At 65.3% G+C, this 56961-nt stretch carries 52 protein-coding genes and 3 pseudogenes (1 of these 55 only partly in view); 19 read left to right on the forward strand and 36 right to left on the reverse strand.

Features of this window, described 5'->3' with window-relative positions:
* Positions 1-305, reverse strand: a 305-nt coding sequence (locus tag N5E02_RS05410; protein WP_279946001.1) for a hypothetical protein, incomplete at its 3' end; no start/stop codon positions are given.
* A gap of 152 nt (positions 306-457) precedes the next feature.
* Between N5E02_RS05410 and N5E02_RS05415 the strand changes: the two genes are divergently transcribed.
* Entirely contained in the window at positions 458-1405 is a 948-nt protein-coding gene (locus tag N5E02_RS05415; protein ID WP_005415667.1) for a nucleoside hydrolase, read from the forward strand.
* 4 nt (positions 1406-1409) lie between these two features.
* Here the strand turns inward: N5E02_RS05415 and N5E02_RS05420 are convergent, their stop codons facing one another.
* The 5 genes from N5E02_RS05420 to N5E02_RS05440 form a co-directional block, all read right to left on the reverse strand.
* Complete coding sequence (locus N5E02_RS05420) at positions 1410-2669, reverse strand: MFS transporter (protein WP_279946002.1); 1260 nt, start codon at positions 2667-2669, stop codon at positions 1410-1412.
* Positions 2670-2853: 184 nt separating this feature from the next.
* Positions 2854-4167, reverse strand: a complete 1314-nt coding sequence (locus N5E02_RS05425; RefSeq protein WP_164092693.1) for a HAMP domain-containing sensor histidine kinase — start codon at positions 4165-4167, stop codon at positions 2854-2856.
* Positions 4164-4904 carry a response regulator gene (locus N5E02_RS05430; protein WP_005415664.1) on the reverse strand — a complete coding sequence of 247 codons (741 nt, stop codon included), beginning with the start codon at positions 4902-4904 and terminating at the stop codon, positions 4164-4166. Before N5E02_RS05430 ends, N5E02_RS05425 begins: the two co-directional genes overlap by 4 nt.
* Before the next feature lie 57 nt (positions 4905-4961).
* Positions 4962-5507, reverse strand: a complete 546-nt coding sequence (locus N5E02_RS05435; protein ID WP_065178136.1) for a redoxin family protein — start codon at positions 5505-5507, stop codon at positions 4962-4964.
* 3 nt (positions 5508-5510) lie between these two features.
* Positions 5511-6305 carry an alpha/beta hydrolase gene (locus tag N5E02_RS05440; protein ID WP_005415662.1) on the reverse strand — a complete coding sequence of 265 codons (795 nt, stop codon included), beginning with the start codon at positions 6303-6305 and terminating at the stop codon, positions 5511-5513.
* A gap of 342 nt (positions 6306-6647) precedes the next feature.
* Between N5E02_RS05440 and N5E02_RS05445 the strand changes: the two genes are divergently transcribed.
* The 5 genes from N5E02_RS05445 (at position 6648) to N5E02_RS05465 (ending at position 10219) form a co-directional block, all read left to right on the forward strand.
* Entirely contained in the window at positions 6648-7292 is a 645-nt protein-coding gene (locus tag N5E02_RS05445; RefSeq protein WP_005415661.1) for a DoxX family protein, read from the forward strand.
* A 100-nt stretch (positions 7293-7392) separates the two neighbouring features.
* Complete coding sequence (locus N5E02_RS05450) at positions 7393-7869, forward strand: EF-hand domain-containing protein (RefSeq protein WP_005415660.1); 477 nt, start codon at positions 7393-7395, stop codon at positions 7867-7869.
* Between the two features lie 56 nt (positions 7870-7925).
* Positions 7926-8771 carry a DUF692 domain-containing protein gene (locus N5E02_RS05455; RefSeq protein WP_065178138.1) on the forward strand — a complete coding sequence of 282 codons (846 nt, stop codon included), beginning with the start codon at positions 7926-7928 and terminating at the stop codon, positions 8769-8771.
* Positions 8764-9498, forward strand: coding sequence for a putative DNA-binding domain-containing protein (locus N5E02_RS05460; protein WP_279946005.1), 735 nt, complete (start codon positions 8764-8766; stop codon positions 9496-9498). The genes N5E02_RS05455 and N5E02_RS05460 overlap by 8 nt, the downstream gene beginning before the upstream one ends.
* An 82-nt stretch (positions 9499-9580) precedes the next feature.
* Positions 9581-10219 carry a ferric reductase-like transmembrane domain-containing protein gene (locus N5E02_RS05465; protein WP_065178140.1) on the forward strand — a complete coding sequence of 213 codons (639 nt, stop codon included), beginning with the start codon at positions 9581-9583 and terminating at the stop codon, positions 10217-10219.
* Between the two features lie 137 nt (positions 10220-10356).
* On the opposite strand, the gene N5E02_RS05470 is transcribed toward N5E02_RS05465, so the two are convergent.
* From N5E02_RS05470 to N5E02_RS05495, 6 genes are all read right to left on the reverse strand, one after another.
* Positions 10357-11493 carry a metallophosphoesterase gene (locus tag N5E02_RS05470; RefSeq protein ID WP_139726809.1) on the reverse strand — a complete coding sequence of 379 codons (1137 nt, stop codon included), beginning with the start codon at positions 11491-11493 and terminating at the stop codon, positions 10357-10359.
* 102 nt (positions 11494-11595) lie between these two features.
* Positions 11596-13137: a TerC family protein gene (locus N5E02_RS05475; RefSeq protein ID WP_065186008.1), complete on the reverse strand. Its 1542-nt coding sequence runs from the start codon at positions 13135-13137 to the stop codon at positions 11596-11598.
* A gap of 43 nt (positions 13138-13180) precedes the next feature.
* A complete protein-coding gene (locus N5E02_RS05480; RefSeq protein ID WP_005415654.1) occupies positions 13181-13405 on the reverse strand; it encodes a helix-turn-helix transcriptional regulator in 225 nt (74 codons plus the stop codon).
* On the reverse strand, positions 13405-13872 hold the full coding sequence (locus N5E02_RS05485; RefSeq protein ID WP_032954010.1) for a DUF2975 domain-containing protein: 468 nt from the start codon (positions 13870-13872) through the stop codon (positions 13405-13407). Before N5E02_RS05485 ends, N5E02_RS05480 begins: the two co-directional genes overlap by 1 nt.
* Before the next feature lie 204 nt (positions 13873-14076).
* Entirely contained in the window at positions 14077-14658 is a 582-nt protein-coding gene (locus N5E02_RS05490) for a hypothetical protein (protein WP_065178143.1), read from the reverse strand.
* 94 nt (positions 14659-14752) lie between these two features.
* Entirely contained in the window at positions 14753-15184 is a 432-nt protein-coding gene (locus tag N5E02_RS05495) for a pyridoxamine 5'-phosphate oxidase family protein (protein WP_053497616.1), read from the reverse strand.
* A 285-nt stretch (positions 15185-15469) separates the two neighbouring features.
* On the opposite strand from N5E02_RS05495, the gene N5E02_RS05500 reads away from it, so the two are divergent.
* Positions 15470-15907 carry a hypothetical protein gene (locus N5E02_RS05500; protein ID WP_065178144.1) on the forward strand — a complete coding sequence of 146 codons (438 nt, stop codon included), beginning with the start codon at positions 15470-15472 and terminating at the stop codon, positions 15905-15907.
* 37 nt (positions 15908-15944) lie between these two features.
* Positions 15945-16451 carry a PaaI family thioesterase gene (locus N5E02_RS05505; protein ID WP_279946008.1) on the forward strand — a complete coding sequence of 169 codons (507 nt, stop codon included), beginning with the start codon at positions 15945-15947 and terminating at the stop codon, positions 16449-16451.
* A 9-nt stretch (positions 16452-16460) separates the two neighbouring features.
* Here N5E02_RS05505 and N5E02_RS05510 read toward each other — a convergent pair whose 3' ends face one another.
* The 4 genes from N5E02_RS05510 to N5E02_RS05525 form a co-directional block, all read right to left on the reverse strand.
* Positions 16461-18203 carry a GGDEF domain-containing protein gene (locus N5E02_RS05510; protein ID WP_279946009.1) on the reverse strand — a complete coding sequence of 581 codons (1743 nt, stop codon included), beginning with the start codon at positions 18201-18203 and terminating at the stop codon, positions 16461-16463.
* Positions 18204-18365: 162 nt separating this feature from the next.
* Positions 18366-19391: an AI-2E family transporter gene (locus tag N5E02_RS05515; RefSeq protein ID WP_053497611.1), complete on the reverse strand. Its 1026-nt coding sequence runs from the start codon at positions 19389-19391 to the stop codon at positions 18366-18368.
* 116 nt (positions 19392-19507) lie between these two features.
* On the reverse strand, positions 19508-20560 hold the full coding sequence (locus N5E02_RS05520) for a sensor domain-containing diguanylate cyclase (RefSeq protein ID WP_065178147.1): 1053 nt from the start codon (positions 20558-20560) through the stop codon (positions 19508-19510).
* Positions 20561-20707: 147 nt separating this feature from the next.
* Positions 20708-21712, reverse strand: coding sequence for a LacI family DNA-binding transcriptional regulator (locus N5E02_RS05525; RefSeq protein ID WP_065178148.1), 1005 nt, complete (start codon positions 21710-21712; stop codon positions 20708-20710).
* 95 nt (positions 21713-21807) lie between these two features.
* On the opposite strand from N5E02_RS05525, the gene N5E02_RS05530 reads away from it, so the two are divergent.
* From N5E02_RS05530 to N5E02_RS05550, 5 genes are read left to right on the forward strand one after another with little or no spacing between them, the layout of a single operon-like run.
* Complete coding sequence (locus N5E02_RS05530) at positions 21808-22860, forward strand: sugar phosphate isomerase/epimerase family protein (protein ID WP_065186011.1); 1053 nt, start codon at positions 21808-21810, stop codon at positions 22858-22860.
* Between the two features lie 27 nt (positions 22861-22887).
* A complete protein-coding gene (locus tag N5E02_RS05535; RefSeq protein ID WP_005415643.1) occupies positions 22888-24105 on the forward strand; it encodes a nucleoside permease in 1218 nt (405 codons plus the stop codon).
* Between the two features lie 12 nt (positions 24106-24117).
* Complete coding sequence (locus N5E02_RS05540; protein WP_065186012.1) at positions 24118-25242, forward strand: Gfo/Idh/MocA family oxidoreductase; 1125 nt, start codon at positions 24118-24120, stop codon at positions 25240-25242.
* 19 nt (positions 25243-25261) lie between these two features.
* Positions 25262-26128: a sugar phosphate isomerase/epimerase gene (locus N5E02_RS05545; protein ID WP_164092698.1), complete on the forward strand. Its 867-nt coding sequence runs from the start codon at positions 25262-25264 to the stop codon at positions 26126-26128.
* 18 nt (positions 26129-26146) lie between these two features.
* On the forward strand, positions 26147-26443 hold the full coding sequence (locus N5E02_RS05550) for a cytochrome c (RefSeq protein WP_005415640.1): 297 nt from the start codon (positions 26147-26149) through the stop codon (positions 26441-26443).
* A 10-nt stretch (positions 26444-26453) separates the two neighbouring features.
* Here the strand turns inward: N5E02_RS05550 and N5E02_RS05555 are convergent, their stop codons facing one another.
* The 11 genes and pseudogenes from N5E02_RS05555 to N5E02_RS05605 form a co-directional block, all read right to left on the reverse strand.
* On the reverse strand, positions 26454-27212 hold the full coding sequence (locus N5E02_RS05555) for a DUF1080 domain-containing protein (RefSeq protein WP_279946012.1): 759 nt from the start codon (positions 27210-27212) through the stop codon (positions 26454-26456).
* Positions 27212-27787, reverse strand: coding sequence for a gluconate 2-dehydrogenase subunit 3 family protein (locus tag N5E02_RS05560; protein ID WP_005415638.1), 576 nt, complete (start codon positions 27785-27787; stop codon positions 27212-27214). Before N5E02_RS05560 ends, N5E02_RS05555 begins: the two co-directional genes overlap by 1 nt.
* The gene (locus tag N5E02_RS05565) at positions 27787-29472 is read right to left on the reverse strand and encodes a GMC family oxidoreductase (protein WP_279946013.1); all 1686 of its coding nucleotides are present in this window, start codon (positions 29470-29472) and stop codon (positions 27787-27789) included. Before N5E02_RS05565 ends, N5E02_RS05560 begins: the two co-directional genes overlap by 1 nt.
* Positions 29473-29499: 27 nt before the next feature.
* Positions 29500-30396: a TIM barrel protein gene (locus tag N5E02_RS05570; RefSeq protein ID WP_235649505.1), complete on the reverse strand. Its 897-nt coding sequence runs from the start codon at positions 30394-30396 to the stop codon at positions 29500-29502.
* Between the two features lie 511 nt (positions 30397-30907).
* Complete coding sequence (locus tag N5E02_RS05575) at positions 30908-31453, reverse strand: Imm57 family immunity protein (protein WP_196769394.1); 546 nt, start codon at positions 31451-31453, stop codon at positions 30908-30910.
* Between the two features lie 549 nt (positions 31454-32002).
* Positions 32003-32173 (reverse strand): hypothetical protein, encoded by a 171-nt coding sequence (locus tag N5E02_RS05580; RefSeq protein WP_196769395.1) that lies wholly within the window; start codon positions 32171-32173, stop codon positions 32003-32005.
* Positions 32174-32374: 201 nt separating this feature from the next.
* On the reverse strand, positions 32375-32767 hold the full coding sequence (locus N5E02_RS05585; protein WP_235649504.1) for a hypothetical protein: 393 nt from the start codon (positions 32765-32767) through the stop codon (positions 32375-32377).
* A 418-nt stretch (positions 32768-33185) separates the two neighbouring features.
* Positions 33186-33587 (reverse strand): annotated as a pseudogene (locus tag N5E02_RS05590) (RHS repeat-associated core domain-containing protein); the annotation flags it as partial.
* Positions 33588-33723: 136 nt separating this feature from the next.
* Positions 33724-34140 carry a hypothetical protein gene (locus tag N5E02_RS05595; RefSeq protein WP_049416238.1) on the reverse strand — a complete coding sequence of 139 codons (417 nt, stop codon included), beginning with the start codon at positions 34138-34140 and terminating at the stop codon, positions 33724-33726.
* Positions 34127-34816: an RHS repeat-associated core domain-containing protein gene (locus N5E02_RS05600; protein WP_081280875.1), complete on the reverse strand. Its 690-nt coding sequence runs from the start codon at positions 34814-34816 to the stop codon at positions 34127-34129. Before N5E02_RS05600 ends, N5E02_RS05595 begins: the two co-directional genes overlap by 14 nt.
* A pseudogene (locus N5E02_RS05605) lies at positions 34801-35748 on the reverse strand (IS5 family transposase); the annotation flags it as partial. The gene N5E02_RS05600 and the pseudogene N5E02_RS05605, both read right to left, overlap by 16 nt.
* Positions 35749-35964: 216 nt before the next feature.
* Between N5E02_RS05605 and N5E02_RS05610 the strand changes: the two are divergent.
* Complete coding sequence (locus N5E02_RS05610) at positions 35965-36093, forward strand: hypothetical protein (RefSeq protein WP_279946017.1); 129 nt, start codon at positions 35965-35967, stop codon at positions 36091-36093.
* Between the two features lie 15 nt (positions 36094-36108).
* A pseudogene (locus N5E02_RS05615) lies at positions 36109-36336 on the forward strand (H-NS histone family protein); the annotation flags it as partial.
* Between the two features lie 72 nt (positions 36337-36408).
* Here the strand turns inward: N5E02_RS05615 and N5E02_RS05620 are convergent.
* The 3 genes from N5E02_RS05620 to N5E02_RS05630 form a co-directional block, all read right to left on the reverse strand.
* Positions 36409-36813: a tetratricopeptide repeat protein gene (locus tag N5E02_RS05620; RefSeq protein WP_279946018.1), complete on the reverse strand. Its 405-nt coding sequence runs from the start codon at positions 36811-36813 to the stop codon at positions 36409-36411.
* Complete coding sequence (locus N5E02_RS05625; RefSeq protein WP_279946019.1) at positions 36797-41380, reverse strand: RHS repeat-associated core domain-containing protein; 4584 nt, start codon at positions 41378-41380, stop codon at positions 36797-36799. Before N5E02_RS05625 ends, N5E02_RS05620 begins: the two co-directional genes overlap by 17 nt.
* A 474-nt stretch (positions 41381-41854) precedes the next feature.
* Positions 41855-42421, reverse strand: coding sequence for a single-stranded DNA-binding protein (locus N5E02_RS05630; RefSeq protein WP_164229256.1), 567 nt, complete (start codon positions 42419-42421; stop codon positions 41855-41857).
* Between the two features lie 291 nt (positions 42422-42712).
* On the opposite strand from N5E02_RS05630, the gene N5E02_RS05635 reads away from it, so the two are divergent.
* From N5E02_RS05635 to N5E02_RS05645, 3 genes are all read left to right on the forward strand, one after another.
* Positions 42713-43744: a LacI family DNA-binding transcriptional regulator gene (locus N5E02_RS05635; protein ID WP_065177905.1), complete on the forward strand. Its 1032-nt coding sequence runs from the start codon at positions 42713-42715 to the stop codon at positions 43742-43744.
* A 351-nt stretch (positions 43745-44095) separates the two neighbouring features.
* On the forward strand, positions 44096-44998 hold the full coding sequence (locus N5E02_RS05640) for an ABC transporter ATP-binding protein (protein ID WP_065177906.1): 903 nt from the start codon (positions 44096-44098) through the stop codon (positions 44996-44998).
* 12 nt (positions 44999-45010) lie between these two features.
* Positions 45011-48595: an ABC transporter permease subunit gene (locus N5E02_RS05645; RefSeq protein WP_235649501.1), complete on the forward strand. Its 3585-nt coding sequence runs from the start codon at positions 45011-45013 to the stop codon at positions 48593-48595.
* A 115-nt stretch (positions 48596-48710) separates the two neighbouring features.
* Here the strand turns inward: N5E02_RS05645 and N5E02_RS05650 are convergent, their stop codons facing one another.
* The 6 genes from N5E02_RS05650 to N5E02_RS05675 form a co-directional block, all read right to left on the reverse strand.
* Positions 48711-49004: a hypothetical protein gene (locus tag N5E02_RS05650; protein ID WP_065177907.1), complete on the reverse strand. Its 294-nt coding sequence runs from the start codon at positions 49002-49004 to the stop codon at positions 48711-48713.
* Entirely contained in the window at positions 49001-49465 is a 465-nt protein-coding gene (locus N5E02_RS05655) for a GNAT family N-acetyltransferase (RefSeq protein ID WP_032954000.1), read from the reverse strand. Before N5E02_RS05655 ends, N5E02_RS05650 begins: the two co-directional genes overlap by 4 nt.
* A gap of 140 nt (positions 49466-49605) precedes the next feature.
* Positions 49606-49992: an SseB family protein gene (locus N5E02_RS05660; protein ID WP_005415624.1), complete on the reverse strand. Its 387-nt coding sequence runs from the start codon at positions 49990-49992 to the stop codon at positions 49606-49608.
* 27 nt (positions 49993-50019) lie between these two features.
* Positions 50020-51699 carry an alpha-amylase family glycosyl hydrolase gene (locus tag N5E02_RS05665; RefSeq protein ID WP_279946020.1) on the reverse strand — a complete coding sequence of 560 codons (1680 nt, stop codon included), beginning with the start codon at positions 51697-51699 and terminating at the stop codon, positions 50020-50022.
* On the reverse strand, positions 51699-53186 hold the full coding sequence (locus N5E02_RS05670) for an MFS transporter (protein ID WP_279946021.1): 1488 nt from the start codon (positions 53184-53186) through the stop codon (positions 51699-51701). The genes N5E02_RS05665 and N5E02_RS05670 overlap by 1 nt, the downstream gene beginning before the upstream one ends.
* Positions 53183-55372: a Six-hairpin glycosidase-like protein gene (locus N5E02_RS05675; RefSeq protein ID WP_235646008.1), complete on the reverse strand. Its 2190-nt coding sequence runs from the start codon at positions 55370-55372 to the stop codon at positions 53183-53185. The genes N5E02_RS05670 and N5E02_RS05675 overlap by 4 nt, the downstream gene beginning before the upstream one ends.
* Positions 55373-55609: 237 nt before the next feature.
* Here N5E02_RS05675 and N5E02_RS05680 point away from each other — a divergent pair.
* Positions 55610-56961: part of a glycoside hydrolase family 97 protein coding region (locus N5E02_RS05680; RefSeq protein WP_279946022.1), annotated on the forward strand (this coding region is incomplete at its 3' end). 668 nt of the annotated region lie beyond the right edge of the window; the window shows 1352 of its 2020 annotated nt.

Raw genomic sequence — 56961 nt, forward strand, 5'->3', positions numbered from 1 at the left:
TCACCGCTGCCACCGTCGCTGCTGCAGTCGGAGCTGCTGTGACTTTGATGGCTGTAGCTGTCGCCGGATTGGCCGCCCGGATGATCGTAGCCATCGCCGAAACTGTTGTCGCCCCGGATCCCGGAGCCATCGGCCGTAGCCACCGCCATGCACAGGATGGCGCCGACCAGCGGCAGCAGCCAGACCAGCAGCAGCTGCACCGTCCGGCCACCCGCCGACAGCCCATCACGCCTGACGATCACCACGGTGGCCACCACGTTCAGGCCCAGCACCAGCAGGACCAGCAGAAGGGCAACGATCAGCATTCGGCGACTCCATGCCTGGACTGGAGGCATTATGGCCTGCCACCCCGGCAATGGCCCTGCCTGTCATGAAGATGGGACAATGTGGGGGCGCGCCGGCCTGCCCCGTGGCCGCCGGCGCCCCTCGCACCACACGGAAGAAGAAGAACAACAACATGCTGAAAGTCATTTTCGATACCGACCCGGGCGTCGACGACGCCCTGGCCCTGCTTTACCTGCACAAGCACGCCCAGATCGACCTGATCGGTGTCACCACCACCTTCGGCAATGCCTCGGTGGAGTCGACCACGCACAACGCGCTGTACCTGAAGCAGGCCTGGGGCTTCGCCGCCCCGGTCGCGCGCGGTGCCGATGGCCCGCTGCAGCCGGAAGCCACCCCGGAAGCGTGGCCGGTGCACATCCACGGCCACAACGGCCTGGGCAACCACCCGGTGCCGGCCAGCCTGGACGTGGCCGCCGATGCCCGCCCGGCCCATCAGCTGATCATCGATCTGGTCCGCGCCCATCCGGGCGAAGTGACCCTGGTCGCGGTCGGCCGCATGACCAACCTGGCCCTGGCCCTGCAGCAGGCCCCGGACATCGCCGGCCTGGTACGCGGCGTGGTGATCATGGGCGGCGCCTTCCACGTCAACGGCAACATCACCCCGGCCGCCGAGGCCAATATCTGGGGCGATGCCGAAGCCGCCGACGTGGTGTTCACCGCCAGCTGGCCAGTCACCGCGATCGGCCTGGACGTGACCACCCGCGTGGAAATGGACCGTGACGGCCTGGATAAGCTGGCCACCATCGGCGGTGCCGACGCCGAGCTGGTCCGTGCGCTGTCGCAGGATTACGTGGACTTCTACCTGCAGGCCGGCCACAAGGGCATGGTCGTGCATGACTGCTGCGCGTGCATCGCGCTGACCCGCCCGGAACTGTTCCAGTTCGAGCGCGCCAGCGTGCGCGTGGCCACCGACGGCGTCGCCCGCGGCATGACCATTCCCAAGCCGGAAGGCCTGGCATTCGGCCCCAGCGTGTGGGACGGCCACGTGGTGCAGTCGATCGCCATCGGTGTGGATGCGGCCGCGGTACTGGCCGACATCGAGCAGACCCTGAAGGTCTGACCGGCTAGCGCCTGGCCCTGCCCGGGACCGTCTCGGGCAGGGTCCACAGCACCGGCAGCACCAGCACCGCCACCAGCGCGATCATCGCGCCCGGCGCCGCCGCCCAGCCGCTGCGTTCCACCCACCATTGCGCCAGCCACGGCGTCGCACCGCCGAACACCGCCGTGGCCATGGTTACCCCCAGTGCCAGCCCGCTGACCCGGCCTTCGCCGGGGAACTGCTCTGCCGTGGCCGGGGCCGCCACCGCGCTTACACCGCCGGCCACGCAGGCCAGCAGCACCGCCGCCAGCACGATGCCCAGCGCCGTCGCCTGTGCCATCCACGCAAACAGGGACAGCGGCAGCAGCGCTGCCAGCACGGTCAGGCCCAACAACACCGGACGTCGTCCGATGCGGTCCGACAATGCGCCACACAGGGGCGTGATCGCGATCACTGCCACCGCCGCGATCGTCGACAGCCACAGTGCGTCACCCTCATCGTGGCCCTGCGCGTGCAGGAATGCAGGCACATAGGTGATGCCCACGTAGTAAGTGATCGATCCCAGCGCCGAAATCGCGAACGTGCGCGCCACCGCCAACGGATGATGCTGCAGCACATGCCGCAGTGGTGTGGCGGGAATGCTGCCTTCGCGGCGCTGGCGCTCGAACTCCGGCGACTCGTGCATGCCCGAACGCGCAATCAGGATCACCAGCGCAAGCGCGGCGCCGACGAGGAACGGAATCCGCCAGCCCCAACGGTCCAGCTGCGCGGTGGGCAGCAGCGCGACGGTAAGTGCAGAGATCGCCACCGCCAGCAGTGCGCCCACTTCGCTGGCCGCCGAAGCCAATGACGTAACCAGGCCGCGTCGGCGCGCCGGTGCGCTTTCCAGCAGGTACGCCACCACGCCGGTATATTCGCCGCCCACCGAGAACGCCATCACGCAGCGCAGCACCAGCAGCAGCACGCCGGCCGTGGCGCCTGCGGTGGCCGCGGTCGGCAGCAGCGCAGTGGCCAGCATTGCCGCTGCCATCAACGCCATCGACGCCAGCAACATCCAGCGTCGGCCGAGCCGGTCACCCAGGTGACCAAAGCACAGCGCGCCCAGCGGACGCATCAGGTAGGACACCGCGAAGCCAGCCAAGGTCACCAGCAACGCCTGCTCGCCACCGCCGAAGAACACCCGCGACAGCACCGTGGCGAAGTACAGGTACAGGGTGAAGTCGTACCACTCCACCACCGTGGACAGGCCCGCCACCCACATCGAGCGCTGCCGCGCCGCCGTCATTGCGTGTTCGCCTTCAACAGCCTCGGTCCCGGTTGGGCAGGTTCCGCGCAGCGTGGCATGGACGGGGTGAAATGCCGGTCATCGGCTGTCGGCTGCGTGCATGCACTGAGTTTCATGACCGGTGAAGCGCTCACCGCCAAGGCCGAAGCAGAAGCATCCTTGCTGGAACACAAGGCCGGGCAACTCAGCCCGGCAGCTGCAGTTCCGCCCGCAGGCCGCCACCCTCGCGGTTGTGCAACCGCAGCGAGCCGCCCAGCGACTGCGCCAGCTGCACCGCGATGGCCAGGCCCAGGCCGGTCCCGCCGGTATCGCGATTGCGCGAGCTTTCCAGCCGGTGGAACGGCGCCAGCACTGCCTGCAGCTGGCCCTCGGGAATACCGGGGCCACGGTCGGAAATGCTGATCCAGACCCTTCCGGCCTTATCGCGGCCCGCCTCGATCTCGGCGGCGCCGGCGTAGCGCAATGCGTTGTCGACCAGATTGCCGACCACGCGGCGCAGCGGCTGCGGCCAGGTCTGCACGACCAGTCCAGCGGGCGCACCGCCAGTGACCGGCTTGCCCATGTCCTCGTAGTCGCCGACCACACTGGCGAGGAACGCGCCCAGGTCCATCGACACCGGCGCGCCAGCGGCAACGTGGCTGCTGCGCGCATAGGCCACGCCCTCACGCACCAGCTGCCCAAGGTGATCGAGGTCGGCCAGCAGGCGCTGCTGGGTGCTGTCTTCAGGCAGGGTCTCCACCCGCAGCTTCATGCGCGTGATAGGGGTCTGCAGGTCATGCGAGATCGCGGCCAGGATCTGCAGGCGCTCACTGACATGGCCACGAATGCGTGCCTGCAGTGCATTGAGTGCAGCCGCCGCGCCGCCCACTTCCGCAGGGCCATCTTCAGGCAGTGCGGGCCCGTCCTTGCCCGGCTGCAGATGCTCCACCGCATGCGACAGCTGCTGCAGCGGGCGCAGGGCCAGGCGCACCGCCAACCACGCGCACACCAGCAGCAGCGCCAGCTGCACCAGCAGCACGGCGGGCAGCCAACGTGCCAGCGGCAGGCCCGACGGAGTGACTTCAATGGTCAAGGGTGTGCCGTCGTGCAGGCGCAGTTCCACCTCGAACCGCTCCGGCAGGCGAGCCACCTGGCGCGCCTGCAACGGATAGCGGTGCTGCAGGCTGTCGTCGATGATCGCCGTGACCTGGCGTGCACGATCGGTCTGCAGCCCTGGTCCGGCCGCGGCCGGGCGCAGCAGGTAACGGTAGGTGCGCCGCTCCAGCCGCGGCACCCAGGCCTCACGCTGCGCCACAGGCAGGTGCTCCAGCAGCGCGACACTCACCGCCACATCCTCGTCGAGGTTGCGCAGCATCATGCTACGAGTGGACTGGTAGCGTTCGAAGAACAGCAGGCCGAAGGACAGCGCGTGGGCCAGGGTGAGTCCGCCCAGCAGGACCAGCAGCAGCCGCGCCGACAGCGTGCGCGGCCAGCGTGGACGGCGTGCGCAGGTGTTCATTCGTCTGGCCCCAGCAACTGCACCGGCACGCTGAACACATAGCCTTCGCTGCGCACGGTCTTGATGTAGGTCGGCTCGCGCGCGTCGTCACCCAGTCGCTGGCGCACGCGGCTGACCAGCAGGTCGATCGAGCGATCAAACAGTTCGGCATCGCGGCCCTGGGTGAGGCTGAGCAGCTGGTCACGGCTAAGCACCCGATTGGCGTGGTCGAGGAACACGCGCAACAGGCGGAACTCGGCGCCACTGAGCGGATACGCAGTGTCCTGCGCATCCAGCAGATGGCGCGCGGTGGTGTCCAGGCGCCACTCGCCGAAGGCGAGCTGGCGCCCGGCCTCGCTCACCTGCAGGTTCGGCGGCAGCATCTGCGTGCGGCGGATCACGGCGTTGATGCGCGCCAGCAGTTCGCGCGAGGAAAAGGGCTTGGTCACGTAGTCGTCAGCGCCCATTTCCAGGCCGATGATGCGATCGGTTTCGTCATCGCGGGCGGTCAGCAGCACCACCGGCACCGCACGATGCTTGCCGGCGCGCAGGTTGCGGCACAGGCTCAGGCCGTCCTCGCCCGGCATCATCACGTCCAGCACTACCAGATCCACCGCATGGGTATCCATCAGCGCGCGCATGGCCCGGCCACCGTCGGCCTGGCTCACGCGCAGGCCGTTGCGCTGCAGGTAGTCGGCCAGCATCTGGCGGATCTCGCTGTCATCGTCGACGACCAGGATGTGCGGTACATGGTTCATTGCGTTCTCGATGAAGACGGAGGTCAGGGCCGCGCTGCGCGGCCATGGTAGCGCGGCTCATGGGCTGGCCAGCAGGCGCTGGATCTCGCTTTCGGTACGTGCGTAGTCGCCCTCGCCGTAATGGCGGTAGACCACCCGCCCCTGCCGGTCGAGCAGGTACAGCGCGGGCCAGAAGCGGTTGCCCCAGGCGTTCCAGATCCGGTACTGGTTGTCCTGCACCACCGGCCAGGTGATATCCAACCGCGCGATGGCCTTGCGCACGTTGCCGGGCAACCCTTCATAGGCGAATTCCGGCGTATGCACGCCGATCACCTTCAGGCCCTGCGGCGCGTAGCGTGCATGCCACTGGTGGACATACGGCGCCACGTTGAGGCAGTTGCTGCAGGTGTAGGTCCAGAACTCGACCAGCACCACCTGTCCCCGCAACTGCTTCAGTGTGAGCGGTGGGCTGTTGTGCCAGGGCCCGCCACCGTCGAACCCGGTGGCGGGAACGGCCTGTGCCGGCCGCGCATCGGCCTCCGGGCTGGGCCATGCCAGCAACAACACCGCTCCGCCCAGCAGGCCCAGCAGCAGCGGCCGTGCGTACCCTCGCAGTGCGGCCATCGCTCAGCCCCCCTGCTCGGCCAGCGGCAGCTCCACCGGCTTCACCCCCGCCGCTTCCAGGATGCTGTCGGCCACCTGCGCCGGATGCGAAAGCAGCGACACATGGCTGCTGCCGATCGATTGCAGCTGAGCACCGATGCGACGTGCGGTCGCGGCCTGCAGCTGTGGCGACAGCATGCGGTCATCACGGCTGAGCACGTACCAGCTCGGCTTGCTGCGCCAGGCCGCCACGTTCACCACCTCGCCCAGCGCGCTGGCCTTCAACGGGACCTGCGTGCTGTACAGCAGTGCGGCCGACTTTTTCATCACGTCCGGGGCGAAGTCCTGGGCGATGGCATCGGCCGGCAAGGTCAGGTAGCCATCCCTCTCCTGCAGCCGGGCCAGGCCCGGCCCGACCGGGAAGCCTTCGCCCTGTTGCGCCGAAGACTGCCCTGCATCCGGTGCGAAGGCCGCCACGTACACCAGCGCCTGCACCTTCGGGTCATTGCCCGCTTCGGTGATGACCGTGCCACCCCAGCTGTGGCCGACCAGCACCACCTTGCCAGGCGCGGCGGCAATCGCGCGGCGGGTGGCCGCCACATCGTCGGCCAGTGAGGTGAGCGGGTTCTGCACCGCCACCGCCGGCACCTTCCAGTCGTGCAGCGTGGTGAGGACCTTGCTCCAGCTGGAGCCATCGGCGAAGGCGCCGTGCACCAGGATGACGGTGGGCGGTGCAGCGGTATCGGCCTGGGTAGCGAAGGCGGGGGCGGCAGCGCCGGCCAGGGCGAGAGCGGCGGCAAGCAAGGAGGTACGGATCATGGGTGTCACTCCGGTGTTGGGAGTGGCCATTTCCGCCTGCCGGTGTATCGGCGCTGTTTCTCCGTGGCGCGGAGTTGTACCGGACTGTAGGGCGCAGGCGGGTTTCTACACTGGGATACATTTGCGCGACGGGCCAGGCCGGCTACTACCGGCCGGACATCGTTCCCCGCCCGCGTGCGCACAACGCCCCGATGTGCATCCACGCATCGTCTTTGTATCGGACTGTACGAAACCCCGGTCGCGGCCACAGTCGCTGACAAAACCCCGGGCAACGGCACACGTTGCCGATACCTGCACCGCCTGGAATGGCCTCCATCGACCACTGGCCCGCAGGACACCACCATGATCAGCACCGCCTCTTCCGTGTATACCCCCCGCCTGGACGCCGTCGGCCGCTGGCTGTCGCCATTGGCGCTGCGCACCCTGCTGGCCTGGGAGTTCTTTGAGTCCGGCCGCGAGAAGCTGGGCGGCCAGAACTGGTTCGCCGACCTGGAAGGTCGCTTCCCGTTCCCGTTCTCCACCCTGCCCGCATCGTTGAACTGGCAACTGGCCACCTGGCTGGAACTGGTGGGTGCGGTGATGCTGCTGCTCGGCCTGGCCACGCGCTCGGTGGCCTACGTCTTCTGGGTGTTGACGGTGGTCGCCATCGCCGCCGTGCACTGGCCCGACCAGTGGAACGGCCTGGGTGAACTCTGGCAGGGCTACGCGATCACAGACCAGGGCTACGGCAACTTCAAGCTGCCGCTGCTGTTCCTGGCCATGCTGCTGCCATTGATCCTCAACGGCGGTGGCGCGCTCAGCGTGGACCGGCTGCTGGCCGGCCCACAGCATGCCCCCGTCGGCAATGACGGCCTGGGCTGGGGCGTCAGCCTGATCGCCCTGTTGCTGCCGGTTGCCGCGCTGTTGCCCGGCGTCGGCTTCGGCGGCGCCCTGCTCGGTGGCGTGCTGCTGCTGGGCTACGCGCTGCGCCGTCGTCGCACCGTCTGACCTGCTTCGCCCCTTCCCGCGCTTCTTCCTTTCGTTTCCGTCGCCTTCAGGCGGCGTCCATCCCGCACGCCTGGCGTGCCATCCCCAAGGAGTCACCACCATGTCCGTCTCGACCAAGAACACCCCCTCCTCCCGCCTGCCGCGCATTGGTGCCATCGGCATCGCCCTGGCCGGTGGCCTGCTGCTGGCCGGCCAGGCCGCAGCGATCCAACCGCTGGCGATCAGCGCCGTCGCCATGGGCGCCGCCGCCGAAGGCAAGTGCGGCGAAGGCAAGTGCGGGGCCAACAAGGCCACCACCGGCAAGCCCGCCGGCAAGGCCAAGGTGGCCGAAGGCCAGTGTGGCGAAGGCAAGTGCGGCGATGCCTCGTTTGCCCGCACCGACCGTGACCACGACGGCAAGGTCTCGCGTGCCGAGTTCAACGCGGTGGCCGCCAAGCGTGCCGCCGAGTTCGACCGCATCGACACCGACCACGACGGTTACATCAGCGAACAGGAAGCGCACGACTACCTGCGCAGCGTCTACACCGCCAACGGCAAGCCGATGCCGAAGGGCCTGTTCTCCCGCGTTGCCGATTGATCGACGTCCAACCGGCGCTGCCTTCAAGGCGGCGCCCTCTCTCTGGAGCATCCGCCATGTCCCTGCCCCTGCCCTCCAATGCCGCCGGTCTTGGCCTGCGCCGTGGCCTGATCGACGAACTGCTGGCAATGCCGGCCGGCGCCATCGACTTCCTCGAAGTGTCCCCTGACAACTGGATCGGCGTCGGCGGTGCACACGGCGCCGCGCTGCGCCAGCTCAGCGAGCGCCACCCCCTGACCTGCCACGGCCTGTCGCTGTCGCTGGGAGGTCCTGATCCGCTGGACCGCACCCTGCTGGCACAGACCCGTGCCTTCCTCGACCTGCACCAGGTGCAGCTGTACAGCGAACACCTGAGCTACTGCGCCGCCGGCGGACATGTCTACGACCTGCTGCCGCTGCCGTTCACCGCCGAAGCCGTACAGCATGTCGCCAGTCGCATCGCCCAGGTGCAGGACATGCTGGGCCGGCGCATCGCCGTGGAGAACATCTCCTACTACGCCGTTGCCGGCGCGGACATGAGCGAGATCGACTTCATCAACGCCGTGCTCGCCGAAGCCGACTGCGACCTGCTGCTGGACGTCAACAACGTCTTCGTCAACGCCTGCAACAACGATTACGACGCTTTCGAATTCCTGGCCCGCGTGCCGTCCCACCGTGTTGCCTCGCTGCATGTGGCCGGCCATTTCGATGAAGGTGATGGCTTCAAGATCGACACCCACGGTGCCCCGGTGAAAGGCGTGGTCTGGGCGCTGTTGCGCGAGGCCTATGCGCGGGTCGGCGTGCGCCCCACGCTGCTCGAACGCGACTTCAACTTTCCGCCGCTGGCGGAGTTGCTGGCCGAGGTCGCGCAGATCCGCCAGGCGCAAGCCGAGGCACGCTGGCCCGAGGTGGCCCATGGCTGAGTCGCTGGCTACCCTGCAACGGCGCTGGGCCGATCATGTGCGCGACCCAGCAATGGCCGCACCCGACAGCGTCGAGGCGGGCAGGCTGGCGGTATACCGCCGCCTGTGCATCGACAGCCTGGACGCCCTGCTGGCCGGCAGCCTGCCGCGCCTGCAACAGCAGTTGGGCACGCCACACTGGCGCGACACAGTGGAGCACTACTACGCCCACCACGCCTGCCAGACCCCGTTGTTCCCACAGATCGCCGGCGAGTTCACGGCCTGGCTGGCAGTGCAGGACGCGCTGGCACTCCCGGCCTGGGCAGCGGAACTTGCGCACTACGAGAGCACGCTGCAGTCGCTGCGCATTGAAGCGCGTGACGCCGGGCAGTCGCTGCACAGCGTTCCCGAGGGCAGCGATGTGCTGGCGGTTTCGCCGCTGGTGCGGGTGCTGGGCTACCGATGGCCGGTGCATGAGGACGAGGCCCTGGAGCCGGTGCCGAGCGCTGCGCCCACGCTGCTGCTGATCCGGCGCCTCGCCGATTTCAGCCTGCAGGTCGAGCAACTGTCGCCGCTGGCCTACGCGCTGCTATCGATCTTTGGTGACGACGGCGCAGCTGTGGAAGCAGCACTCCGGGCGCTGTCCGAGGCACATGGCGTGGCAACGGACGCATTGCGCGCGGCCTGCGCGCCCGTACTGGGCGAGCTGTGTGCGGCGAGCGTGCTGATTGTGCCGAACGACTGTTGAGGGTGCCGGCCAGCGGCCGGCGCTACCCACTCATCGCCCGGCCAGCGGTCGGTGCTCCCCATTCCTGCTTCGAGGTCTCACCATGCCTGCTTCCAACACTTCCTTCCTGCACGGCTGGCGCCTGTTTGTGGCCATGGCCGTGGTCCTGATCGCATTCGCGCTGGCGGCCTTCGCCCTGTATCCCGATGCAGCCGAAGGCAGCCGTGCGGCGATACGGGTCACTGCACGTACATCGTTCCTGTTGTTCCTGGCGGCGTTCACCGCATCGTCGTTCGCCAGTCTTCTGCCCGGCCCATTCACCCGGTTCCTGCTGCGCGAACGGCGCACCGTCGGTTTGTCCTTCGCGTTTTCGCACCTGCTGCATGCCATCGCCATCACCAGTTTCGGCATCCTCAACCCGGCGTTCTGGCCAGCACGATCCGCGCTGGCCAACCTCCCGGGCACGGTGGGCTACATCGCCATCGTGGCGCTGGCCATCACCTCGCATCGGGGGATCGCCCGCCGCATGGGCCCCACCGCTTGGCGTCGCCTGCACCTGACCGGCATGTGGATCATCGCGGCGGTGTTCACCTACTCGTACTTCAAGCGCGTGCCAGGCAACTTCTGGTATGCGGTGCCGTCGGCCCTGCTGTTCACCGCCTTCGTGGTGCGCTGGATAGCCAAGCGGGCGCAGTCACTGCGGCGCAATGCGCATGCGCGGCCACCGCTGCGGAGTTCTTGAGGAGGCGGTTACTTGTGGAGCCGAGCCCATGCTCGGCTGCCTTTCTGGTTCAGCCGAGCATGGGCTCGGCTCTACAGAGGGATCCCAGCGCGATAGGCAGCGAACTCCCTGCGCAAAGGGACCTGCCCCACTTCAGGTCACAGCGCGCGGCGCAATGTCACCAGGGTGATCTCCGACGGCACGCCGATGCGCGCCGGGAAACCGGCCCAGAGGCCCGCACCGTTGCCCACGTACAGCGTCATCCCATCCACGTCATAGCGGCCGGAGACAAAACCGCCATTGGCGCGCTTCACCAGCTGGTCCATGCCGATGATCTGCCCACCGTGAGTGTGCCCGGACAGCTGCAGCTTCACCCCACGCGCCGCCGCCTCGCGTGCATTGCGCGGGCGATGATCGAGCAGGATCACCGGCGCGGACGGATCGGCACCCTCCAGTGCAGCCTGGAGATCCGGCAGCGGCAGGCCGTAGCGTGCCGCCACCGGGTCGGTGACACCGGCGATGGTGAGCGCCGCATCGCCGCGTCGTACCTGCAAATGACTGTTCTCCAGCACCTGCATGTGCAGCGCGCGGAACGCCTGCATCCATGCCTGGTACTGCGCGTAATACTCGTGGTTGCCGGTAATGGCAACGACACCGTCCGGCGCCCGCAGATCGGCCAGGGGTCGCGCGTCGTCGCGACGGGCCTCGACGCTGCCGTCGATCAGATCACCGGTGATCACGATCAGGTCCGGCTTCAGCGCGTTGCCCTGGTCCACCACCCTGCGCACCCAGTCACCTGTAAGCAGGCGGCTGGCATGGATGTCGGTCAGCTGCAGCACGCGATAGCCGTCGAACGCCGCTGGCAGCCCGGCAATGCTCACCTCGATCTGCCGCGGCTGGGGCACTGCCATGCCCTGGCTGACACCATAACCACTGACCAGCAGGGCCAGCACGCCGGCCGCCGGCCGCAGCTGCGGTGCACGCAGGGCCGATACCATGCGCGGCCAACGCAGCAGGCGCGAAACCAGCAGGCCGGCGTCCAGTACCAGCATCACCAATGCCAGCAGCAGCACCGCCGTGGAGCCGGTGGCCAGCGTGGCGATGGCCAGTTTCGGAATTTCCGGCGACGCCATCGTGCCCCAAAAGGTCGCCACGATGCGCAGCTGCACGGCCACAGCCACCATCAGCAGCGACAGCACGACCTTCAACCCGATGGGCATGCGCAGCGGCCAGAACAGGCGCCAGGCCACATACAGGCCCATCAACAAACCGATCGTACTCAGCACTGCAACCATCCATGACAGAAAGCGGGCCCGCCATGGTGACGGCTGCGGGCCATGTTGTGTAGAGCCGAGCCATGCTCGGCTGCATCCCCGAAGCCCAGCATGGGCTCGGCTCTACAACGGCTGGTCGAGGTGTTCCACCCGCAGGCGGGCAATGCGGCGCTTCTCCATCGCCAGCACGGTGATGCGCACACCCGCCACCTCCACCGCATCGCCGGTGTCCGGCAGCCGGCCCAGCTGCTCCAGCACCAGCCCGGAGATGGTCATGTAGTCGGCACTGCGTGGCAGCGATACGCCGGTCAGCCGCTGCAGGTCGTCCAGGGTCAGCGCACCGTCGGCCTCCCACTGGTCCTCGCCCTGCGCGACCACGCCATAGCGCTCGTCCTGGGTATCGACCAGATCGCCGGCAATCGCCGCCAGCAGATCGTTGGCGGTCACCAGGCCTTCCACGCTGCCGTACTCATCCACCGCCACCGCCAGCGGTACCGGATGCTGGCGGATCAGTTCCAGCGCCTGCAGCGCACTGGCGCTGGACAGCACGTACTGCGGCTCGCGCAGGTTGCCTTCCAGCTGCAGCGGCCTGCCCTGCAGCAGGTCAGCCAGCAGGTCGCGGCTCTGCACCACGCCACGCAGGCTGTCCAGGTCACCATCGCCCACCAGCAGCCGGGTGTGTGGCGATGCCACCAGGCGGGCCACCACATCCTCCTGGCCCCGCGCCAGGTCGATCCACTGCACATCGGCGCGCACGGTCATTACGCTCGACACCGGACGGTCAGCCAGGCCGAGCACGCTACGGATCATCTCGTGCTCGGCCGGCTGCAGGCGCTCTTCGGCATCTACCGGCTCGTCCACGCCGTCATCGGAATGGCCGTTGGCCGGGCGCGCCCCGAGCATGCGCAGCACCGCATCAGCGGTGCGCTGGCGGAACGGCTGGCGGCGCTCGTTGCGCTCACGATTGAAACGCACCCACTGGTTGAACGCCTCGACCAGGATCGAGAAGGCGATCGCGGCGTACAGGTAGCCCTTCGGGATCTTGTAGCCCAGGCCCTCGGCCACCAGGCTGAAACCGATCATCAGCAGGAAGCCCAGGCACAGCACCACCACGGTGGGATGCTTGTTGACGAAGCGGGTCAACGGCTTGCTCGCCAGCAGCATCAGCGCCATCGCGATGGTGACGGCGGCATACATCACGCCCAGGTTGTCGACCATGCCGACCGCGGTGATCACCGAGTCCAGCGAGAACACCGCATCGAGCACCACGATCTGCGCCACCACCATTGCGAAGCTGGCGTAGACCTTCTTGCCGTCTTCGTGGTGCGCGCGGCCTTCCAGCCGTTCGTGCAGCTCCATGGTGCCCTTGAACAGCAGGAACAGGCCACCGCCCAGCAGGATCAGGTCACGCCCGGAGAAGCTGTGCTCGAACAGCGTAAGCAGCGGCGCGGTCAGTTTCATGATCCAGGCCAGCGCCGCCAGCAGCACCAGCCGCATCAGCAGGGCCAGTGCCAGGCCGATCACCCGCGCGCGGTCGCGCTGGTGGGGCGGAAGCTTGTCGGCAAGGATCGCGATGAACACCAGGTTGTCGATGCCGAGCACGATCTCAAGCACGACCAGGGTTGCAAGGCCCATCCAAATCGAGGGGTCAGTCAACCATTCCATTTCAGGTCCGTTTCGTCATTGGGCAAGGGAGAAGAAGAAACACTCAGTCTGCTTCCTGCGCCCGCGCCGGGTCGTACCCGAGCAGGTCGCCAGGCGTGCATTGCAGCTCCCGGCAGATCGCATCCAGCGTGGAAAAGCGGATGGCGCGCGCCTTACCGGTCTTCAGGATCGACAGGTTCGCCAGGGTGATGTCGATGCGACCGGCCAGCTCGGACAGGGTCATGCCCCGTTCCTGCAGCACGCGGTCCAGGGTGATGACGATTGCCATCAGATGACACCGTCGAGGTCATCGCGCATCGCCGCGCCCACGGCGAAGACGCGTGCCAGCACGAACAGCATCAGCACCGCCACCAGCCCGGTGATCGACATGCCGCCGCCCACCTCCATCCAGCTGAAGTCCGGGCCCATCCAGGCCGCGTAGGCGCCGATCAGGATCGACAGCAGCTCCATCGCCAGCATCAGCCACGCCATGCGTTGCAGTCGCTGCGCATTGGCGTGGGTGAACGGCCTTTCGCGCGCCGCCGATTTCAGCAGCCGCAGCAGATGGCGCAGGAACAGCAGGCACAGCACCAGCAGCGCGACGATCACAGCCAGCCCCAGGCAGAAGTGCAGGAACAGGGCGTTGCCGTGCGCAGCAGCGGCAGCGGCATCGTGGACGCTGTCGAGCAGCCAGCGACGGTCGTGCGCGACCAGCGGCACGGCCAGCAGTGCGGCCAGGATGCCCAGCCAGCACATCGCCCGGACGGCCTGGACGGCGGCCTGGGCCAGGGTGAACAAGCCTCGCGCGGATCTGGCGCGGGCGGGACGAGCGGTCAAGCGGCCTCCGGCATTGGGGCGGCCTCGCCGCCCCGGGGTGTATTTATCGATAAACGATATATCACAACCAGCGTGAAAGGCTGAATCGCGGGCATGGGCAGCCTGCGCGGCGCGGGGCCAGCGTTACCGACTGGGTGCAGCCTGTTCCAGCATCGCTTCGCCCGGCGTCACCGAGGCCATCGCCTGCACGCCGGCCTCGGCGGCCTGCCGCGTGACCAGCCGGAAACGCACCTGCAGCTTGGCCTGCCCGGGCGTGGCCCAGCCGTACTGGATCGCCACCTGGTCCGCCGACAACGGCCCACGGCCTGGCAGCGAGCGCGCCTGCAACGGCGTCGGCGCCGCCTGCACCAACCGGGCAAAGCCCTTCTGCACGACCGCCGCGTCGGCCTTTTCGGCGTAGACCGTGCACGTGCCATCGTCAGCCCAGCTGACTGCATAGCGGCCGCTGGCCAGCGGCACCATCCAGGCCACGCCCGACTGCCCCTGCAGCAACGTTGCCGCCTCGGCAGGCTGCAGCGGTGACAGCCCGTTGGATTCCATCAACGACTGCAACCGCGCTGGCGCGCCGATGTGCTGCATGCAAGCGGTATCGAACAACTCACTGAAAGGGTCCTGCGCTTGTGCGCTGGCCTTGGGTGCACGCGCAGGCTGCGCCGCCACCAGGGCAGGCAGCAGGGCCAGGATCAGCCAGGAGGCAGGGCGCATTGGAACTCCAATGTACGGAACGCAGCGGGGAGGATGGCAAAGCCCGGGCGTGGCGTGCAACGGCCGCGTTGCCGCCGGCCTCCCCGCACCGGGATCAGGCTGTGATTTCGCCCTCGTCCTCGCCATCCCAGTAGTGGATGCGGCTGGCGCGCACATGGATCAGTACCAGTCCTGGTGTATCCACTCCCTGTTCGAACCACCGCTCCAGGTCCTTCACCCAGTGCTCGCGCATCGTGGCCCGATCGCGCACCAGCGCTGCCCTTCCCTGCACGTGCACGAACAGCGGCGGCTTGCCCAGCAGCGACTTGCTGCCGGAGAAACCCAGTGCGACGGCAGGGTCAGCCTCGATCTCGCGCACCATGTCGGTGTCTTCCATGGTGAAGAACCAGCTGTCACCGTCATAGTCCACGTCACCGTTGTTGCTCATGGGGCGACCGGCAATTTCTCCACCGGCGTGGGTCTGCAGCATCGTGAAATCGATGCCGGCCATTTTCTTGGCAAGTTCTGGGAGGGTGAGCTGGGTCACGGCGTGGTCCTTGATCGGAGGGACGCCCAGCGTCTGCGCAGAGCGGTGACCGGAAAGTGGATGAGCACTTGCGGCCTCTTCACGGGAAACGAGATACGGCGCATGGTCCGTGCGTGACGCACTCCACACCACCATACCCACGTTAAAAGCAGATGGAGGAACGCCCCTGCGAAGCACCACAGCCGGCTAACAGGGGGCTGCCGGAGAATCGCGCAACCCCGTGGCACGACCGGCATGGCAGCCGGCATCCGCGCGGCGACTCCTTCGCAACCGCATGGCCTCCACATGGATCTGTTCGCCTGGCTCGCGTTCGGCTGCTACCTGTTGGCGTTCTTCATTGTCTCGCTGTTTGCTGCAGCCTATCTGAAGCGCTCCGACTTCATGCCCTACCACGGGCAAGCCGTGGGCGTGCCGTGGGCGGAGATCGAACCGCGCATGCAGGTGCTGCTGATGGCGCTCATCCGCGTGGTCGGCGCCGGGTGGATCGCACTGGCCGGTGCCGGCGTGATGCTGGCCTGCCTGATCTTCTTCGGCGGTCACTTCGCACTGCCGCAGCTGCTGGCGTTCCAGCTGTTCTGCCTGGTCGCCACGCTGCCGCCGGTGCTGGTCGCCTCCGGTGTGCGGCGGCGTACCGGCGCACGTACACCGGTGCCCGCTGGCGCCGCGGTGGTGCTGCTGTCGGTCATCGGATTCGTGCTGGCCCTGTTGTCGCTACCGCAGTGAGTCCCCTTTCTCTCCCCTCCCCCCACGAGGCCCCACAATGAATCCCGAATCGATCTTCTACAGCGTGGTCAACGGTGATCTGCCCCCCTCCCAGGCCGGCACCCTGCTCGGCTGGCGCTTCGTTGGCTACGACGATGCATTGCGCCGCATCCAGGTCGAATTCGAAGCCGGCGCCGTGCTCACCAACCCAATGGGCAATGTGCAGGGCGGTTTCCTGTCAGCGATGCTGGACGACTGCATGGGGCCGGCGATCTACGCCACCCTGCCCGCCAACCGCATCGCGGTCACGGTGGAATCCAAGACCAGTTTCGTCAGCCCGGCGCGGCCCGGGCGGATCATCGGGTGGGGCGAGGTCGAGCACAGCAAGGGCAGCATCGCCTTCACCCGCGGCTGGCTGACCGACCCGGCCGGCAAGGTGCTGGCCACCGCCAGCGCCACGTTCCGGGTGGGTGCACTGCGCTGGCGTGGGCTCTCGGTGCCGCGTCCCATCGCGCGCCGGATGATCGCGCGCACGCTGCACCGCGTGCATGCGCGGATCGGCTGATGGGTGCCGTCAACGTGCCTTGCGGCCGCCACCGGCCACGCGCACGCGGTCGCGCCCCTGTGCCTTGGCCTGGTACATGGCCGCATCGGCGGCACGCAACAGGGTGCGCCAGCCCAGCGCATCGGTGCCACCCGCGGCCACGCCGAAGCTGGCGGTGACCCGCAGCACGTTGCCACCGGCCAGTGCGATGTCCAGCTGCCGCAGTGCCATGCGCAGCGACTCGGCCAATTGGCGTCCGCCGGCCAGGTCGCCGTCGGCCAGCAGCACCAGGAACTCCTCGCCACCGTAGCGGGCGATGCTGTCGCTGCGGCGCAGGTGGCGCTGCAGCAGCTGCGCCACCTGCACCAGCACCTGGTCGCCCGCATCATGCCCATGGCCGTCGTTGATGGCCTTGAAGCGATCGACATCCAGCAGGATCACCACCGCACTGTTGCCGCCGTCGGCATGCCGCTGCTGTACCCTTTCTTCCAGCGCGCGCCGGTTCAACAACCCGGTCAGCTCATCGGTGCCGGCCAACTGGCGCAGCTCGCTGGTCAACGCCGAGCGCTCGCGCGACTTCTCGCGCAGCACTTCAATGGCATCGAACAGGCGCTGCATCTCGGCCAGCGGGTGGGTCACATGCTGCTCCGGGCCGGGCGCTTCCGAGGCGATCTGGATGACCTGCTTCTGCGCCTGCAGCAGTGGCCGCAGGATCTGCAGGTGAGTAATGCGCAGCGCCACGCCAAGCACCACCAGTGTGCCCAGCACCGTCGCCACCAGCACCACCAGGCGCGTCGCTTCGCGGTTACGGGTGCGCTCGAAGCGGGCGATGGACACGCTCAGGTAACCGTCGCGCAGCGCCTCCAGCGACTGCAGGGTCGGCACGTAGCGCGTGGTGAACTCGGCGGCGGTCCACGGCGGCGGCACGCCACGCCGGCCATCCTCGATCAGCTGTTCGATCATTGGCAGCGATTCGCCGAAGAACTGGCGGCGTGCCATGTCCCAATGCCAGGACAGCGCCGGATCACTGCGGAACACCGCTTCATGGCTGCCTGCCAGCCGCCACAGCTCCAGCAGGCGGCCTTCGGTCTGCAATGCAGCCCGCACCTGTTCGTCACGCCAGGCCCCCGGCACCGCGACCGGCGCCATCACGTTCGAGGCCAGGCGGCCACCATGCTCGCGCAGGTCGATCAGCACCTGGCCCTGCATTGCCGGGATCGCCGCTTCGCGGTCGGCACTGACCAGCACGCCGATCTGCGTCGAGGTCAACACGTGCAGGCGATCGACCACGGCGAACATGCTGCTGATCGCGCGCTCCACGTCTTCCACCCGGCGCGCGTCGTGCGGCTGTGCCGCCACCTGGTCCACTGCGGCCCGCGCCGACTGCAGGCGACGTTGCACGTCGGCCAACAGCCCATGTTCGCCGACCACGCCGGGATCGGCCTTGAACACGGTGTCCAGTTGCAGCAGGGCGGTGTCGACCCGCTTGCGCGCAACCGCCAGCTGCGCGGTCAGCCGGGCCTGTTCGGCCGCATCGGCCGTATTGGCTCCCAGCAGGCTGTTGGCGGGGCCGCGCTCGGCCGACACCTGGTTGGCCAGGTCGAAGGTCTGCTGCAGCCGGCGCAGGCTGACCAGGTTGTCCTCGGCGGCGGTGAAGCGCAGCGTGCCCTGCACCAGTGCGATGGCCATCAGCGGCAGCGTACAGACTACGAACAGCCCGGCCAGGATCCAGACCCAGGTCCGCAATCCGATGGGCGACGCCTTGCGGGCCATGCACATTTCCCCTGTCGTGCGGAACACTGTAGCGGCCGCCTGCACAGGCGCCAAGCCGCTAACGGGCCAACCGTGGCCGTGGGTACACCGTGCGCGCCGCGAACGCACCGACAAGGCCGCGCGGACGCTCGAATCGGGACAAATACGTCATGCCCCGCCGCGTCAGATCCAGCGCTGGTCGACCAGTTCGCGCTTCACGTAGGCATAGAACACCGGCGCGGCGACCAGGCCCGGCAGGCCGAAGGCCGCCTCCATCACCAGCATGGCCAGCAGCAGCTCCCAGGCCCGCGCCTGGATTTCGCCACCCACAATGCGCGCGTTGAGGAAGTACTCCAGCTTGTGGATCACGATCAGGTACAGCAGCGCCGCCACCGCCACATAGAACGAGACCGACAGTGCGACGATGGTGATGATCGTGTTGGAGATGATGTTGCCCACCACCGGCAGCAGGCCGGCCAGGAAGGTGATCAGCACCAGGGTCTTGGACAGCGGCAGGTGCACGCCGAACAACGGCAGCACGCCCAGCAGGAAGATCGCGGTGAACACGGTGTTGAGCAGCGAGATCTTCACCTGCGCGAACACCACCTGACGGAACGCGGTGGCCAGGCGGCTGGTGCGCCCGACCAGCTCCTGCGCCAGCGGACCCATCTTCGGCAGCGGCAGTTCGTCATACAGTGCGATCATCGCACCCAGCACCATGCCGATCAGTACGCGCACACCCACCTGGACCACCGAGGTACCGGCCACGCCCAGCTGGCGCTGATGCTCGGCGGCCCAGTCGTTCAGCGCCGCGCGCAGCGCTGGCATGTCTTCGGGAATGTAGGGTTGCAGCAGCGCCGGCACCTGGTGCCGCGAGGTGTTGAGGATCTCCATCAGGCGCGCCAGCAAAGCGTCCGGGCCACCGGTCTCGTTGCGGAAGAACGAGGCCACGCCGATCCCGGCCAGCACCAGCGCGCTGATGATGATCGCCGACAGCACGATCACTGCGATCGCCCGTGCGCGTCCCGGCGGCAGCCTGCCTTCCACGGTGGAGGCCAGCAGGTGGGTCAGCTGGAACACCAGCAGGCCGGACAGCAGGGTGACCACCAGGCCCAGTTTCAGCGCCAGCCACATGCCCAGCAGCATCATCAGCCATGCCGCGATCCTTGGGATGGGGGGCTTGGGCTGGGCAACGAGAGCGTCTTGCATGGGAGCGCGTCCGGGCGGGGTGGCCCATGGTAGAGGATTGGCGTGCTGATTCCGCGTGCAGGATGAATGGGCATTTCATCCGCGTTCGGCGGCAGCCGTGCCGTCCCCACGCGCGCTCACTCGCCGTAGCTGGCGGTATTCTTGCCCTGGCGCTTGGCGTGGTACAGCGCGCGGTCGGCCAGTGCCAACCAGTCCTCGACACTGCCGCCACGCGGCGTGGCCGCAATGCCGATACTGACGCTGAATTCCACCCCCGGCGTGGCCTGCCGCGCGGCCTCGAGCAGGTGCAGGCGCACCCGCTCGGCCACCTGCATTGCATCGACGGGCGCGCAGTCGCGCAGCAGCACGACGAACTCATCGCCCCCCAGCCGCGCGGGCGTATCACCCGGGCGGGCAACGGTGCGCAATGTCGCCGCGATATGCCGCAGCACCTCGTCACCGGCGCGGTGGCCGTGCGAGTCATTGATGCGCTTGAAGTCGTCCACATCGAGCATCAGCAGGCAGGCAAAGCCGCCCTGGCCCTGTGCCCGGTCCAGCGCCTGCTGCGCACGCAGGATCAGGAAACCGCGGTTGGCCAGCTCGACCAGCGGGTCCATCCGGCTGAGACGCTGCAGCTGGCGGTTCTGCGATTTGACCCGGCGCGCCAGCTGCCAACTGAGAATGCTCAGGCCGATGCCATACACGAACAGGAACGGGACACTCAGCATGATCGTGCGCTGCGAGGTGACCGGCTGGTAAGGGAAGCCGAGCGCCCACCAGGTGAGCGCAAAGCCCACCAGCAGGGCCAGCGTGGCGCGCATCGCCAGGCGAACGCCACCGGCAGCGATCTTGTCGGCCACCAGCAGTGCGGCGAACAGTGCACTGGGCACCGCGCTCAATGCCATGAAGGCGATCCAGCCACCGCCGAACAAGGAGTCGGCCACCATGCAGCGGAACTGGACGAGCGCGGGCTGGCCGGAGCGCTGGGTCAGCTTCAATGCCAGCGCAGGCCACGCCAGCGCGTTGAGCAGCAGCAGGACCCATGCCAGCGGCCCATCGTGGCGCTCGAGGATGATCGAAGCGATGGGGATCGCCCCCAGCCCATTGCCGACGAAACGCATCCAGCCGATGCGACGTGCCGCGCCAATGCCTTCGACCGCGCCTTCCGCCGAATCGGTAAAGAATGGCATTGCCCCCCCTGCGCGATCACACCCGCTGCTACGGCCCTTGCCGGGCTGCCTGCGATGAGTCTGACAGCTTTGCGTCAATTCGGGATCAAGGTCGCGGGACGACGCGCGGGCCGGCCGCGCTGCTCCGGCTGCCCTGCCTCGCCTCCGCTACCGCCGAGGCGCCGCTGTCGAACCGCGCAGCATGAAGCTGAACTCCAGCGTCTGCTGAAGCGGTACATCGACCTGTTCAATGATGGCGAGCAGCAGGTTGACCGCGCGCTCGCCGATTTCACGCATCGGCTGCTGGATGGTCGTCAGCGGCGGGGTGAGGTAACGCGACGAGGCCAGGTCGTCGAAGCCGACGATGGAGAGCGCTTCCGGAACGCGGATGCCCCGGTCGCGACAGGCCGCCAGTGCCCCCAGTGCCATCTGGTCGCTGAAGCAGAACACCGCGGTCGGCACGGGCGTGCCGTCCAGCAGCGCCATCACCGCCGCATGCCCGGACTCAACGGAAAAGTCCCCGGGCACGATGCTCAGCTGGCGCAGGCGACCCCGCGCCTTGCCGGCGGCCCGGACCCCTTCCAGCCGCTGCTGGTGCAGGGGGTTGTCAGGTGGCCCGCCGACCACGGCGATCCGTTCGTGCCCCAGGCCGTACAGGTGCTCCATCACCGCGCGTGCGGCGGCCGCGTTGTCGATATGGACGCTGGGGATGCCCAGTGCGGGGTCGAACTCGCATCCATTGACCACCGGCGCAGCTGCGCCGCGCTGCTCGACGATCTCGCGCGCGGTCGGTGGCAGGCGATGGCCCAGCACGATCATGCCGTCTGCCTCGTTGCGCCGGAGCATCTGCGCGTAGCGCTCCTCACGATCGGGTTGATGCTGGGTATCGCCCAGCAGAACCGCGTAGCCGACCGCCTGCGCGGCCTCCTCCGCACCCTGCAGGATCTGTGCGAAGAACGGATTGGCGATGTCCGGGACGGTGACCAAGATCTTGCCGCTGCGCTGGGTCTTGAGCGTGCGGGCCACCGTGTTGGGCACATAGCCCAATGCGACGGCGGCCTGCTCGATGCGCGCACGGGTGGCCGGCAGCACCTTGTCCGGCCGGGAAAGCGCCCGTGACACCGTGCCTGCGGAGACGCCGACGTGCCTGGCGATGTCGTAGATGGTGGCCATGGCGTTAGTTCTCCTGTCCGCTGTGCAGTGCACAACAGGTCCTGCGTGCGCCCCTGCTAGGATAATGCAATCGATTGCATCGAGGGCGAATCACGTTGAAGACGCTCAAGGGTCCAGCGCTGTTCCTGGCGCAGTTCATCGGCGACACAGCTCCTTTTGATCGGCTGGACACGCTGGCCGGATGGGCCGCGGGTCTGGGCTATTCTGGCGTACAAGTTCCCACCTCCGCGCCCTACCTGTTCGATCTGGCCGCGGCGGCACGCAGCCAGGCGTACTGCGACGATGTTGCCGGCATGCTGGCCGGGCACGGCCTGCAGATCACCGAACTGTCGACCCACCTGCAGGGGCAGCTGGTCGCGGTCCATCCCGCCTACGACAGCCTGTTCGACGGATTCGCACCCGCCGACGTGCGCGGCAACCCGCCCGCGCGCCAGGCCTGGGCCGTGGAGCAGCTGCGGCTCGCCGCGCAGGCCAGCCAGCGCCTGGGGCTGACCGCGCACGCCACCTTCTCCGGTGCGCTGGCCTGGCCCTACTTCTATCCGTGGCCGCAGCGCCCGCCGGGCCTGGTGGAAGAAGCCTTCGCCGAACTGGGCCGTCGCTGGCGCCCGATCCTGGATGTGTTCGACGCCTGCGGCGTGGACCTGTGCTTCGAACTCCATCCCGGCGAGGACCTGCACGACGGCGCGACCTTCGAGCGCTTCCTCGATGAGGTCGACCATCATCCCCGCGCGAAGATCCTGTACGACCCCAGCCACCTGCTGCTACAGCAGATGGACTACCTCGGCTTCATCGACCGCTACCACGCCCGCATCGGCATCTTCCACGTCAAGGACGCGGAGTATCGCCCCAGCGCGCGCAGCGGCGTGTATGGCGGCTACCAGGACTGGATCGATCGTCCGGGCCGGTTCCGCTCACCCGGTGACGGCCAGATCGACTTCAAGGCGATCTTCTCGAAGTTCGCCCAGTACGACTTCCCCGGCTGGGCGGTGCTGGAATGGGAGTGCTGCCTGAAACACCCGGAGGACGGCGCGCGCGAGGGTGCCGCCTTCATCCGCGATCACATCATCCATGTGACCGAACGCGCCTTCGACGACTTTGCCGGGAGCGACACGGACGCTGGATCACTGCGCCGCATGCTGGGAATCTGAGCCACGACCGCCCCGGGAGGGCAAGCCATGACGCACGCCATGTCGCGCCTGGGCGCGATGATGTTTCTGCAGTTCTTCATCTGGGGGGCGTGGTTCGTCACCCTGGGTACCTACCTGGTACAGGGCCCGCTGCAGGCCAGCGCAAGCCAGGTGGCAACGGCGTTCCTCAGCCAGTCCATCGGCGCCATCGTGGCGCCGTTCCTGGTCGGCCTGATCGCAGACCGCTACTTCGCGGCGCAGCGCATCCTGGCGATACTGCACCTGGCCGGCGCGGTGCTGATGTGGCTGGCGTCCACCGCCACCAGCTTCAGCATGTTCTCCGCCTGCGTGATGGGCTACATGCTGCTGTTCATGCCGACGCTGGCACTGGCCAACAGCGTCGCCATGCGGCACATGCAATCGCCGGAGAAGCAGTTCCCGCTGGTACGCGTGGCCGGCAGCATCGGCTGGATCATCGCCGGGGTGCTGATCGGCTGGCTGGGCTGGGAACAGGCGCACCGGCTTGAACTGACCTTCCGCATGGCCGCATTGGCATCGCTGGTGCTGGGCCTGTATGCGTTCACCCTGCCGCACACGCCGCCGCTGGCGCAGCAGCGCGATGCCGGGCTGGGACAGATCCTGGGGCTGGATTCATTGCGGTTGCTGAAGTCGCGCGCCTACCTGGTGTTCTTCCTGGCTTCCATCGCCATCTGCATCCCGCTGTCGTTCTACTACAACTTCACCAATCCGTATCTCAACGACCTCGGTGTGCACGGCGCCGCCGGACTGCAGTCGCTGGGCCAGGTCTCCGAAGTGCTGCTGATGCTGGCCATGCCGTTCCTGTTCGTGCGGCTGGGGGTGAAGACCATGCTGGCGGTCGGCATGGCGGCCTGGGTCGTGCGCTACGCGCTGTTCGCCTTCGGCGATGCGGGCAGTGGCTTCTCCCTGCTTGTGATCGGCATCGTACTGCATGGCATCTGCTACGACTTCTTCTTCGTCACCGGCCAGATCTACACCGATGCCCACGCCGGCCCCGCCGCGCGCAGCAGCGCGCAGGGCTTCATCACCCTGGCCACCTATGGCGTGGGCATGCTGATCGGCACCTTCCTGTCCGGCGCGGTAGTGGAGCACTTCACCACTGCAGCGGGCCCGGACTGGCAGCAGATCTGGTTGTTCCCGGCCGGCGTCGCACTGGTGGTGTTGATCGCCTTCCTGCTGCTGTTCCGCGACCGCCCGGTAGCTGCGGCCGCGTCGTCCACCCCCTGAGGAGACCAGCCGATGCCCCCGCTTGGAATCGCCATCATTGGTACCGGCATGATCGGTGCGGTGCATCGCCGCGCGGCACTGCTGGCTGGCGCCGAGGTGCGCGGCGTGGCCGCCTCGTCGCCGCAGCGCGCGCGCGAGGTGGCGCACGCGTGGAATGTCCCGCGCGCCTATCGCGATATCGAGGACGTCGTCGCTGATCCCCAGGTACAGGTCGTGCACATCTGCACGCCCAATCATCTGCACCGCACGATGGCGCAGGCCGCACTGGAAGCCGGCAAGCACGTGATCTGCGAGAAACCGTTGGCGACGACGCTGGACGATGCGCAGGCGCTGGCGGCGCTGGCCGCCTCGACCGGATTGATCGCCACCGTCCCCTTCGTCTACCGCTACCACCCGGTGGTCCGCGAGGCACGTGCACGCATCGCGCAGGGCGATCTGGGGCCACTGCACCTGATCCATGGCAGCTACCTGCAGGACTGGCTGCTGGACCCGGCCAGCAACAACTGGCGGGTTGACCCGGCACTGGGTGGTACATCGCGCGTGTTCGCTGACATCGGGTCGCATTGGTGCGACCTGGTTGAATGGGTCAGCGGCGAGTGCTTCGCCGAAGTGAACGCGGCGTTTGCCACGGTGATCGCCGAACGCAGCGCAACCACCTCCCAGAGCTTCAGCACGCCGGCGACAGACGGCGCAAAGCAAGCGGTCGAGAGCGAGGACGTGGCCGCAGCGATGTTCAGGACCGGCGCGGGCACGCTGGCGTCATTGACGGTCAGCCAGGTCTCGGCCGGACGCCACAACCGGCTCTGGTTCGAGATCGACGGCGCCAACGCCAGCGTGGCGTTCAACCAGGAGGATGCCGAGCGGCTGTGGATCGGCCTGCCCGAACAGCGCGAGGAAATCTTCGTGCGCGGCCCGGGCGCCGGCAGCGCCGAACAACGCCGGTTGTCGCCGCTGCCAGCGGGGCACGCGCAGGGCTACGGGCAGTGCTTCGAAGCGTTCGTGGCCGACACCTATCGCGCCATTGAAGGCGAGCGGCCGCAGGGCCTGCCCACCTTCGAAGACGGCCTGCGCTCGGCGCGGATCGTTGATCGTGTCATTGCATCGGCCAGGTCACGCACCTGGACCACCATCGGTTGAATCCCGGGAGGATCTGTTGATGAACATCCCTGTCCGTAGAACTGCAACCCTCGTCCTGCTGCTGCTCGCAGTCCTGCCCGCCTTCGCAGGGAACACAGCCGGTGCGCAGAAGCCCATCGCCGTGCAGATGTACACGCTGCGCAACGCCGGCCCGCTTGACCAACAGCTGAAGATCGTCCACGACGCGGGCGTGCGTGCGGTGGAAACCGTCGGTACGCAGAATGCAAGCGCTGCGGAACTGAAACAGTTGCTGGACCGTTACTCGATCAAAGCGGTTTCGTCGCACGTTCAGCTGCCCGAGCTGCGCGACAACCTGGATGCCGTGGTGGCCTTCAACCGCTCGATTGGCAACAGCACGCTGGTGGTGCCCTACCTGGACCAGAAGGACCGCCCGCGCGATGCCGCCGGCTGGACCGCATTGGGACGGGAGCTGGGCCGGATTGCCAGGCAGGTGCGCGGCAGGGGGATGCAGCTGGCCTACCACAACCACGACTTCGAGCTGGTCGACTTCAATGGCAGAACCGGACTGGAGCTGCTGTTCGACGCCGCCGGCCCCGAGCTGCAGACCGAACTGGACCTGGCCTGGGTCGCGCGCGCGGGCCTGGACCCGGCCGTGATGCTTGGCAAGTTCCGCGGCCACGTATTTGCGGTACACGCCAAGGACAATGCGCCCAAGGGCCAGGCCGAAGACGAAGGTGGATTCGCTGCGGTCGGGCAGGGCGTGCTGGACTGGAACGCGATCCTGCCAGCCGCCGCCAACGCTGGCGTGCAGTGGTACATCGTCGAACACGACCAGCCACGCGACCCCGCCAAGGTCATCCAGGCCGGCGCGGACTACCTGCGTGAACACCTGACTACCAACCCGCCCACCCGCGCCGACCGCTGACGCATCAAGGAGCCCCACATGAAAATGATCCTGGCAGTGGCCGTGGCTCTGGGCGGCATGAACGTTGCGACGGCAGCGTGGGCCAAGGACGACCCGGCCGCGGGTGCGAAACTCTACGCCCAGCACTGCACTGCCTGCCACGGTGCTGAACGCACCGGTGTACCACCGACGTTCCCGGCGCTCACCGATGTCGGCAAGCGGCTGCAGCCCGCCCAGGTCAAGGACAGGATCAGGAAGGGCGGCGGCCTGATGCCACCCTTCCCGCAGCTGTCACAGCAGGAGATCGATGACATCGCCAGCTACCTGGCGAAGTAGCCGGTGAGCGCTACAGCTCGCGCACCCAGATGTTGCGGTAGCTGACCTTGGAGTCATGTTCCTGCAGATACAGCGGCGCGCACCCATGCGGTGCGTACGAAGGCGCACCGATGTATTCGGTCCTGCCCGCCAGCACGGTGTCGTCCTGTACCAGCACGCCGTTGTGCAGCACGGTGATCCGTGCGGGCGACGTCAGGCCGCCGCCCGGCGAGAAGCGCGGGGCCTTCCAGATGATGTCGTAGACCTGCCACTGGCCCGGTACGCGCGAGGCGTTCACCCGTGGCATGGCCTGCTTGTAGATGGAACCCGCCTGGCCATTGGCATAGGTCGGGTTGTGGTAACTGTCGAGCACCTGCAGTTCATACAGTTCCTGCAGGAAGATCCCGCTGTTGCCCCGGTTCTGGCCGTCGAAGCCCTTCGTTTCGGTGGGCGTTCGCCACTCGACATGCAGCTGGACATCGCAGAAGCGTTGCCGGGTGCGGATGCCCTTGCTGCCCGGAACAACCGTCATGGCGCCTCCGGCAACCTTCCAGGGCACGCGGCCACCCTGCTCCGCCTCCCACGCGGAGACATCCTTGCCATCGAACAGCACGATCGCATCGGACGGTGCCTTGCCAGGTGGCGTTGCCACGGTCGCGGGCACAGGGGTCCACACTTCGGTCTTCTTCGGGTCACGCACAGCGTCGGCATTATCCTGTGCGAACGCAGATGCAGCGGCCAGCAGGCCGGCGGTGATCAACGCAGGGCGGATCATCAGGTTGGTGTCCATCAGCTGGTCCCCCAGGCAGGTGTGCCGGGGACATAGGCGAGGTCACCGTCGTAGCGCCCCGGCACGGCGACGTACTGCAGCACCCCGGTCGCACCGACCTTGGAGGTGAAGAAGCCGAAGATGGCCAGCTGCTTGATCATCGTGAAGTAATGCGGCATGGCTTCGCCCTCTTCGGGCGTTCCGGTCTCGGTCACGTCTGCGTTGCGCGCCTTGGCTTCGGCATCCAGTGTACGCAGCAACCCGGTGCGCGCCTCCGGCGTGAGCGACACGAAGCGGCCACCGGCGCGCTTGTCGATGTCCGCCAGCCCGGCGCGGAACACCGCCTGCTGCCTGGCGGTGTAGCAGTCGCTGACGAACGTCGCCATGAACGCACCGGCGCCCGCGTCCTTCGCCCCGGGTGTCCGGGTCCGCGGCAGGATGGTTTCGGCAATCTCGTCCAGCGTGCCGATTTCGGCATCGGAGAACGCGGCCATCATCCCGGCCGCTGGTGCTTTGCCATGTACCAGCGCTGGCAGGCCAACCATCGCCGCACCGGTGGCGGCGACGATCATCTTCAGCAGTTCGCGGCGATCCATCACAGGTTCCCCGCTTTCAGTTCGCGTACCGCGTGGTCGGCCGCGCGCGCGGTCAGCGCCATGTAGGTCAGCGACGGATTCACGCAGGCGCTGGAGGTCATGCAGGCACCGTCGGTGACGTACACATTGGGCGCATCCCACACCTGGTTGTGCGCGTTCAACACCGAGCTCTTCCGGTCACGTCCCATACGCGCAGTCCCCATCTCATGGATGCCCTTGCCCGGGGCGTAGTCGTTGTCGTGCATCTTCACGTCCTTGACCCCGGCCGCCTCCAGCATCTCGGCGGCGTCAGCGGCCATATCCTTGCGCATCGCCAGTTCGTTGGCACGCATGGCAACGTCCATCGCCAGCACCGGCAGCCCCCACTTGTCCTTGCGGTCGCGGTCCAGGCGGATCGTATTGTCGCGGTGCGGCAGCATTTCACCGAACCCGGTCATGCCGATGCGCCAGTCACCCGGCACGGTCAGCGCCTCCTTCAGGTCGGCACCGATGTTCAGCTCGGCGATCTCGCGCGACCAGCCGGTGCGGCTGGCACCGCCCTGGTAGCCGAATCCGCGCAGGTAGCCACGCTTGTCGGCGGCGACATTGCGGAACCGCGGAATGTAGAAGCCGCACGGACGGCGGCCGAAGTAGTACTTGTCTTCGTAGCCCTCGACCCGGCCCGAGGCGCCCGCACCGAAATGATGGTCCATCACGTTGTGCCCCAGCTCGCCCGACGAAGAACCCAGCCCCCCCTCCCAGACATCGGTGGCCGAGTTCATCAGCAGCCAGGTCGAGTTGAAGGACGATGCGTTGAGGAAGATGACCTTGGCCGTGTACTGATAGGTCTGCCCGGTCTCGGCGTCGATCACCTCCACGCCACGCGCGCGCTTGCGATCCTTGTCGTAGAGCACTTCCTTGACGATCGAGAACGGCCGCAGGGTCAGGTTGCCGGTCTTCATCGCCGCCGGCAGCGTCGCCGACTGGGTGGAGAAGTAGGCACCAAAGGGACAGCCCAGAATGCACTTGTTGCGATACTGGCAGTTCACGCGCCCCTGCTCGGGCATCGGCTGGGTGATGTTGGCAGTGCGCGAGTGGATCATGTGCCGCGTGCCACCAAAGGCCTTCTTGATCCGCGCGGCCACGTCCTTCTCGACGATGTTCAACGGGATCGGCGGCAGGAACTCACCATCCGGCAGCACGTCCAGTCCCTCGCGCGTGCCGGCGATGCCGGCGAACTTTTCCACATGGTCGTACCACGGCGCGATGTCGGCATAGCGGATCGGCCAGTCGGTGGCAATGCCATCCTTGAGGTTGGCTTCGAAGTCCAGGTCGGAAAACCGATAGCTCTGCCGGCCCCACATCAGCGAGCGCCCACCCACGTGGTAGCCACGGAACCAGTCGAAACGCTTGGTTTCGATGTAGGGTGAGTCCTGCTCGTTGGCCCACATTCCTTCCAGGTTCTCGGCGAGGCCGTAGTCGCGCATCAGCACCGGAAAAGCGGCCTTCATCGCCTGCGTTGGCCGATTGCGGTGCGGGAAGTCCCACGCCTCCTTCATCGCGTTGACGTAGTCCTTGACGTGCTCGATGTTACGGCCACGTTCCAGCATCAGGACCTTCAGGCCCTTTTCGGTCAGCTCCTTCGCCGCCCAACCGCCACTGATTCCCGAGCCAACAACAATGGCGTCGTAGTGATTATCTGCCATGGGTTTCTCACCTGGGTGGATATCGTTTCAGACGTCGCAGAGGCGGATCGCCTCGCGCAATGAGGCAACGGCATCGGGCGCGGCAGGCGTGAACTCCTGCGCCAGATACCCCTTGAAACCGGTGTCGCGGATCGCGCGACAGATGGCCGGATAGTTCAGCTCCTGCCGGTCCCCGATCTCGTTCCGGCCGGGCACGCCTGCCGTGTGGTAATGCTTGAAGCAGGCGTGGTGTTTTCCAATGGTGGCGATGATGTCGCCTTCCATGATCTGCATGTGGTAGATGTCGTAGAGCAGGCCGAAGTTGTCCGAGCCGAGCCGCTGGCACAGCTCCACACCCCAGGCAGAGTGGTCGCACAGGTAGTCGCGATGATCGACCCTGGAATTGAGCAGCTCCATCACCAGCACCACGCCGCGCTTCTCGGCATGCCCGAGGATGCGCTTGAGGCCGGCCTCGGCATTGGCCATGCCGTCCTGCGGGTCCATACCGTTGCGGTTGCCGGAGAAGCAGATGAGGTTGCGGTAGCCGGCATCGGCGACCAGGTCGATGTGCCGCGTGTAGCGCTCCACCAGCGGGTCGTGGAATTCGCGGCCGGCAAAGCCCTTGGTCAGGCCCAGCTCCGCGCCATTGCACATCGAGCTGTAGACGCCGTTCGCCTTCAGCGTGGGCCAGTCTTCCGGGCCGACCAGGTCGATGGCGGCGAAGCCGATGTCCTTCACCGTCGTGCAGAGCTGGGCGACCGACAGCTGCGGGAAGGTCCAACGCGCCACGGAGTGCTTCAGGTTGCCCTTGAGCGCTGCGGTGGCGGCGAATGCAGGCAACGCTCCCGCAGTACCCAGGGCTACGCCTCCAGCAACCGCCATGCGCAACGCATCACGCCGCGTGAGGCCCGTCGCCGGAGCCGGTCTGATCGAATGGATGGACATCCACCTGCCGGCCTCCCAACCGGTATCAAACGCAACGATTCACAGCAATGCAATCGATTGCACCATAGGGGATGAAATTGGATGCTTGCAAGTTGCGGTGCACGAAAATTGATGCTGCGAAGCACAATGCCAACGACATCGCGCAGAAAGAAAAGCCCCGCATTGGCGGGGCTTTCTTTTCTAACCAGATCAGTCGCCTGAGATGAAATCTACTGGCTTTTTTCTCAAGCGAGCGAGCAAAGTCACTAGAACTTCGATGCCCCGAGCCAAGGCATTGGCCCTATTCTCAGAGGCATTGAATGATCACCGGGCGTTCGTAGCCTCACGAACCATATCAGCCAGTTCCTGGATGTCTTCGTTCTGCATCCGGGTGCACCCCACCGCCAGGGCCCAGCCCTGCCTCGGAGCCGGCGGATTGCAGAACTGTATAGCTCGCGACGTCGAGCGACATTAGTCAACCAAGCCAAGGCTTCGCGAATCACGTACGCATCAGCTTTTTCCGACGACCGACTCAGAAGCCGTCACATTCACCGCCTGCATTGGCGAGCCGGACAGCTTCACGCAGGGATCGCTGGATGTCCGCCACTGAGCTGCAAATATTCTCGGGCGCCACGTCGAACTTTGCAGCGCCGGCCCGACGTTTGAAAGCAGCAAGTTCGGACATGCATTGCCCTGCCAGCTTTTTGGCATCCAGCTTCGACGCGGCCTGAACCGTTGAATTGCCATGCGCGGCGAGGTAGCACTTGTAGTCCTCGGAAAGCGCTCCATCCATACGAAATCGCGACAGCTCAACCAAGTGCCGAGGAGCGGCAGCACTCCTGCTGCCCCCTATCAAGGCGAGACCAAGCTCAGCACCGTCTGCTCCTACACAAGCATATGGCGTCTGAGAGCACAGTGACTTGCTCTCGGAACTTTTGTGCACCACCAGCGAGGCAAGAATAGAGTGTTCGGCCATCTCAATGTCCGCCGCGAGTCTCTCTGCAAGCGGCCGCGCGGACACGGAAGACCCAAGCAGAACGCAAAGGATGAGGCACGAAATTTGCGCAGTGGTATTCATCGGCTCACCAGAAACGTGGGGGAAGACGGACCAAAAGGCGTTTGCACAGCTGTGTGACCTTATCAGGGATCTGCCAAATGTATTGGTTCCTTGAGCGGGCTCCAAGGCTCGGCCATTGGGCTTGCTTTGGTGAAGAACAGCGCAATTGGGCATAGGCCCGCGGTGACCGTGTCCGCAGGATCTGCGACAGTCCCGCGCCAGTTCGCCAGGCTTATGGCCGTCCTTCGCACGCCGTCATCAAGACCCGCCGAGACCCTGCACAGATCCATAGTCGAAACGGGCCGATGCTGATGATTGCCTCCCCGGCCAGCGATGGACTCGAGCAGACTTCTTCCCGTACTGCTCTCCGTTCTCAAATCTGATTAGCTCAGATGTTTCGTCCCTCATCCATCAACATCTCGCCGTAGGTAGAAGGCTGGGGCACGACCGGATACTGCCAAACGAAAAAAGCCCCCATTCATAAAGATGGGGACCTCTATCAACACTAAAAGTGTCCAGTAGGAATCAGAGCGGTTGTGACTACCAAACGTGTAAACAAATCCTCGCTGGTCAAGCAAGACAGGCGTTCTGTTCGATTGAGCCTGTTCGAACGTAGTCATCTGCACTCGTCAGGTGCACCCGCCAGTCAAGAGCATCGACACAGCCCGGCAGGCGCGCGCCAGGGATATCCCCGCCTTCTAGCCATTCCTTTACTTCATCCAGGCCCAAGAACTTCGCCATCCTCATCATCCAAACCAAGGCAACGCCTGCCTTGGGACGAATCAAAAATAATGTACTCGCGCAAAAGCTTGAGAAATTCATCGAAGACAACGCTGCCAGCCACGCACGGCTGGGAGAGCAACCTCATCAAGGCGTAGAGCTCGTGACGTCGAGCGAAAGTAATCGATCAAGCCAAGGCTTCGCGATTAGCGAACGCGTCAGCTATTCGTCTTCGTCACCTGCAGCCTCAACGATATCGTTGATGAACTGAAGGGCCCTGCGATGCTCTTCGAGGACTGCGTCATGGGCGGGTACACCAGGACAAGCAATCTTGGAGAAGGCATGAATGACCTCCTTAGCTTCCTCATATCGTTCCAGCCGAAGCAGGCAGTCCACGAGTCCAGACGCGACCAACACATCGCGAGGACGAAGCTTCTCAAGCGCACGAAGCGCCCAGAGGGACAACTCCGCATCATCGCTCCGAAAACCAATCCCAACAAGAAACAACCACGCGACCGCACTAGCGGGATCGCGCCTTACAAGATCCAAAAGGTGGTGACGCGCGCCATTGTCGTCACCCGCCTCAAGCATCTTGGTAATTTCATTAATATCCATCAAGGTCGCTCTGCTTCATTAACTTCTGACACCGATAGGGAACGCACCCAAGCATGCAGCGTGCCAAGTTCCCACCCCAGACGCCCGGCTGATCGAAATCAACCTTAGCGCGCGTGCAGGTAGTCTTACAGCCCTGAATATGGCTTTGGCAGTCAGCAATGAAGTCATCGTCATCCCCGTCGGCACACGCAGATCTGATCAATGCAACAGCCATCCGCGACGCTGGGCTATTCGGATTCAGAATGCCGTTCGGACCTGCCCCCAACATCTCACCCACCTTAACGGCATTTCTGAGGCTATCGCTGTTGATCTTTGGGCCAAAACCCCAGTTACCGTTCGGGTTGCTGAGGTCTGTCCCATTGTACGCCCCAACGGCACCCGGGCCGCCCGTGACCGCGGGGGGCGGGGGCAGCAAAGGAATTGCCTGCATCCCATCGGGGTCAATCGAGGTAAGCGGGTTGCCCTTCACGTAGCCATAGGTGCTGATTCCCCCCTGCAATCCGAGCGGGTCTGACGTCACGAAGCGGCCACTGGCGGGATCGTAGTCACGCTGAAGGTTGTAGTGAAGGCCGCTTTCAGCGTCGTATCGCTGCCCAGGGAAGCGCATTGCGAACTCAGAAAGCGTGTCGTCCTGGTCCGGATCCTCGTTTGGTGCCGTCGCACCGAACGCTTCCCCCTTCAGATCCCAACTCCAAACTGCGACGTCACGGGTTGGGTCAACGACAACGCGAGGGGTGCCCAGATGATCCGGCTGAACGTAGTAGAGGGCGCTGCCCTTCAACAATCCGACGGGCAGGTTGTCCGACCAGATCACCTGCTGAAGTGCAATACCCGGTCGCCGAAAGCCACCGACGCGGCCCTGGAGGCGTCTTGATTGCTCAAGCTGAAGCGCCTCCTATTGACAATCAGATGACTGGACCTCAACCAGGAGAGGGAATGCCCCTCTCCTGACATCTTCAATCACCGCTCCCAGTTCGGCCGTCACCCAACGACGGCTGCTCCGCACGCATTCGCTCTTCAATCAAACTCAGTGCGTCCTCGTGTTCTTCCAAGACTGCATCGTGGAAGGGAGCGCCTCTTTTGGCCACCTTACGGAAGGAGAGGATTACCTCGCGGGCCTCCTGGTAGCGCTCGATACTCATAAGTGCATCGACCAGCCCAGACGCCACATAGGCATCGTGAGGGCGGGTCTTTTCGAGTGCCCGAAACGCGCGAAGGGACAATTCTGCGTCATTCGCGCGCATGCCGATGGCTGCGAGAAGTAGCCAAGCCCCTTCCGTTTCATGGCCTTGGTCAACGAAATCAATCAGCCAAGCGCGCGCTCTAGGAACGTCTCCCGCTTCAAGCCAGCTTTTTACTTCATCGAATTCCATTGAGGTCATCTTCAGTTATTTTGTCTTGGCAACGCCAAGATACGCATCCAGTAAGGCAACGGGCCCTGCTTCCACCCCATACTCCCTTAAGGTCGGGATCCCTGCGAGCGCGACTGCAGATTGACACGCAGTGCTCAATCTCCTTCCTGCAGTCCTCATCCTTGTCTCTGTCCGAGCAGGCTTGCTTCAGCACTGCCAATGACATCTGCGACGTAGCGCTATTGGGATTGAGCAAACCATTGGGACCGATCCCCATCATTTCTTGGAGCATCAAAACATTCTTGAGGGAGTCCAAGTTGATTTTCGGACCAAAATCCCAATTGCCGTTCGGATTGCTGAGGTCTGTCTCATTGTACGCCCCAACGGCACCCGGGGCGCCCGTGACCACGGGGGGCGGGGGCAGCAAAGGAATTGCCAGCATCCCATCCGGGTCAACCGAGGTGAGAGGGTTGCCCTTCACGTAGCCATAGGTGCTGATTCCCCCATGCAATCCGAGCGGGTCTGACGTCACGAAGCGGCCACTGGCGGGATCGTAGTCACGCTGAACGTTGTAGTGAAGGCCGCTCTCAGCGTCGTATCGCTGCCCAGGGAAGCACATCGCGAACTCAAACAGCGTGCCATCCTGGTCCGGATCCTCGTTTGGTGCCGTCGCACCGAACGCTTCCTGGCCATCCACAGATTGCCCAGTGCAAACAGCATCATCAGGCGATCGGTGTTCTTCTGCAGGCCCCGGTAGCGCACTTTGGCGTAGCCAAACTGCTGTTTGATCACTCGAAACGGATGTTCCACTTCCGTCCGCACGCTGGCTTCGATCTTCTCGGCCTCATCCAGCAGCTGGTGCTGTGTCTGCTTGAGGTCCAGTGCCTTGCGCTTGCCTGGGCGCATGGCCGCGTGCTATTTCGCCTTGCTGCCCTGCAGTTCCTGGCGCTTGTCCACGCCTTGGTAGCCCGCATCGCCCCACGCATGCTTTTCCTTACCGTGCAGCAAGCCCACTGCCTGCGTCACGTCGTTGACGTTGGCCGCCGTGCCAATGACGGTATGCACCAGGCCTGTGTCGGCATCCACGCCAATGTGCGCCTTCATGCCGAAGTACCACTGATTGCCCTTCTTGGTCTGGTGCATTTGCGGATCGCACTGCCCATCCTTGTTCTTGGTCGAGCTGGGCGCGGCAATGAGGGTGGCATCGACAATGGTGCCGGTCTTGAGCATCAAGCCTTGCTGAGCCAGGCCGGTGTTGATTGCAGCCAGTATCTGCGGGGCCAGCTGGTGTTTTTCCAGCAGATGGCGAAAACGCAAGATGGTGGTTTCATCAGGCATGCGTGCTGCGCCATCAAGGCCGGCAAAGCGCCGATACAGCGGCCGCTCGTGCAGTTCTTCCCCCATCGCAGGATCACTCAGGTTCCACCACAGTTGCAGGCAGTGAATGCGCAACATGGGCTCAATGGGAAACGGCGGGCGCCCGCCCAAGACTCGGTGCGCACCGCGAGCGAACGGGGCAATGAGGGCCACCAGTGCTGCCCAGGGCACAACCCGGTTCATTTCGTCGAGAAAGACTTGCTTGCGGGTCTTCTTGGGCAGTGGGTCCAAGCTCAGGGTGATTTGATCCATAGAGCAATTGTCATGGATGCTTGACGTTAATTACAGATCTGCCAGGGGAGGTTTTGCAGACTTTCCCTAAGCGACCCAGGCAAGTTCTACCCGTAGATCTGCAACTGTTGCCTGGGCCTTACCGAATTCTGAAGGAGGGCTTGGGCGCCCCTGCGAGCGTTCGCATCGGATTCCATTTGGAATTACCCTAAAGCCCTCACCGCTCGGATCAAACAGATGACCATTGATGTCAGCGGCCTGTTGGCCAAAGAACTCAAAGCCCTCATCACTCAGGCAGAAAAACAGCAAACCAAAGTGCTGACTCGGCCCAAAGCCGCAGCCATGCGAGCTAAGATCAACAAATAAGTCAAGGATCATGCTTACACGATAGAGGAGTTGTATGCCCTCCCCTCAGCAGCGACGGCAGACAAGCCAAAGAATGCAAAAGGTCGGAAAATCACCCAAAGCCGTAAGTTGGGCAAGGTGGCTCCGAAGTATCGCAATCCGGCGAATCCTGAAGAGACCTGGACTGGGCGCGGAAGGCAGCCTAAGTGGATGGCCCTGCTGGTTGCTAAGGGAGCATCGCCTCAAGATTTCCTGATTAGTTAATCCTGCCACCAACCAAGGCGGCCGGCTACTGCATTGCATGCAGCCGGCCGATGAATGACGCAGGACCAGCTGTCAGGGTGAGCCTGAGCTCCTGTCTATAGCCTCAAGTCTATCGTTGATGAACTGAAGTGCTCTGCGATGTTCTTGCAGCACGGTATCGTGAGCAGGAATTCCAGGAACGGCTGCATCCGAAAAGGCGCGAATGACCTCCTTCGCCTCGCCATAGCGCTCCAGCTGAATCAAACAGTCCACCAACCCAGAAACAACGAACGCATCACGCGGTCGGGTTTTTTCAAGCTGGCGCAACGCTTGCAGCGATAGATTCGCGTCATTTGTTCGAAAACCGAGGCCGACCAACAATAGCCAAGCGCGCTCGGAAGAGGGATCACGCTCAATGATCTCCAACAGTTGCTTACGAGCACCATCCAAGTCGCCCGACTCCAGCAGCAACTTGGCACTCCTAATATCCATTGACATCGCTCTCCTTGATCAAGTCTTGACAGCGGTGCGGGACGCAGCCGGTCATGCAACGAACGAAGCTTCCCCCCCACACACCAGGCTGTCTGAAGTCACCGCCTGCGCGCGTGCATGTCACTTTGCAGGCTTGAATGTGCTCTTGGCAGTCTGCCTCGAGATCATCCTCCCCATCCGCACATGCCGACCGAATCAACGCAACCGCCATCTTGGACGCGGAACTCTGCGGGTTCAGGATACCATTCGGTCCAAGAAGACCGTTTGGCCCAACCCCCAGCATCTCACCCGCCTTAAGGGCATTACTAAGGCTATCGCTGTTGATCTTTGGACCAAAATCCCAATTGCCGTTCGGATTGCTGAGGTCGCCCCCATTGTACGCCCCAACGGCACCCGGGGCGCCCGTGACCACGGGGGGCGGGGGCAGCAAAGGAATTGCCAGCATCCCATCCGGGTCAACCGAGGTGAGAGGGTTGCCCTTCACGTAGCCATAGGTGCTGATTCCCCCCTGCAGTCCGAGCGGGTCTGACGTCACGAAGCGGCCACTGGCGGGATCGTAGTCACGCTGAACGTTGTAGTGAAGGCCGCTTTCAGCGTCGTATCGCTGCCCAGGGAAGCGCATCGCGAACTCAAACAGCGTGCCGTCCTGGTCCGGATCCTCGTTTGGTGCCGTCGCACCGAACGCTTCCCCCTTCAGATCCCAACTCCAAACTGCGACGTCACGGGCTGGGTCAACGACAACGCGAGGGGTGCCCAGATGATCCGGCTGAACGTAGTAGAGCGCGCTACCCTTCAGCAATCCGACAGGCAGGTTGTCCAACCAAATCACCTGCTGACGCGCAATACCCGCCTGGTCGTATTCCCCCAGCCATTGCCCGCGCTCATCGTAGAGACTCAGCGCTGAGGCATCTCCGGCCTTACGGGCGATCTGCTGGCCAAGATCGTTGTAATGGTATTCCGCAGCAACCGTGCCGTTTCGCTTCACGGCACTCAGGCGTCCCATTGCATTGTAAGCAAACTCCCGTTCCACGCCTTGGATCGAAAGCGTATTGCCAGCCGCATCGTAGGCACGCGACACGCCCCCGACGCTTTGCAGGCGATGACTGTCTGACGGATAGACGTAGGCTTGATCAACTCCATTGACCTTCGCGGACGTGCGATTGCCCGTGGCGTCGTAGGTGTAGCTGTCGATGATCGAGCCAGTCGCCGCATCCTTGAAGGCAGTCAGTCGGCTCAATGCGTCATAGGTCAGCGATACGGACGTTGCCCCAGTCCCTCCGGAGGTGAGGCCGGTCAACTCGCCCACGGCACTGAACGAGAAGGCTGCATTCAGTGCTCCCGAGCCACTGCCGATCAACGCTGACGGACGGTAATCCTGGTCAACGTCTCGCGCCAGCGTACGCCCGTTGCCGTAGGCCCAGCCCGCAGTGGGGCCGAAGGGATGGCGCTTTGCACTGGAAAGCAACACGACACGAGCAGCCCCCGGTCGCGTCACGCCGATCTCGGTGACCATGCCGGCTGCATCTCGCTTGTAGTCCGCCACCATTCCGTCAGGATAGGTGACAGAACGAAGTCGGCCAGCATTGGTATAGGCATAGCTGACGCCTACGCTCGGCCCCGATGACGTCTGCACCTTGCGCGTCACATTGCCGGCGCGATCGTAGCAATACTGGGTTTTAGCGCCGTCATCCTGCATGGATGAGAGCCGCCCGCTTGCAAACGACTCACCAGCTGAGCAGATGTCCTCGACTTGGTCATACACGTATGACGCAACAATCGCTTGGTCCCCATAAACCTTGCGCACCACGCGTCCCAGGGCATCGTATGTGTAGCTGCTAGCCGTGCCATTGGCGTCAACCTGCTTCGCCGGCTGCCCTGCACTGTTGTAACTGGCAGTGGTTGCGCCCGTGTCAGGACTCTGGCGGCTCAACAAGTCGCCCAGCCCTGAATAGCCGTAAATGGTCGCCAGGCCTTTGGGATCGACCACCTTGGTGGTCCGGCCTTCGACGTCATACTCGTATCGCGTCTCGACCGCCATTCCGGAAACGTCCTGAAGCACCCTGCTGGGCCTTCCATAGGGATCGTAGTCAAACTGCGTCTTGCGCTTCAGGGCATCGGTGATGAGCTGGACGTTGTTCGCCAGGTCATACGTAAAGTCGGTTGAATTCCCCGCTGCCGTCTTCTGGGACACCAGTTGCCCCAACTTGTTGTAAACGCGAGAGAGCGAACGCTTCAGTCCACCACCTGCGTCGAACACCTCCTCTTTGGTGCGATTGCCTGCCACATCGAGGGTGTAGCGAATGTGGTTCCCGGCCCCGTCATTGATCTGGACGAGACGGTGCGCATCATCGTAGGTGTAGCTGAGGGATACTCCATCGGGGTCAACAAGCGATGCGACATTACCTGTCGCATCATAGGAAAGGGAGGTCACTCGATCGTTGGTAGACGCAGCTCCGTCCACGCTGTTCCGCGCAGTTATCGAGGTGAGCTTGCCTCGAGTGGAATAGCCAAAATCATGGATCGTGCCGGTCGCGTCTCGAAGGCGGCTGACACGTCCATTTCGGTCGTAGGCCAGCCGTGTCGTCACTTGACCGAGAGCATTGATCTCGGACTGAAGGTCACCAGCGCGGTGGCAGGAGCCCCCGAGAACGCCGCAACCCGACTCATCCGCGGTCAGGTAGTAGCTGTACCTGGTAACGTCCTGAACATCGGACCGCGGCCCGTCTTCGGCAAGGACAAGACCGACTTGCGGGCATTGGGTGGCATCCACCGCCGAGCAGTAGGCGGCGGTCCATTGACGAACCCCAGCGGGCGCATTGGTCGCAGCTCCGCACGCATACCCGACCGCAGCCGAATTGGCAGGATCCACCTCGCACCGCGCGACCTCCAGGCCCAACGCGTTGTACTTCCATGAACTGCTGGAAACGGCCACGCCCGCAGAGTTCTTTACCACCCGACTCAGGGGCAAACGGAGTGCGCTATCCCACGTGGTCGTCGTGGTGCGCTGCTGGGGGGTGTCGGCGGCGTCAACCTGTTCGGCCAGCAACCCGTCTGCCGTGTAAGTGGTCCTTGTAGTGATTCCCTTGAAGTCCGTGACCGACGCCGGGTAGCCGTTCACGTCATAGGTCATGGCCTTGTAGGGTTGGTTGCATTGGTCACCGCAGGCGGCCGAACCGCCCGCGGGCATTAGACGCCCCTTTCCTGTATCCACGAAGCCTAACTTGGAAGTGGCTCCGAGTGGCCCCTTGACGGTTACTGGCAGCGTTCCCTTCCAGGTGGAAGCGGCGTAGTCCAAGGTTGTGGTATCAACTCCGCCAGCGAACTCTGCGTGATAGGCGCGATGGTTGTAGTCGAATTTAATGGTCTCGTAACGAACGCCTTTCTCATCCACAATCCCTGTGAGGAAAGACGTGCCTGCAACAGTGGGACTGTTTGCTGTTTCGTTGTAGATGTAGCCCTTGCTTGTGGTATCCGGATAGGTCACCGAGGCAAGCTGTCCTGCGGGGTTGTAGCCAAACGTTTGCGATGCACCGTCTGGCAACATCATCGTGGTCAAACGCGATGATGCATCATACTTAAAGTTCAAGGTGCGCCCGCTGACGTCGCCAACAGTCAACAGGAGCCCAGCGACTGGCGCCACGTCTGCCGGCGTGGTTGCGTCTGAATACTGCAAGGACAGAAGCTTCCTGCCTGCAGAGTCATAGACCTCCTTCAGCAAGCCTGTTGCATCGTAGATTTCGGTCTGGCGGTTGGCCGCTAACTGCAATGCATAGCCAGTGCCCGCCTCTCGATCGACGAGCACGTCTGCGACATCAGCATCGACGATCCAGCCGCTCGGGGTTCGAGTGAACAGCTCTGAACTGCCATCCGGCCGAATGGCACGGATGAACGTGCGGTCTCCGGCCGCTCCCGTGGTGGGTGCAAGCACTTCGAGTCGCCGATCAAAAAGATGGCGCCACTGACGACCCAAAGAAGAACCCGGGGCACGAGCAGAACTGTTGTAGAACCGCCGGAACATCAGGCCTGACGGAGACTCGAAGTCCGTTTCCTGCCGATAGAAGTTGCCAGTGGAGGTATTGATCGGATCACCCTCAAACGGGCTTCCTGGATCACGGGCATTTGCCTTTGAGGCACTGTCAGCAGCACCTCGAGCCCCAGTTCCATCGGTAGCGGAGCCAAGCCCGGCCGAACAACGCTTCTGGCACCCGCCGAAATTCTTCTGGGGCTGTCCAATCAATATCTCGGAAGCAAAAACGTTGTCACTAACACTTCCATTGACGTAGATCGTCGCAGCCCAGCCGTCGGTGCCGTATCGCACCGTGACAACGGGCGGCTTGGTGCACTTGGGGTCCTGTTGGCAAGGGGCTTGAATCTTCCCAACCAGGAAATTGACCGCAGCACCGATGCTCTCAAACGAGCCAACCCCGCGAAACGACTGGACCTTGTAGGGAGGACCGTAGTAGGTGGCTGCACTTGCCGTCGATGCACCGCCTAATGCCAGGCAGAATGAGAGAATCGCGGCAGCCTTGTGACTGCGCAGGGGCATTGCAAATGCCATTGGTACACGCTCCATGTGAAATACAACTGGCAAGTCCGGCCAAAGGACTCCATCCGACATCAATCCCTAATGCGCGGAACGAACATCTTCTCCCCCCAACCTTGCTGGGGATGGGCAAATCCTAGAGCAAGCTAATGACAGATTTTGTGCGACAAGACAAGCTTTGAAGAAGCACACCGCAATTGAGCATAGGCCCGCGGTAACCGTGTCCACAGAGTATGCGACAGCCCCGCGCCAGCTCGTTAGGCTTATGCCTGTCCTTCGCACGCCGTATCAAGACCCGCCGAAGCCATGCACCAGCGATGGGTTCGAGCAGACGGCTTTCCCGTGCCGCTCTCCATTCTGATTCGCTATGGTGTGTCGCCAGTCATCCATCAACACCCTGCCGCAAGTAGATGGTTAGATCACGGCCGGATTCTGCCTAACGAAAAAAAGCCCCCATCCACAACGATGAGGGCCTCTATCAACACTAAAACCGTCAAGTAGGAATCAGAACGGAATATCGTCGTCAGCAAAGTCGTCCATCGGCGGCGCCTGCTGCGGCTGCGGACGCTGGTTGCCGCCCTGGTTGCCGTAACCGCCACCCTGGTTGCCGCCCTGGTTTCCATAGCCACCGCCCTGGCCGCCACGCTGGCCACCGCCGCCATACTCCTGGCGCGGCGCCTGCTGGCGCTGCGGACGATCGCCGCCGTAGTTGCCGCCACCACCGCCGCCGCCTTCACCGCGGCCGCCCAGCATCTGCATTTCATCGGCGATGATATCGGTGGAGTACTTCTCCACGCCGTCCTGGCCGGTGTACTTGTCGTAACGCAGGCTGCCTTCGACGTAGACCGAGCTGCCCTTGCGCAGGTACTCGCCGGCGATCTCGCCGAGCTTGCCGAAGAACACCACGCGGTGCCATTCGGTGCGCTCCTGCTGGTTGCCATCCTTGTCCTTGCGGACGCTGGTGGTGGCCAGGCTGATGCGGGTGATCGCCATGCCGCCCTGGGTGTACTTCACGTCCGGGTCGTTGCCGAGATTGCCGACCAGGATGACTTTATTGATGCCGCGCGCCATAGGTACCTTCGTCCGTTGTCCAAGGGCAGACCGCCAGTGATAGCACAGCCCCGGGCGGGGTGCAGTACGCTGGGCCGCCCCTGGTGAAATTTGGGGGAATGCGAGAACGACGCATCTTACCATTGCCGCCGCCGTCCGCCCGGTCAGGAGACCCCGACCGCACCGAAGGATCAGGCTGATTTCCTTGTCCGGCAATGACTTACCTTCGCCCCGACCGACGTCCAGAGAGGCATTCGCGTCTGCGCATGGCATCATGCCCGGGCACCTTCCACCTGCCCGCTCCGCCCGCCCATGACGATCAAAGGCAAAGCCACCTCCCTCGACATCGCCCACCTGGCCGGGGTCTCCCAGCCGACCGTGTCGCGGGCCCTGCGTGGCAGCCCGATGGTCAACGCCGAGACCCGCGAGCGCATCCTGCGCATCGCCCGCGAGCTGAATTACAAGGTCGACAAGAACGCCTCCAGCCTGCGCCTGCGCAATGCCGGCACGCTGGCCCTGCTGTTCTTCGAGGATCCGACCAACGACGATTCGCTGATCAACCCGTTCTTCCATTCGATGCTGGGCTCGATCACCCGCGCCTGCGCCCTGCACGGGCAGGACCTGCTGGTCTCGTTCCAGCAGCTGTCCACCGACTGGCAGGCCGATTACGAAGACAGCAACAAGGCCGACGGCATCATCCTGCTCGGCTACGGCGACTACCACGAATCGCGCGACCGCCTGCAGCGGCTGGTCGAACAGGGCACGCACTTCGTGCGCTGGGGCGCCGCCCTGCCCGGCCAGCCCGGTGTCTCGATCGGCAGCGACAACTTCCAGGGCGGGCATGACATCACCACCCACCTGCTGCTGCAGGGCTGCCGCCGCATCGCCTTCCTTGGCCATGCCTCCAGCCACTACCCCGAATTCCAGGAGCGTTACCGCGGCCATGTCGCGGCGCTGCAGGACCACGGCCTGGCTGCCGAACCGGCGCTGCAGCACGATGCGATCACCACCGAGGCCTCCGGCCAGGAGGCCTGCCAGGCGCTGCTGGCGCGCGGCGAGCCGATCGACGCGATCTGCGCCGCCAGCGACCTGATCGCCATCGGTGCGATGCGCGCCCTGCGCGAGGCCGGGCTGCGGGTACCGCAGGACGTGGCGGTGACCGGCTTCGACGACATCCCGCTGGCCGCTTCGGTATCCCCGGCGCTGACCACCGTGCAGCAGGACACCAAGCAGGCCGGGCAGCTGCTGGTGGAGCGCCTGCTGACGCTGATCGGCCGGCAGCCGGTGGACAGCCAGAGCATCCCGGTGAAGCTGGTCGTGCGCGAATCATCCCTGCGCGGGTAGGCGCCGCTGGGCCGGCGCTCCGGCCAACGCACGATGGCGGGATTCTCCCCCCATGACCAACGGCGGATGACGCCTGCCTGCTCGTAAGCGATAAACACGACGCACGTGTGGCATATCGGTGGCACCCCTCCTGAACTGCCAGCTGGTGGTCGAACGGGAGCCCATCGCATGCGATCCGGTGTTGCAGCCCTGCGCCTGCAGGACATCCGCGAAGATCGGTGATCTCTGGGACATGTCCTATAGGACGTTGCAGCTGCACGTCCCAGAGTTTCAGCCTTCAAGGCCGGCAACCCGATTTCAGGTCGCCCGGTCGATTCCACCTCGGTCCGCCTCTTCTCCTGGAGCTGCCAAGTGCTGAAGATCGATTCGCTGTCCAAGACGTACGCCAACGGCGTGCATGCCCTCAACAACGTCACCCTGGACATCCCGCGCGGCATGTTCGGCCTGCTCGGCCCGAACGGCGCTGGCAAGTCGTCGCTGATGCGCACGCTGTCCACCCTGCAGGAGGCCGACAGCGGCACGGCGACGCTCAGCATTCCGGGCGAGGCGCCGATCGACGTACTGCGCGACAAGGAGGCGGTGCGCCGCCGGCTGGGCTACCTGCCGCAGGATTTCGGCGTGTACCCGAAAGTCAGCGCGCTGGACCTGCTGGAACATTTCGCGGTGCTCAAGGGCCTGACCCAGCGCGCCCAGCGTCGCGAGGTGGTCGATGGACTGCTGCAGCAGGTGAACCTCTGGGACGCGCGCAAGCGCAAGCTGGGCACCTACTCCGGCGGCATGCGCCAGCGCTTCGGCATCGCTCAGGCGCTGTTGGGTGACCCACGCTTGGTAATCGTCGACGAACCCACCGCCGGCCTCGATCCGGAGGAACGCAACCGCTTCCTCAACCTGCTGGCGGCGATTGGCGAGAACGTGGCGGTGATCCTGTCCACCCACATCGTCGAGGACGTGACCGACCTGTGCCCGACGATGGCGATCATGAACAAGGGCCAGGTACTGCTGACCGGGCGACCGGCCGATGCCATCGATGCCCTGCAGCAGCAGGTCTGGCGCAAGCAGGTCGATCCTTCGGAACTGGCCGACCATGAAGCACGCTACGTGGTGCTCTCGACCCGCCTGGTCGGGGGCCGCCCAGTGATCCACGTGCACAGCGCCAACGACCCCGGCGATGGCTTCGCGGCCGTGGCTCCCGACCTTGAGGACGTGTACTTCCAGCGCCTGCGCCTGCAGGCCCGTGCCCGCGCGGCAGCCTGAGCGGAGCACACCATGATCCTCGATTTCTTCCGTTTCGAGCTGCGCGAGCAGCTGCGCTCCCCGCTGCTGTGGCTGCTGGCCGGGCTGTTCGCCCTGCTCGCCTTCGCCGCCGCCTCCAGCGATGCGGTGCAGATCGGTGGCGGTAGCGGCAACGTGCACAGCAACGCGCCCACCGTGATCGCGCAGATGCTGGGCATCTTCACCCTGCTCGGCATGCTGGTCACTGCACTGTTCGTCAGCAATGCGCTGCTGCGTGACTTCGAACTGGGCACCGCCGAACTGATCTTCGCCAGCCCGGTGAAACGCCGCGACTACCTGGCGGGGCGCATCGCCGCTGCCCTCGCCGCCGGGCTGCTGGTTTACGTGGTGATCGCGTTCGGGCTGTGGCTGGCACCGTTCATGCCGTGGGTCGATCCCGAGCGCATGGGCCCGATCAGCTGGCAGGGCTATGCGTGGACGTTCGCGGTCATCGTCATTCCGAACCTGTTGTTCACCACCGCGCTGCTGTCGCTGCTGGCGGCACTGACCCGCTCGATCCTGTGGGTCTACATCGGCCTGGTGGCCTACCTGGTGCTGTACGGTGCCAGCGCGGCCCTGCTGCGTGACATCGACAATACGTGGATCGCGGTGCTGAGCGAACCGCTGGGCATGCGCGCCCTCGGCCGCACGATCCGCTACTGGTCCACCGCCGAACGCAACAACGGGATTCCCGAGCTGGCCGGTTACCTGCTGGCCAACCGTGCTCTGTGGTTGGGTGTGGCTGCCGCGCTGTTCGCCGCCACCTTCGCGCTGTTCCGTACCGAACGCAGCGGCAGTGGTCGTCGGCGCTGGGGCCGCAGGCAGGCGCAACCGGTTGCCGATGCCGCCAGTGTCCGCCCCACCCGCGCAGCACTGCCGCGCGTGGTGCCGGCGTTCACCGCCACCACGGCGTGGCGGCAGTTCCTGCGCCAGGTGCGCTTCGATACACGCGGCGTGCTGCGCAGCGTGCCGTTCATCGTGCTGCTGGTGCTGGGCCTGGCCAACTTCCTGCCCAGCGCGCTGTTCCGGCAGACCCTGTACGGCACCTCGATCTGGCCGGTCACCTCGCAGATGATCATGGCCCTGCAGGGCGCCTTCAGCTGGCTGCTGGTGATCATCGTGCTGTTCTTCGCCGGTGAACTGGTCTGGAAGGAACGCAGCGCGCGTATCAACGAAGTGACCGATGCCATGCCGGTGCCGAACTGGGTGCCACTGCTGGCCAAGTTCACTGCGCTGCTGGCGGTGATCGTCTGCTTCCAGGCCGCCGGTGCGCTGGCCGCGATGGGCGTGCAGCTGGCCAAGGGCTACACCCATCTGGAGCCGCTGCTGTACCTGCGCAGCCTGGCGCTGGATTCGGTGGTCTACATCCTGATGGGGGGCCTGGCGCTGGTGCTGCAGGTACTCACCAACAACAAGTTCGTCGGTTACGCGCTGCTGATCGTGGTGATGATCGGCCAGGGCGTGCTCGGCCTGCTCGACTACACGCAGCACCTGTACAACTTCGGCAGCTGGCCCAACGCGCCCTATTCGGACATGAACGGCTACGGCCACTTCCTGCCGGGGCAGCTGGCCTTCCAGGGCTACTGGGCGCTGTTCCTGCTGACGCTGATGTGTCTGGCGTCAGCCTTCTGGGTACGCGGTGTCAGCCAGGGCCTGCGCCAGCGCCTGGCGCTGGCTGGCCGTCGCCTGCGCGGCCCTACCGGCGCCTTTGCGGCGCTGGCAGCAGTGGCGTTCGTCGGCGTGGGCGGCTGGCTGTACTGGAGCACCAACATCCGCAACGAGTTCATCCCGCCCGACCAGCAGCTGGACCTGCAGGCCCGCTACGAGCGCGAGCTGTCGAAGTACCGCAACCTGCCGCAGCCGCGCATTGTCGCCGTGGACAACCGCGTGGACCTGTTCCCGGAATCGCAGTCAATGGTGATCGATGCGAACTGGACCATCCGCAACCTGCACGCGCAGCCCATCCAGGACCTGCATGTCTCAATGGGCGACGACAAGCAGCTGCTGGCCGCCGACCTCGGCGGGCAGAAGTTGACCTTCCACGACAAGGATCTCGGCTACCGCATCTACCGGCTGGACAGGCCGCTGCAACCCGGTGAAACCCGCAGCGTGCATTTCCGGGTGGTGCAGAAGCCCAACGGCATCACCGCTGGCCAGGCACCGAGCAACATCGTCGACAACGGCACCTTCTTCAACAGCCGCGTACTGCCGTCCTTCGGCTATAACGAGGGCGCCGAGATCAGCGACCGCAACGAACGCCGCAAGCGCGATCTCGGTGAACCGCGGCGCATGCCCAGGCTGGAAGACGAGGCAGCGCGGGCCAACACCTATATCTCCAATGATGCCGACTGGCTCGATTTCCGCACCACGGTGTGCACCGCGCCGGACCAGGTCGCGCTGGCGCCGGGCTACCTGCGGCACGAGACCACGGTGAATGGCCGGCGCTGCTTCAGCTATGCCATGGACCGGCCCATGCTGAACTTCTACGCGTATCTGTCGGCACGCTGGGAGGTGCGCAAGGCGAAGTACAAGGACATCCCGATCGAGGTCTACTTCGACCCGGCGCACGGCTACAACGTGGACCGGATGATCGAGGCGGTGCAGAAATCACTGGCCTACTACGAGGCGAACTTCACGCCGTACCAGCACCGCCAGGTACGCATCATCGAGTTCCCGGGCTATGCCCGCTTCGCGCAGTCGTTCGCCAACACCATCCCCTACTCCGAGGCCATCGGTTTCATCGCTGACCTGCGTGACCCGGACAAGGTGGACTACGTGTTCTACGTGACCGCGCACGAGATCGCACACCAGTGGTGGGCGCACCAGGTGATTGGTGCCAACGTGCAGGGCGCAACGGTGCTGTCCGAATCGTTGTCGCAGTACTCGGCGCTGATGGTGATGGAGCAGGAGTACGGCCGCCAGCATATGCGCCAGTTCCTCAAGCGCGAGCTGGACGGTTACCTGTCCGGCCGCGGCGGCGAGGCCATCGAGGAACAGCCGCTGGAGCGCGTGGAGAACCAGCAGTACATCCACTACCAGAAGGGTTCGCTGGTGTTCTATCGGCTGCGCGAGGAAATCGGCGAGCAGGCCCTGAACCGGGCGTTGAAGCGCTTCCTGCAGGACAAGGGCTACCAGCAGCCGCCGTACACCACCTCACGCGAGCTGCTGGGCTACATCCGCGCCGAGACCCCGGCTGACCGCCAGCAGCTGGTCACCGATCTGTTCGAGAAGATCAGCTTCTACGACAACCGGGTGATGGCCGCCAGCGCCCGCAAGCGCGATGACGGGCGCTACGACGTGACCCTGGACCTGCACGCCGCCAAGCAGTACGCCGATGGCAAGGGCAAGGAGAGCGACGCGAAGATGGATGACTGGGTCGAGATCGGCGTGTTCGCCAACGGCCCGTCGGGCAAGGAGCGCGACCAGAAGGTGCTGTACCTGCAGCGCCACCACATCACCAGCGCCGAGCCGAAGATCACGGTGACGGTGGACGAGAAGCCGGATGAAGCGGGCTTCGATCCCTACAACAAGCTGATCGACCGGGTGAGCGATGACAACCGGCGCAAGGTGACGATGTGAGGGAGGGGGCGCCGGCCTGTGCGCCGGCGCTCCACGCAACGCGTGCGGGCTTGGCTCGGCCTTGCTGTGGTGCCGAGCCCTGCTCGGCACCTTGTCCAGGACAGCCGGCGAAGGTTCAGCGCACCGGGGACTTCGGCCCCAGCAACGCCAACAGCACATAGACCACGATCGAGGCGACCGTACCTAGCGCTGCCGGTACCCCGAACGCCCAGCCCGAGCGCCCCTGCTGGCGCGCCCACTGGGCCAGATGCCAAGCCGCGCCCAGGTTGATCAGCCAGGCGATGACAAACACCGGCCACTGCACCATGCCTACCGCGCGCAGCAGGGGCATGGCCACCAGCGCCGCAACGATGGCCACGATCAGGAAGATCAGGGCCGAGCGGGAATGGCGTACCGTGGATGCGCTCATGCGGCCAACCTGCGCACCATCACCAGCACGCGATAGCTGCGGTTGTCGGCTTCCTGCACCGGCTTCCAGCCCAGCCGCGCATACAGACCACCATCCAGGGCCTCGGTCTGCAGGTACAGGTCGGAAACGCCCATCCGCGCGGCCTGTGCCGCAGCCTGTTCGACCAGACCACTGGCCAATCCGCGGCCGCGATGGCTGTCGGCCACGAATACGCTGCCCAACCAGTACTCGTACTGTGGAAAGGCCTGCATCTCGCGGCGCTTGAGCTGGACTGCACCGACCACCTGCCCATCTTCGAAAGCGGCGATCAGGTGCGGGAAACCTTCAGCATCCTGCGGCGGGTCGAGCCGTTGCAGTTCCTGTTCCAGCGTCAGGCCGGCGTCCCGGCCCCATTGCGCGTGGTACCACTGCGCCAATTGCTGTCGTTCCGCTGCGTCTGCAGGCAATACCCTGAACTCCATGACCAGGCCTCGATCCCGATGTCGCCTAAGGGGATCACGGACGGCGTTCGAAGGGAAGCCTTCTGTAGCGTCGAGCCTTGCACGACTGAGCGGGCATTGCGCGAACGGCAGCCGAGCATGGGCTCGGCTGTACAGGACAATCAGCCCTGGGCGAAGTCCTTCAGGATCTCGCCGATGCCGCTGGGCGAGATCTCGAAGCCCAGCGGGGTGCCCGGATTGATCACCACGCCGTAGCCACCCGGCACGCGGCGCAGCACGTCCAGCATCAGCCAGCGGATCTGGTGTTCGGCCTGCTGGCTGTAGATGCCCACCCGCGATGGATCGGTGAACACGGCCACGTGCAGCGTGCCCTGCTTGTCGAACAGCAGCGGGTCGAAACCGCTGCCATCGGGGGTCACCAGGCTGCCGGTCTGCAGCACCACCTCGGAGGCGACGAAGGCTTCCATGAAGGCGCGGATCGGCACCGCCCCGTCCATCGCCGCCTTCAGCAGGGTTTCGATCGGGGTCTGCGGGACGAGGTCGGTCATGGCGGTACGGCAGGGCGTGAGGGGTGCCTATTGTGCCGGATGTGGTCCCCCCGGTAGTGCCGGCTGCTGCACGGTGGCGTCCAGCACATAGACCTTTACCCCATGCGCCGGCACGTCAGTCTTCAGCTGCTGCTCGACCTTCACCGTGCCGCCATCCAGCGCATCACGCCACGTGCCAGCCTGCAGGTAGCGGTCCACCTCGAAGGTGCGCGCCGCATCACCCTTGTTCAGCAGCACCAGCGCGGTCTGCGTCACGTCACCGTGCTGCAGCACGCGGAAGAACACGGCCTCATCGCCCTGCAGGCGCTCGTTCACCTGCAGGCCGCGCTGCAGCGCCGGGGTGGCTTCGCGCAGCCTGGCGATACGCTGCAGCGGCACGAAGATCGGGCTCTTCGGCGCCGCATCCACACGCGGCTGGCCGAAGTACGCACGATTGCCGGCATGCTCGGCGCGGCCACGCATGAAGCCGGTCTCCGAACCGTAGTAGACCACCGGAATGCCGCGCGCGGTGAACAGCCAGTTGTGCGCATCGATGAAGCCATCGTCGCTGGCCTGCAGGCGCGGCATGTCGTGGTTGTCGTAGAAGCTCATCAGCTCGTACGGGTTGGCGTACGGTCCGCCGCTCAGGTGCAGCGGCTCGGTCAGTGTCTCGAAGCCCTTGGCGGCGGTGCCGAAGGTCTGCTCCAGCGCGCCGCGCAATGGGAAATCGAGCACGCTCACGTTCGCGTTGGCGGGCCAGGTGTGCTCGGCGATGCGCGCGGCATCGTAGTCGAACGCTTCGCCGAACATGAACATGCCCGGATGCTCGGCGCGGATGCGCTTGACGAATTCATGCCACCACGGGTGCGGCAGCCAGCCGATAGTATCGATGCGCAATGCGTCCACGCCCTGCGCGGTCCATTGCAGGTAGGCGCCGACCAGGTAGTCCATCACCGCCGGATTGTCCTGGTTGAAGTCCGACAGCTCGGCCAGGTTGCCGTCGAAGATCGAGCCGTCCTTGCTGTCGACCGGACCGATGTTGTTGTAGAACGCGTGCAACGGGTTGTGCTTCGGATCCAGTTTCTGCGGCGGCAGGTTCTGGTGGTCGGCGATCAGTTTTCCGTCCTTGTCGAAGATCTGCCCGAACTGCGGCTGCCGTGTCGGCATGGTCCAGGCCGGCGAACCGTGGTTGCCTACGATATCCAGCACCACCTTCAAGCCAGCACCGTGCAGGCCCTTGGTCAGCCCGGCGAAGTCCAGGTTCCTGCTCGGCAGGTGCTCGTCGAGTTTGTAGAAGTTGATGCCCCAGTAGCCGTGGTAACCGGTCTTGCCGCGGTCGGTCAGCGTGCTGGTGCAGCTGATCGGCTTGCTGCCGGTAAAGGCCTCGTCCGGGTTGTCGACGATGGGCGTGATCCACACCGCACCGAAGCCCAGGTTGCGGATGTACTGCGCATTGTCGAGCACGCCACGGAAGTCGCCGCCGAGATAGCCGATGTTGCCGTCCACCTTGTCCGGGCACGGCACCGGGATATCGAAGGTGCGGTGCGCGCCACCCTGGTCACGATGGTCGTTGGACGGATCACCGTTGACAAAGCGGTCGGTGACCACGAAGTACACCGCATCGCTGGCGAACGGCTCGGTGGTGCCGACGTAGTCCGGGCGCGGCGCGGCCGCGGCCTCGCCGGCGAACAGGGCAAGGGAAACAGCAACAGCCAGGACACCACGCATCACACCACCTCCGGACGGGACGGAACCCGCAGCACGCACAGGCCGGCCAGGAACAGGCTGCAGCCGCCCAGCACCAGCACATGCATCGGCTGGCCACCCAGCCATGCGCGCAGGGCAAAGCCAAGCGCGCTGGCCGCCACCAGCTGCGGGATCACGATGAAGAAATTGAAGATGCCCATGTACACACCCATCTTCGACGCCGGCACGCTGTCGGACAGCAGTGCATACGGCAACGACAGGATCGAGGCCCAGGCAAAGCCCACACCCACCATCGACAGCAGCAGCCAGTGCGGGTCGCGGATGAACATCAGCGAGACCAGGCCGGCGCCGCCCAGCCACAGGTTGACCAGGTGGCTCCAGCGCAGGCCGATCGCACGCACCATCGGCGGAATCAGCACCGCCGCCAGCGCAGCGAAGCCGTTGTAGGCGCCAAACAGCACGCCCACCCAGTTGGCACCTTCGTTGTAGGCGGCCGACTGTGGATCGGTCGAACCGAAGTGGGTACCGGCCACCGCAGCGGTGGTGTAGATCCACATGGCGAACAGCGCGAACCACGAGAAGAACTGCACCCACGCCAGGCGGCGCATGGTGACCGGCATTGCGCGCAGGTCGCCGACGATGGCGGCCAGCATATGCGTGGCCGGCAACGCGCGCGCGGCCGCCAGCAGCAGGCCGTAGCCGGCGCACAGGCCTGCCAGCACGTACAGCATCCTGTCGCCTTGCCGCCAGGTGATCAGCAGCGCCAACAGCACACCCAGCCCTAGCCACAGGGCCACCCGCGTCCATGGCGCCGGGCCGTTGATCACCGCTCCCGCATGATGCGCCGGCGGCTCGGCATCATCGAAGGCAGCCAGTTCTGCTGGTGAATATTCGCGGGTGCTGACCACCGTCCAGGTGATCGCCGCCAGCAGCACCGCCGCGCCGAAGTAGAACGCATAGCGCACGGTGTCCGGCACCTCACCGGCGGCGGCCGTATTGGCAACGCCGAAGTGGGCCAGGATGAACGGCAGGAAGCTGGCGACGATGGCGCCCACGCCGATGAAGAAGCTCTGCATCGCATAGCCGGCCGGACGCTGGCGTGGCGCCAGCTGGTCGCCGACGAAGGCTCGGAACGGCTCCATCGATACGTTGATCGAGGCATCGAGCACCCACAGCGTGCCGGCCGCGATCCACAGCGTCGGTGAATTCGGCATCACCAGCAGGGCCAGCGTGGTCAGCACCGCACCGATCATGAAGAACGGACGGCGCCGCCCCCAGCGCGTCCAGGTGCGATCGGACAGGTAACCGATCACCGGCTGCACCAGCAGGCCGGTCAGCGGCGCGGCGATCCACAGCCCCGGTACCGCGTCGATGTCCGCGCCCAGCGTCTCGAAAATGCGGCTGGCGTTGGCATTCTGCAGGGCGAAGCCGAACTGGATGCCGAGAAAACCGAAACACATGTTCCAGATCTGCCAGAACGACAGCTGGGGTTTGGCGGGGCGATTCATCGTGCGTCCTCTACAGCCACGGGCGCCACCGTCAGCGCCTGCACCTGCGCCTGGTTGAGCACGCCGTCGCGCCCGCCCTTGCCCCCGGTGTAGTGCGCGAAATGCTGCAGTGTGCTCATGTTGAAGCCCTCTTCAAGCGTGACCGTGCATCGGCCCTTCGGCACCGGGAACGTCGCCGAGGTCGAGTCCTGCACGGCCACGCTGTGCGGCAGGGTGACGGCGTGCCGCTGCAACGGCTGGCCAGGGCACTGCAGCGCCAGCTGCTTCACAGCGGCGGTCACGCCCGTGTTGATCGGCCCATTCGCGTTGCTGTACTGCAGGCGCAGGCGCACCTGCCCCGCCTTGGCCGAGGTGAACTGCCAGCGCTCGGCACCCTTCAGTCGCTGCTGCGGACCGACGCAGACCATCGGACTGTGCAGCGATTCCAATGCGCCGTCGCGCCGGGTCAGGCTCAGGCAATGCTGCAGGCCATCGTCACCGATGCGTGCCAGGCCATTGCTGGCGGTGAGCGCGCGACCGTCCTGCCACAGCACCTGGCCGGCAGCGACCTCGATGTTCCAGCCCCTGCCCTTGCGTCGCGCCTGCGGTGCGGCCGGCGTGGCCGGTGCGCGCGCATTGGCGTCGGCCGTCGTCGCCACGCTGCGCGGTGCCGCTGCGGTGGCCACCAGCTGCACGGTGGTGGTGGCACCACGCGTCTTTACCTGGCCCGCCACCAGCAGGCCATCACCCACCTGCTTCGGCCGCTCCAGCACATAGCGCTTGCCATCGGCCTCCAGGGAGATGCGGCGCTGCTTGCCGAACAGTTCGGGGACCAGCGCGGCCGGCAGCTTGGGCTGCACGCGGCCATCGTCCTGCACGCCGAACACGCCTTCGACCACCATCGACAGATACCCGGCCACCGACCACAGCTGGCGTTCGGAGTTGACCACCGGGCCGCTCAGCGCGCCTTCCTCGACATGCACGGCCTGGCTGACCAGCTCGTAGTTCTCCATGTTGGAACCGGCCAGCGCGGCACCCTGCATCAGCGAGCGGATCTCGGCGGCGATGCGCGGCGCATCGTCCAGCTGCCGCGCCGCACGCAGCGAGTAGGCACTGACGAACGGCCAGATCGCCCGGTTGTGATAGATCGGCTGTTGTGCTTCCTGCGGCCAGACCACCGGGCTGCCGGCTGGCCCCATCGGATACGCCGCCAGCGCACGCCGCGCGCGCTCGGGCGGCAGCACCTCGGCAAGGATGCCCAGCGAGAGGCCGAGCAGATCGACCTTGGCGTACGGCACCGGGTGCGCCGCTTCGCCGATGTAGCTCATGTACTGGCCGATATCCTCGCGCCAGAAGCGCGCATCGATCTGCTGCGCCAATGCGTCGGCCCAGGCCTTGTAATCGGCCGCGCGGGCATCGCCGTGTTGCCCGGCCAGGCGTTCGGCCAGGCGCAGTGCCTGGTAGTGCAGCACGTTGGTGGACAGTGCATAGGAATCACCGATGAAGCGCACGTCCTCGCGGGTCCAGTCCGGATAGGTCTGCTCGCGCCAGTCCAGGAACGAAGTCTCGCCACGGTACAGGCCCATCTGCGCGTCGAACACTATCGCGCGGTCCTGCGCCAGCGTGCCCTGCAGCGCCTGCCAGACCTGGTCGGCAAATGCGCGATCCTCCAGCAGCTGACGAGCCGCCAGGAACCACACCACGCGGTCGCTGCTGATCGGCCAGCTGCCACCGGAACCGGTGTCCTGCGCCACAAACAGGCCGGGCGTGTGCCCGTCGCGCGCCGCCGACAGTTTGAACTGCAGCGACTGCCGGGTGCGCTTCGGGTCCAGGCGTGCGAGCGCCAGATCGGCGGCAAAGCTGACATCGCGCGTCCACACATAGGGCCAGCGCGCGCCGGTCTGGAAGCACTCGCACGGCACCGGTCGGCCTTCGTCGAACGCGGGATCGCGAATCGCGTCCACGCGGTCCTGGTCCATCTCCTGCTGGGCCAGCGCGAACAGGGCATCGAACATCACGCTGCCGGTCTGGCTGCGCATCGGCATCGGCGCGATATGCACATCGCCCTTCGGCGCATGCAGCACGAAGCTGCCGTTGGCAGCGGCTTCGGCACGCGCATGGCGGCCATCGAATTGCAGGTCGGCCGCCTGCGCGGTCGATCCCAGCGCTGCCCCCAGGGCAGCGGTCAGGCAAATGATCTTCAGCATCGAAGCGGCGGACCGGCTTGCGCCCGTCGGCCTCCCTCCCTCTCTGCACGCGTTGTAGGTCCGCACCGACGTTGCCGGCGGGCGGGCGCGGCCCCTCCCTCAAGGTGCCCTGGCCCCATGGTAGACGCGGGGCTGTCGGCTGCGTCCAGTTGCATACGTATTCATGGCGTCACGCGGTAGCGCACCTGCCGCGCTGGCTTATGGTCCGGGTCTGCCAACGGCGCCTTGGGAGGGGAAATGCCGATGTCACTCACTGCTGTACGTACCGCGCTCGCGCATCTGTTCGGTCTGGCGCTGCTGGGAATAGCCACGCTGGCGCAGGCCGCGCCGCAGGTGGTCAGCGTCGACTCTCCGGGCAAGGTGTTGAAGGTCAGCCTGGTGCTGGACGGCGGCACGGCCCGCTACCGGGTCGAGCGCCTGGGCGACACTGTGGTGGAGGATTCGAAGCTCGGCTTCGCCCTGCGCGACGGTCGCCTGGACCGCGATTTCACCCTGTTGGGCCAGCAGCGGCACAGCGTGGATGACACCTGGGAACAGCCGTGGGGCGAACGCCGGCTCACCCGCAACCACTACAACGAGCTGACCGTGCAGCTGGCCGAAACCACCGGCAGCAAGCGCCGGCTGGATGTGGTGTTCCGCGTCTACGACGATGGCCTCGGCTTCCGCTACGTGTTTCCCGAACAACCGAACCTGCACGAGGCGATCATCGATGACGAACTGACCGAGTTCGCCATCGCGCAGGATTCCATCGCCTGGTGGATTCCCGCTGGCGAACCGATCCACTACGAGTACCTGTACCAGCGCACCCCGCTGCACGAAGTACCGCTGGTGCATACGCCGATGACCCTGCGCAGCCGCGATGGCCTGCATGTGGCCATTCACGAGGCCGCGCTGGTGGACTACGCCGGCATGTGGCTGCGCCGCAGCGGGGGACAGCGCCTGCGCGCGGAGCTGTCGCCCTCGGCCGAAGGCTGGAAGGTGCGCCGCACCCTGCCCTTCGCCACGCCGTGGCGCACGCTGCAGATCGCCGACCGTGCCGGCGGCCTGGTCGAATCGGACCTGATCCTCAACCTCAACGAACCCAACGCGCTGGGCGATGTGAGCTGGGTGAAGCCAGCCAAGTACCTGGGCGTGTGGTGGTCGATGCACCTGGACAACGAGAGCTGGGCGACCGGGCCGAAGCACGCGGCCACCACCGCCAAGACGAAGAAGGTGATCGATTTCGCCGCTGCACACGGCTTCCGCGGCGTGCTGGTGGAAGGCTGGAATCCGGGCTGGGACGGCAACTGGGTCGGCAATGGCTACGACTTCGATTTCACCCGCGCCACGCCCGATTTCGACATTGAAGCGCTGTCGGCGTATGGCCTAAAAAAGGGTGTGCACCTGATCGGCCACCATGAAACCGGCTGCGCCATCGAGCACTACGAGGACCAGCTTGGCGCCGCGCTGGACCTGTACGCACGGCTGGGCGTGGACCAGTTCAAGACCGGCTACGTCTGCGACGACGGCCAGGTCGACCGCCGCAATCCCACGGGGGGCCCGCCGTGGCGCGAGTGGCACGACGGGCAGTTCATGGCCCGCCACCATCT

This window comes from Stenotrophomonas sp. GD03777 (genome assembly GCF_029842485.1).
In the GTDB taxonomy this organism is placed as follows: domain Bacteria; phylum Pseudomonadota; class Gammaproteobacteria; order Xanthomonadales; family Xanthomonadaceae; genus Stenotrophomonas; species Stenotrophomonas sepilia.

Excerpts from the sequence above, each read along its gene's own strand:
- N5E02_RS05415 (WP_005415667.1), top strand. The coding sequence starts at position 458 with ATGCTGAAAGTCATTTTCGATACCGACCCGGGCGTCGACGACGCCCTG.
- N5E02_RS05420 (WP_279946002.1), bottom strand. The coding sequence starts at position 2,669 with ATGACGGCGGCGCGGCAGCGCTCGATGTGGGTGGCGGGCCTGTCCACG.
- N5E02_RS05425 (WP_164092693.1), bottom strand. The coding sequence starts at position 4,167 with ATGAACACCTGCGCACGCCGTCCACGCTGGCCGCGCACGCTGTCGGCG.
- N5E02_RS05430 (WP_005415664.1), bottom strand. The coding sequence starts at position 4,904 with ATGAACCATGTACCGCACATCCTGGTCGTCGACGATGACAGCGAGATC.
- N5E02_RS05435 (WP_065178136.1), bottom strand. The coding sequence starts at position 5,507 with ATGGCCGCACTGCGAGGGTACGCACGGCCGCTGCTGCTGGGCCTGCTG.
- N5E02_RS05440 (WP_005415662.1), bottom strand. The coding sequence starts at position 6,305 with ATGATCCGTACCTCCTTGCTTGCCGCCGCTCTCGCCCTGGCCGGCGCT.
- N5E02_RS05445 (WP_005415661.1), top strand. The coding sequence starts at position 6,648 with ATGATCAGCACCGCCTCTTCCGTGTATACCCCCCGCCTGGACGCCGTC.
- N5E02_RS05450 (WP_005415660.1), top strand. The coding sequence starts at position 7,393 with ATGTCCGTCTCGACCAAGAACACCCCCTCCTCCCGCCTGCCGCGCATT.
- N5E02_RS05455 (WP_065178138.1), top strand. The coding sequence starts at position 7,926 with ATGTCCCTGCCCCTGCCCTCCAATGCCGCCGGTCTTGGCCTGCGCCGT.
- N5E02_RS05460 (WP_279946005.1), top strand. The coding sequence starts at position 8,764 with ATGGCTGAGTCGCTGGCTACCCTGCAACGGCGCTGGGCCGATCATGTG.
- N5E02_RS05465 (WP_065178140.1), top strand. The coding sequence starts at position 9,581 with ATGCCTGCTTCCAACACTTCCTTCCTGCACGGCTGGCGCCTGTTTGTG.
- N5E02_RS05470 (WP_139726809.1), bottom strand. The coding sequence starts at position 11,493 with ATGGTTGCAGTGCTGAGTACGATCGGTTTGTTGATGGGCCTGTATGTG.
- N5E02_RS05475 (WP_065186008.1), bottom strand. The coding sequence starts at position 13,137 with ATGGAATGGTTGACTGACCCCTCGATTTGGATGGGCCTTGCAACCCTG.
- N5E02_RS05480 (WP_005415654.1), bottom strand. The coding sequence starts at position 13,405 with ATGGCAATCGTCATCACCCTGGACCGCGTGCTGCAGGAACGGGGCATG.
- N5E02_RS05485 (WP_032954010.1), bottom strand. The coding sequence starts at position 13,872 with ATGTGCTGGCTGGGCATCCTGGCCGCACTGCTGGCCGTGCCGCTGGTC.
- N5E02_RS05490 (WP_065178143.1), bottom strand. The coding sequence starts at position 14,658 with ATGCGCCCTGCCTCCTGGCTGATCCTGGCCCTGCTGCCTGCCCTGGTG.
- N5E02_RS05500 (WP_065178144.1), top strand. The coding sequence starts at position 15,470 with ATGGATCTGTTCGCCTGGCTCGCGTTCGGCTGCTACCTGTTGGCGTTC.
- N5E02_RS05505 (WP_279946008.1), top strand. The coding sequence starts at position 15,945 with ATGAATCCCGAATCGATCTTCTACAGCGTGGTCAACGGTGATCTGCCC.
- N5E02_RS05510 (WP_279946009.1), bottom strand. The coding sequence starts at position 18,203 with ATGGCCCGCAAGGCGTCGCCCATCGGATTGCGGACCTGGGTCTGGATC.
- N5E02_RS05515 (WP_053497611.1), bottom strand. The coding sequence starts at position 19,391 with ATGCAAGACGCTCTCGTTGCCCAGCCCAAGCCCCCCATCCCAAGGATC.
- N5E02_RS05520 (WP_065178147.1), bottom strand. The coding sequence starts at position 20,560 with ATGCCATTCTTTACCGATTCGGCGGAAGGCGCGGTCGAAGGCATTGGC.
- N5E02_RS05525 (WP_065178148.1), bottom strand. The coding sequence starts at position 21,712 with ATGGCCACCATCTACGACATCGCCAGGCACGTCGGCGTCTCCGCAGGC.
- N5E02_RS05535 (WP_005415643.1), top strand. The coding sequence starts at position 22,888 with ATGACGCACGCCATGTCGCGCCTGGGCGCGATGATGTTTCTGCAGTTC.
- N5E02_RS05540 (WP_065186012.1), top strand. The coding sequence starts at position 24,118 with ATGCCCCCGCTTGGAATCGCCATCATTGGTACCGGCATGATCGGTGCG.
- N5E02_RS05545 (WP_164092698.1), top strand. The coding sequence starts at position 25,262 with ATGAACATCCCTGTCCGTAGAACTGCAACCCTCGTCCTGCTGCTGCTC.
- N5E02_RS05550 (WP_005415640.1), top strand. The coding sequence starts at position 26,147 with ATGAAAATGATCCTGGCAGTGGCCGTGGCTCTGGGCGGCATGAACGTT.
- N5E02_RS05555 (WP_279946012.1), bottom strand. The coding sequence starts at position 27,212 with ATGGACACCAACCTGATGATCCGCCCTGCGTTGATCACCGCCGGCCTG.
- N5E02_RS05560 (WP_005415638.1), bottom strand. The coding sequence starts at position 27,787 with ATGGATCGCCGCGAACTGCTGAAGATGATCGTCGCCGCCACCGGTGCG.
- N5E02_RS05565 (WP_279946013.1), bottom strand. The coding sequence starts at position 29,472 with ATGGCAGATAATCACTACGACGCCATTGTTGTTGGCTCGGGAATCAGT.
- N5E02_RS05570 (WP_235649505.1), bottom strand. The coding sequence starts at position 30,396 with ATGTCCATCCATTCGATCAGACCGGCTCCGGCGACGGGCCTCACGCGG.
- N5E02_RS05575 (WP_196769394.1), bottom strand. The coding sequence starts at position 31,453 with ATGAATACCACTGCGCAAATTTCGTGCCTCATCCTTTGCGTTCTGCTT.
- N5E02_RS05580 (WP_196769395.1), bottom strand. The coding sequence starts at position 32,173 with ATGGCGAAGTTCTTGGGCCTGGATGAAGTAAAGGAATGGCTAGAAGGC.
- N5E02_RS05585 (WP_235649504.1), bottom strand. The coding sequence starts at position 32,767 with ATGGATATTAATGAAATTACCAAGATGCTTGAGGCGGGTGACGACAAT.
- N5E02_RS05595 (WP_049416238.1), bottom strand. The coding sequence starts at position 34,140 with ATGGAATTCGATGAAGTAAAAAGCTGGCTTGAAGCGGGAGACGTTCCT.
- N5E02_RS05610 (WP_279946017.1), top strand. The coding sequence starts at position 35,965 with ATGACCATTGATGTCAGCGGCCTGTTGGCCAAAGAACTCAAAGCCCTC.
- N5E02_RS05620 (WP_279946018.1), bottom strand. The coding sequence starts at position 36,813 with ATGTCAATGGATATTAGGAGTGCCAAGTTGCTGCTGGAGTCGGGCGAC.
- N5E02_RS05625 (WP_279946019.1), bottom strand. The coding sequence starts at position 41,380 with ATGGAGCGTGTACCAATGGCATTTGCAATGCCCCTGCGCAGTCACAAG.
- N5E02_RS05630 (WP_164229256.1), bottom strand. The coding sequence starts at position 42,421 with ATGGCGCGCGGCATCAATAAAGTCATCCTGGTCGGCAATCTCGGCAAC.
- N5E02_RS05635 (WP_065177905.1), top strand. The coding sequence starts at position 42,713 with ATGACGATCAAAGGCAAAGCCACCTCCCTCGACATCGCCCACCTGGCC.
- N5E02_RS05645 (WP_235649501.1), top strand. The coding sequence starts at position 45,011 with ATGATCCTCGATTTCTTCCGTTTCGAGCTGCGCGAGCAGCTGCGCTCC.
- N5E02_RS05650 (WP_065177907.1), bottom strand. The coding sequence starts at position 49,004 with ATGAGCGCATCCACGGTACGCCATTCCCGCTCGGCCCTGATCTTCCTG.
- N5E02_RS05655 (WP_032954000.1), bottom strand. The coding sequence starts at position 49,465 with ATGGAGTTCAGGGTATTGCCTGCAGACGCAGCGGAACGACAGCAATTG.
- N5E02_RS05660 (WP_005415624.1), bottom strand. The coding sequence starts at position 49,992 with ATGACCGACCTCGTCCCGCAGACCCCGATCGAAACCCTGCTGAAGGCG.
- N5E02_RS05665 (WP_279946020.1), bottom strand. The coding sequence starts at position 51,699 with ATGCGTGGTGTCCTGGCTGTTGCTGTTTCCCTTGCCCTGTTCGCCGGC.
- N5E02_RS05670 (WP_279946021.1), bottom strand. The coding sequence starts at position 53,186 with ATGAATCGCCCCGCCAAACCCCAGCTGTCGTTCTGGCAGATCTGGAAC.
- N5E02_RS05675 (WP_235646008.1), bottom strand. The coding sequence starts at position 55,372 with ATGCTGAAGATCATTTGCCTGACCGCTGCCCTGGGGGCAGCGCTGGGA.